Annotated in this window: 52 protein-coding genes; 29 read left to right on the top strand and 23 right to left on the bottom strand. The window is 72.0% G+C overall.

What is annotated here, in order from left to right:
* Positions 1–659: 659 nt before the first annotated feature.
* The 16 genes from ACZ4Z3_RS32010 to ACZ4Z3_RS31935 all read left to right on the top strand — a co-directional run bounded on the left by ACZ4Z3_RS32010 (position 660) and on the right by ACZ4Z3_RS31935 (position 16229).
* Entirely contained in the window at positions 660–857 is a 198-nt protein-coding gene (locus tag ACZ4Z3_RS32010) for a hypothetical protein (protein ID WP_468504301.1), read from the top strand.
* An 89-nt stretch (positions 858–946) separates the two neighbouring features.
* On the top strand, positions 947–1702 hold the full coding sequence (locus tag ACZ4Z3_RS32005; protein ID WP_468504300.1) for an alpha/beta fold hydrolase: 756 nt from the start codon (positions 947–949) through the stop codon (positions 1700–1702).
* Entirely contained in the window at positions 1699–2562 is an 864-nt protein-coding gene (locus tag ACZ4Z3_RS32000; RefSeq protein WP_468504299.1) for an SDR family NAD(P)-dependent oxidoreductase, read from the top strand. The genes ACZ4Z3_RS32005 and ACZ4Z3_RS32000 overlap by 4 nt, the downstream gene beginning before the upstream one ends.
* Before the next feature lie 6 nt (positions 2563–2568).
* On the top strand, positions 2569–3927 hold the full coding sequence (locus tag ACZ4Z3_RS31995; RefSeq protein WP_468504298.1) for a glutamate-5-semialdehyde dehydrogenase: 1359 nt from the start codon (positions 2569–2571) through the stop codon (positions 3925–3927).
* A gap of 38 nt (positions 3928–3965) precedes the next feature.
* The gene (locus tag ACZ4Z3_RS31990) at positions 3966–4244 is read left to right on the top strand and encodes an acyl carrier protein (protein WP_468103787.1); all 279 of its coding nucleotides are present in this window, start codon (positions 3966–3968) and stop codon (positions 4242–4244) included.
* On the top strand, positions 4241–5662 hold the full coding sequence (locus ACZ4Z3_RS31985; RefSeq protein WP_468504297.1) for a TrpB-like pyridoxal phosphate-dependent enzyme: 1422 nt from the start codon (positions 4241–4243) through the stop codon (positions 5660–5662). Before ACZ4Z3_RS31990 ends, ACZ4Z3_RS31985 begins: the two co-directional genes overlap by 4 nt.
* Positions 5659–6987: an acyl carrier protein gene (locus ACZ4Z3_RS31980; protein ID WP_468504296.1), complete on the top strand. Its 1329-nt coding sequence runs from the start codon at positions 5659–5661 to the stop codon at positions 6985–6987. The genes ACZ4Z3_RS31985 and ACZ4Z3_RS31980 overlap by 4 nt, the downstream gene beginning before the upstream one ends.
* The gene (locus ACZ4Z3_RS31975) at positions 6987–8534 is read left to right on the top strand and encodes a class I adenylate-forming enzyme family protein (RefSeq protein WP_468504295.1); all 1548 of its coding nucleotides are present in this window, start codon (positions 6987–6989) and stop codon (positions 8532–8534) included. The genes ACZ4Z3_RS31980 and ACZ4Z3_RS31975 overlap by 1 nt, the downstream gene beginning before the upstream one ends.
* Positions 8518–9855: a type III PLP-dependent enzyme domain-containing protein gene (locus tag ACZ4Z3_RS31970; RefSeq protein WP_468504294.1), complete on the top strand. Its 1338-nt coding sequence runs from the start codon at positions 8518–8520 to the stop codon at positions 9853–9855. The genes ACZ4Z3_RS31975 and ACZ4Z3_RS31970 overlap by 17 nt, the downstream gene beginning before the upstream one ends.
* The gene (locus ACZ4Z3_RS31965) at positions 9855–10109 is read left to right on the top strand and encodes an acyl carrier protein (RefSeq protein ID WP_468504293.1); all 255 of its coding nucleotides are present in this window, start codon (positions 9855–9857) and stop codon (positions 10107–10109) included. The genes ACZ4Z3_RS31970 and ACZ4Z3_RS31965 overlap by 1 nt, the downstream gene beginning before the upstream one ends.
* Positions 10106–11332, top strand: a complete 1227-nt coding sequence (locus ACZ4Z3_RS31960) for an acyl-CoA dehydrogenase family protein (RefSeq protein ID WP_468504292.1) — start codon at positions 10106–10108, stop codon at positions 11330–11332. The genes ACZ4Z3_RS31965 and ACZ4Z3_RS31960 overlap by 4 nt, the downstream gene beginning before the upstream one ends.
* Positions 11325–12470, top strand: coding sequence for an acyl-CoA dehydrogenase family protein (locus ACZ4Z3_RS31955; protein WP_468504291.1), 1146 nt, complete (start codon positions 11325–11327; stop codon positions 12468–12470). Before ACZ4Z3_RS31960 ends, ACZ4Z3_RS31955 begins: the two co-directional genes overlap by 8 nt.
* A complete protein-coding gene (locus ACZ4Z3_RS31950; RefSeq protein WP_468504290.1) occupies positions 12467–13201 on the top strand; it encodes a 4'-phosphopantetheinyl transferase family protein in 735 nt (244 codons plus the stop codon). Before ACZ4Z3_RS31955 ends, ACZ4Z3_RS31950 begins: the two co-directional genes overlap by 4 nt.
* Positions 13192–14148, top strand: coding sequence for a hypothetical protein (locus ACZ4Z3_RS31945; protein WP_468504289.1), 957 nt, complete (start codon positions 13192–13194; stop codon positions 14146–14148). Before ACZ4Z3_RS31950 ends, ACZ4Z3_RS31945 begins: the two co-directional genes overlap by 10 nt.
* Positions 14149–14150: 2 nt before the next feature.
* Positions 14151–15710, top strand: coding sequence for an amino acid adenylation domain-containing protein (locus ACZ4Z3_RS31940; protein WP_468504288.1), 1560 nt, complete (start codon positions 14151–14153; stop codon positions 15708–15710).
* 15 nt (positions 15711–15725) lie between these two features.
* Positions 15726–16229: a flavin reductase family protein gene (locus ACZ4Z3_RS31935; protein WP_468504287.1), complete on the top strand. Its 504-nt coding sequence runs from the start codon at positions 15726–15728 to the stop codon at positions 16227–16229.
* Between the two features lie 1103 nt (positions 16230–17332).
* Here ACZ4Z3_RS31935 and ACZ4Z3_RS31930 read toward each other — a convergent pair.
* From ACZ4Z3_RS31930 to ACZ4Z3_RS31835, 20 genes are all read right to left on the bottom strand, one after another.
* The gene (locus ACZ4Z3_RS31930) at positions 17333–20596 is read right to left on the bottom strand and encodes a non-ribosomal peptide synthetase (protein WP_468504286.1); all 3264 of its coding nucleotides are present in this window, start codon (positions 20594–20596) and stop codon (positions 17333–17335) included.
* 25 nt (positions 20597–20621) lie between these two features.
* Complete coding sequence (locus tag ACZ4Z3_RS31925; protein WP_468504285.1) at positions 20622–22004, bottom strand: condensation domain-containing protein; 1383 nt, start codon at positions 22002–22004, stop codon at positions 20622–20624.
* Positions 22001–23290: an MFS transporter gene (locus ACZ4Z3_RS31920; protein WP_468504284.1), complete on the bottom strand. Its 1290-nt coding sequence runs from the start codon at positions 23288–23290 to the stop codon at positions 22001–22003. Before ACZ4Z3_RS31920 ends, ACZ4Z3_RS31925 begins: the two co-directional genes overlap by 4 nt.
* 32 nt (positions 23291–23322) lie before the next feature.
* Positions 23323–24171, bottom strand: coding sequence for an aKG-HExxH-type peptide beta-hydroxylase (locus tag ACZ4Z3_RS31915; protein ID WP_468504283.1), 849 nt, complete (start codon positions 24169–24171; stop codon positions 23323–23325).
* Positions 24172–24211: 40 nt separating this feature from the next.
* Entirely contained in the window at positions 24212–25063 is an 852-nt protein-coding gene (locus ACZ4Z3_RS31910; protein WP_468504282.1) for an aKG-HExxH-type peptide beta-hydroxylase, read from the bottom strand.
* A gap of 223 nt (positions 25064–25286) precedes the next feature.
* A complete protein-coding gene (locus ACZ4Z3_RS31905; RefSeq protein WP_355397247.1) occupies positions 25287–25442 on the bottom strand; it encodes a hypothetical protein in 156 nt (51 codons plus the stop codon).
* Between the two features lie 860 nt (positions 25443–26302).
* The gene (locus tag ACZ4Z3_RS31900) at positions 26303–27766 is read right to left on the bottom strand and encodes an aminopeptidase P family protein (RefSeq protein WP_468504281.1); all 1464 of its coding nucleotides are present in this window, start codon (positions 27764–27766) and stop codon (positions 26303–26305) included.
* Between the two features lie 376 nt (positions 27767–28142).
* Positions 28143–29675 (bottom strand): pyridoxal phosphate-dependent decarboxylase family protein, encoded by a 1533-nt coding sequence (locus ACZ4Z3_RS31895; RefSeq protein WP_468504280.1) that lies wholly within the window; start codon positions 29673–29675, stop codon positions 28143–28145.
* Positions 29672–30628, bottom strand: a complete 957-nt coding sequence (locus ACZ4Z3_RS31890) for an EamA family transporter (protein WP_468504279.1) — start codon at positions 30626–30628, stop codon at positions 29672–29674. Before ACZ4Z3_RS31890 ends, ACZ4Z3_RS31895 begins: the two co-directional genes overlap by 4 nt.
* A 67-nt stretch (positions 30629–30695) precedes the next feature.
* Positions 30696–31658: a quinone oxidoreductase family protein gene (locus ACZ4Z3_RS31885; RefSeq protein ID WP_468504278.1), complete on the bottom strand. Its 963-nt coding sequence runs from the start codon at positions 31656–31658 to the stop codon at positions 30696–30698.
* Positions 31658–33142, bottom strand: a complete 1485-nt coding sequence (locus ACZ4Z3_RS31880; protein WP_468504277.1) for a methylaspartate mutase — start codon at positions 33140–33142, stop codon at positions 31658–31660. Before ACZ4Z3_RS31880 ends, ACZ4Z3_RS31885 begins: the two co-directional genes overlap by 1 nt.
* Positions 33139–33600 (bottom strand): cobalamin-dependent protein, encoded by a 462-nt coding sequence (locus tag ACZ4Z3_RS31875; RefSeq protein WP_468504276.1) that lies wholly within the window; start codon positions 33598–33600, stop codon positions 33139–33141. The genes ACZ4Z3_RS31880 and ACZ4Z3_RS31875 overlap by 4 nt, the downstream gene beginning before the upstream one ends.
* Positions 33601–33648: 48 nt before the next feature.
* Positions 33649–34875 (bottom strand): fatty acid desaturase, encoded by a 1227-nt coding sequence (locus ACZ4Z3_RS31870; RefSeq protein WP_468504275.1) that lies wholly within the window; start codon positions 34873–34875, stop codon positions 33649–33651.
* A gap of 8 nt (positions 34876–34883) precedes the next feature.
* A complete protein-coding gene (locus tag ACZ4Z3_RS31865; protein ID WP_468504274.1) occupies positions 34884–35141 on the bottom strand; it encodes a hypothetical protein in 258 nt (85 codons plus the stop codon).
* Positions 35142–35194: 53 nt separating this feature from the next.
* The gene (locus ACZ4Z3_RS31860) at positions 35195–35491 is read right to left on the bottom strand and encodes a 2Fe-2S iron-sulfur cluster-binding protein (protein ID WP_177152658.1); all 297 of its coding nucleotides are present in this window, start codon (positions 35489–35491) and stop codon (positions 35195–35197) included.
* 74 nt (positions 35492–35565) lie between these two features.
* Complete coding sequence (locus tag ACZ4Z3_RS31855) at positions 35566–36612, bottom strand: NAD(P)/FAD-dependent oxidoreductase (protein WP_468504273.1); 1047 nt, start codon at positions 36610–36612, stop codon at positions 35566–35568.
* Between the two features lie 150 nt (positions 36613–36762).
* Positions 36763–37338: a TetR family transcriptional regulator gene (locus ACZ4Z3_RS31850; RefSeq protein WP_468504272.1), complete on the bottom strand. Its 576-nt coding sequence runs from the start codon at positions 37336–37338 to the stop codon at positions 36763–36765.
* A gap of 244 nt (positions 37339–37582) precedes the next feature.
* Positions 37583–38353, bottom strand: a complete 771-nt coding sequence (locus tag ACZ4Z3_RS31845; RefSeq protein ID WP_468504271.1) for an SDR family NAD(P)-dependent oxidoreductase — start codon at positions 38351–38353, stop codon at positions 37583–37585.
* A 109-nt stretch (positions 38354–38462) separates the two neighbouring features.
* Positions 38463–39161, bottom strand: coding sequence for an HAD family phosphatase (locus ACZ4Z3_RS31840; protein WP_468504270.1), 699 nt, complete (start codon positions 39159–39161; stop codon positions 38463–38465).
* 52 nt (positions 39162–39213) lie between these two features.
* On the bottom strand, positions 39214–39939 hold the full coding sequence (locus tag ACZ4Z3_RS31835; RefSeq protein WP_468504269.1) for a ScbR family autoregulator-binding transcription factor: 726 nt from the start codon (positions 39937–39939) through the stop codon (positions 39214–39216).
* A 263-nt stretch (positions 39940–40202) separates the two neighbouring features.
* On the opposite strand from ACZ4Z3_RS31835, the gene ACZ4Z3_RS31830 reads away from it, so the two are divergent.
* The 12 genes from ACZ4Z3_RS31830 to ACZ4Z3_RS31775 all read left to right on the top strand — a co-directional run bounded on the left by ACZ4Z3_RS31830 (position 40203) and on the right by ACZ4Z3_RS31775 (position 52745).
* Entirely contained in the window at positions 40203–41159 is a 957-nt protein-coding gene (locus tag ACZ4Z3_RS31830) for a ScbA/BarX family gamma-butyrolactone biosynthesis protein (RefSeq protein ID WP_468504268.1), read from the top strand.
* A 917-nt stretch (positions 41160–42076) separates the two neighbouring features.
* A complete protein-coding gene (locus ACZ4Z3_RS31825; protein WP_468504267.1) occupies positions 42077–42961 on the top strand; it encodes a LysR family transcriptional regulator in 885 nt (294 codons plus the stop codon).
* Positions 42962–43051: 90 nt separating this feature from the next.
* Positions 43052–44110, top strand: a complete 1059-nt coding sequence (locus ACZ4Z3_RS31820) for a tartrate dehydrogenase (protein ID WP_468504266.1) — start codon at positions 43052–43054, stop codon at positions 44108–44110.
* Positions 44111–44217: 107 nt separating this feature from the next.
* On the top strand, positions 44218–45354 hold the full coding sequence (gene solA / locus ACZ4Z3_RS31815; RefSeq protein WP_468504265.1) for an N-methyl-L-tryptophan oxidase: 1137 nt from the start codon (positions 44218–44220) through the stop codon (positions 45352–45354).
* A 149-nt stretch (positions 45355–45503) separates the two neighbouring features.
* A complete protein-coding gene (locus ACZ4Z3_RS31810) occupies positions 45504–46184 on the top strand; it encodes a haloacid dehalogenase type II (protein WP_468504264.1) in 681 nt (226 codons plus the stop codon).
* Between the two features lie 392 nt (positions 46185–46576).
* The gene (locus tag ACZ4Z3_RS31805) at positions 46577–47671 is read left to right on the top strand and encodes an ABC transporter substrate-binding protein (RefSeq protein ID WP_468504263.1); all 1095 of its coding nucleotides are present in this window, start codon (positions 46577–46579) and stop codon (positions 47669–47671) included.
* Positions 47664–48803 carry an ABC transporter ATP-binding protein gene (locus tag ACZ4Z3_RS31800; RefSeq protein ID WP_468504262.1) on the top strand — a complete coding sequence of 380 codons (1140 nt, stop codon included), beginning with the start codon at positions 47664–47666 and terminating at the stop codon, positions 48801–48803. The genes ACZ4Z3_RS31805 and ACZ4Z3_RS31800 overlap by 8 nt, the downstream gene beginning before the upstream one ends.
* A 3-nt stretch (positions 48804–48806) precedes the next feature.
* The gene (locus ACZ4Z3_RS31795) at positions 48807–49703 is read left to right on the top strand and encodes an ABC transporter permease (protein WP_468504261.1); all 897 of its coding nucleotides are present in this window, start codon (positions 48807–48809) and stop codon (positions 49701–49703) included.
* Complete coding sequence (locus tag ACZ4Z3_RS31790) at positions 49700–50566, top strand: ABC transporter permease (RefSeq protein WP_468504260.1); 867 nt, start codon at positions 49700–49702, stop codon at positions 50564–50566. The genes ACZ4Z3_RS31795 and ACZ4Z3_RS31790 overlap by 4 nt, the downstream gene beginning before the upstream one ends.
* Positions 50563–50694: a hypothetical protein gene (locus ACZ4Z3_RS31785; RefSeq protein ID WP_468504259.1), complete on the top strand. Its 132-nt coding sequence runs from the start codon at positions 50563–50565 to the stop codon at positions 50692–50694. Before ACZ4Z3_RS31790 ends, ACZ4Z3_RS31785 begins: the two co-directional genes overlap by 4 nt.
* Positions 50695–50856: 162 nt before the next feature.
* Positions 50857–52137, top strand: coding sequence for an NAD(P)/FAD-dependent oxidoreductase (locus ACZ4Z3_RS31780; protein ID WP_468504258.1), 1281 nt, complete (start codon positions 50857–50859; stop codon positions 52135–52137).
* Between the two features lie 254 nt (positions 52138–52391).
* Positions 52392–52745, top strand: coding sequence for a cupin domain-containing protein (locus ACZ4Z3_RS31775; RefSeq protein WP_468504257.1), 354 nt, complete (start codon positions 52392–52394; stop codon positions 52743–52745).
* Positions 52746–53476: 731 nt separating this feature from the next.
* Here ACZ4Z3_RS31775 and ACZ4Z3_RS31770 read toward each other — a convergent pair.
* Positions 53477–54064 carry a TetR/AcrR family transcriptional regulator gene (locus ACZ4Z3_RS31770; protein WP_468504256.1) on the bottom strand — a complete coding sequence of 196 codons (588 nt, stop codon included), beginning with the start codon at positions 54062–54064 and terminating at the stop codon, positions 53477–53479.
* A gap of 105 nt (positions 54065–54169) precedes the next feature.
* On the opposite strand from ACZ4Z3_RS31770, the gene ACZ4Z3_RS31765 reads away from it, so the two are divergent.
* A complete protein-coding gene (locus tag ACZ4Z3_RS31765; protein ID WP_468504255.1) occupies positions 54170–54985 on the top strand; it encodes an oxidoreductase in 816 nt (271 codons plus the stop codon).
* Between the two features lie 681 nt (positions 54986–55666).
* On the opposite strand, the gene ACZ4Z3_RS31760 is transcribed toward ACZ4Z3_RS31765, so the two are convergent.
* The gene (locus ACZ4Z3_RS31760; RefSeq protein ID WP_468504254.1) at positions 55667–55882 is read right to left on the bottom strand and encodes a hypothetical protein; all 216 of its coding nucleotides are present in this window, start codon (positions 55880–55882) and stop codon (positions 55667–55669) included.
* Positions 55866–56393: a hypothetical protein gene (locus ACZ4Z3_RS31755; protein ID WP_468504253.1), complete on the bottom strand. Its 528-nt coding sequence runs from the start codon at positions 56391–56393 to the stop codon at positions 55866–55868. The genes ACZ4Z3_RS31760 and ACZ4Z3_RS31755 overlap by 17 nt, the downstream gene beginning before the upstream one ends.
* Positions 56394–56764: the final 371 nt, after the last annotated feature.

The raw sequence follows: 56764 nt of genomic DNA, 5'->3' as shown, positions 1-56764 counted from the left end.
CACCGCCGCGGCCTTCCCGGTGCGGGACGGGCGCCGCCCTGTGGGCGGTGGGTTTCCGCAAGCCCCCGGCCGGTGCCCGGTGTTTGCCTCCCGCCCGGCGCCGCCGTCGGCAGCCGTGCGGGTGGGCGCCGCCGTCGTTGCGGTCGCGGCTGCCGGTCGTTTCCCGGCGTCATGACCGGCCCCGGCCGTCCTCGGTGAACGGCGCCCTTGACCCGCTTGCGCCCTTCCTGCTCCACCGCCGCACCGTGCATCCAGCAAAAGAAAAGCGACGGAGGCGGGAAAATTTCCGTGATGCCGTCGGGCGGCGCAAAAAAAAAGGGGGGGGGAGGCCGGGGCACCGTCCTCCCCCCCCCTTTTTTTTGCTCATATTTCTTTATCGGGTTGCTCTATGAGGTCATAGAAGAAATCGATCGGCGCCTTTCGGGTAACCGGGAGTCAGCCGCGCCGGCCGCGGGCATGTCGACCGTTCGTGTCGCCGTGCCGGTGCCCTCATCAGCTCCGTCAATAACTGTGGGAAATGCAGGTTGACTGTTCTCCGATCATTCCTGAAGGATCTGTCACGCGTCATCAGGAGCGACCCCGTTTCACGAGGAGCGAGAGCAATGAGCCGTACGGGCGGAACGACCAGCGCGACAATAGATGCGGTTATCCGGCGGCATGTGCGTGTGCCTTTCGAGGACTGCTTCGGGCTCGCCGAGGTAGGACTCGATTCCCTTTCCGTGCTGCGGATCGCCAGCGAACTCATCCCCGATCCGGACCAGGAGATCAACCCGGCGGGGCTGGCCGACGTCCACACGGTCGCGGACCTGCGCCGCTGGCTGCACTTTCTGCTCGTCCCGGCGGTGAGCCTGCGCTGACCAGCGCCCGCGTACCGCCGTCCGCCGCTCCGGCAGACCCCCGAACCTGCGGGCCGCCGCCCCGACCGCCCACCCACCGAAGGCGTCTGATGGACGACATCCCCGCTCCCAACAAGCGCCGCCCCCGATCCGACGCCCGCCTGCTGGTCCCGCTCGCCCGGCGGCCCGGCCCCCTGGACAGCGTCCTCATCCACCCGGCGGGCGGCGGTCTCGCCCAGTACCTCGGTGTCGGCGGCCGGCTCGCCCGCCACGGAAGTGTCCACGGCATCCGCGCCGACGGACTGCTCGCCGGCGAGCGGCCCGACGACAGCGTCCCCGAGATGACCGACCGCTACCTTCCCCTGCTCGCCCGCCGCGCGCACCGGCCCCACCTGCTCGTGGGCTGGTCTCTCGGCGGAGTGATCGCCTGGGAACTCGCAGCCAGGCTCGCCGCCGACGCACCCGCGCCCGCCGTCGTCCTCATCGACAGCTTCGCCGAGCCGCCCGCTGCCGACGACGGCCTGCGCGAGGGCCTGAGCGCTGCCCTGGACCGCTGCCTGGACGCCCTTGGCGGCCAGGACGCCGCCCGCGTCCGCGCCACGGCCCTCGCCCACCTTCACGCCGCCGCACACCACCGCACGCGGGCCACCCACCCCGCCCCCGCCCTCCTGCTCGCCTGCGCCGGCCCCCGCCGCCGGGAACAGAGCCGCCACTGGCAGCGCCTGGCCGGCGGCCCGCTGACCGTACGGGACCTGCCCTGCGGGCACTTCGACGTCTTCGACGCCGCTCAACTGCCGCACCTGCTCGCCCACCTGGACGACTTCCTGGCCCGTCTGACCCCCTCCGCGCAAAAGAGCACACCATGACCACACCGACCCCTGGCCCTGCCGCACCCCACGTGCCTCCCGCACCATCCACGGCGTCCGCGCCGGTGGCACCGTGCGCTCTTCCCGCAACCCTCGCGCCCCCAGCGCCCTTCGCACCGCCCGCGCCCGGCGCGCCGCTGGCCGTCGTCACCGGCGGCACCCGCGGTATCGGCCTGGCCCTGTCCCGGCGCCTGGTCCGCCTCGGCTACCGCACGGTCGCCCTCTACCGCCACGACGCCCAGGCCGCACACCGGGCCGCCACCGCCCACCACCTGGACGTCATCCGCGCCGACGTGGCCGATGCGAACGCGTTGCGCACCGCCGCCCACCGCATCCTCACCGAACACGGCACTCCCCGTGTCCTGGTCAACAACGCCGGCGTCAACATCGACCGCCCCTTCCTGGAGCTGTCCGCATCCGACTGGCAGCGGGTGCTGGACACCAATCTGTCCGCACCCTTCCACCTCACCCAGGCCCTGGCCCCCGCCATGCTCGCCGCCGGCACCGGAACGGTCCTCAACATCGGCGCCACCACCGGCATCCGCCCCCGCGTCAACGGCGCCAACTACGGCGCCGCCAAAGCCGGCCTGCTGCACCTGACCAAGTGCCTGGCTTTGGAACTGGCCCCCGCCATCCGGGTCAACTGCATCATCCCCGGCATGACCGAGACCGACGAACTCACCACCCGTTACCGGCTCGACGACCCCCAGCACCGCGCCGCCGTGCTGTCCGAGATCCCGCAACGACGCATCGCTTGCACCGACGACATCGCCGACGCCCTCGAATACCTCGTGGGCCCGCTCAGCAGCTACGTCACCGGACAGAAGCTGATCGTCGACGGCGGCCAGTTCATGTGGTAGGAGATCATGACCGACGCCCTGTGCACCCGTGCCCGCGCCGCAGTCGCCGACGCCCCGCCCACCGGCGACCCCGCCTACGAACGCTACTGCCGCGAACTGTCACGCGCCCTGAGCGAACACTGGCCGGCCGTCCTGGACGCCAACACCATCGACCTCGACCACGCCCGTGCCCGCGGACTGCCTCCCACCCTCCTCGACCGGCTGCGGCTGACCGGCGCCCACCTGGACCAACTGCGCGACCTCACCGACACCGTCAGCAGCGAACTGCGCGCCGTCACCGCCACCGGACCCGCCGTGCCCGTGGCCGGCTGGGGAAGGCGACGGCGCGCCCCCCGGCCCCTCGGCGTGGTCCTCATGGTCTACGAGGCCCGCCCCACCGTCACCGTCGAGGGCGCCCTGCTGCCGGTGGCTGTCGGCAACGCCGTCCTGATGCGCGGCGGCAAGGAGATCGCCCGCACCAACGCCGCCCTGGCCGCGGCCGCCCACCAGGCCCTGCGCGCCGCCCGCCTGCCCACCGGTTTGGTCACCGTCCTGGACGATCCCGACCGCGCCACCCTGCGGGCCCTGCTCAAGCGGCCCGACGCCATCGACGTGCTCATCCCGCGCGGGAGCCCTTCCCTCATCGAGCACTGCCGCAACACCTCCACCATCCCGGTCATCGCCAGCGGCGGCGGCGTCAACCACCTCTACGTCCACCGCAGCGCCGACCTCGACCTGGCCGCCGAAGCCGCCCTGGACAGCAAGCTCCCCGAACCCACCGCCTGCAACACCGCCGAACTCGTCCTCGTCGACGCCGACACCGCCCCCCGCTTCGTCACCGCACTGCTGCACGCCGCCGAACGCGGCCGCCGCCCGCTCACCGTACGGCTCGACCCCCGTATCCCACCCCCCGCCACCGGACCCGCCCAGCCCGCAGCCGCACCGCCCTGGCGTATTGCCGAACTCAAAAAGCACGACCTCGGCCGCGAGTTCCTCGATGCCACTATCGGCGTGTACCCGGTGGCCGGACTCGACGAGGCCCTCACCCACATCCGCCGGCACGGCTCCGGCCACACCGAGGGCATCTGCGGCACCGACACCGCCGTCACCCGCGAGTTCACCCGCCGCGTCGACGCCGCCGCCGTCATCGTCAACGGCTCCCTGCGCCTGCACGACGGCCCCACCCTCGGCCTGGGCAGCGAGATCTCCATCAGCACCGGCCGGCTGCACGCCCGCGGCCCCGTCACCCTGGGCTGCCTCCTCACCCACAGCTGGATCGTCGAAGCCCACAACACCCTGCGCGGCTCCCTACCCACCCCCACGCCACCGCTGCCCGCACCGGCAACCGCCGCGCCCCCCGCACCCGCCGCCCCGCACCACCACTGAAATCTCCCCCACCCCGGCCCCGACCCCCCGGAGGAACCATGATCACCGGACTGGACCGCACCGCGGTCACCGAGTCCGTCAAGCGTGTGGTCATCGCCGAGTCCCGGCTGCCCCTGCAGCCCGCCGACATCGACGACCACGAGCCGCTCAACGGAGAACTCCTGCGCGTGAACTCCCTGGGCTTCGTGGGCATCCTGGTACGCCTGGAGGACGAACTCGGCATCACCCTGGGCGACGACCTGTTCCTCGGACGACGCTTCCACACCGTCCACGACCTGACCGAGACCGTCCTGCACGGGGCGGAGCCCGCCCGGTGAGCACCGCGAACGCACCCGCCCGCTGGCGCAGCGTCCTGCCCCACCTGGACCGGCCCCTACCCCCCGACCGCACCCCCCACCCGGCGGGCGCCACCGGCATCCAGGTCAGCCTCCCCCTGGAACTCGTACGCCAGAGCGTGCAGAACAAGGAGTACTGGGACATCCCCGCCGAAGTCGCCGACGCCTACCAGGCCTTCCGCCCCACCCCGCTGTGGCGCGCCCGCGCCTTCGAACGCGCCGTCGACGCCCGCGTGCCCATCTACGTCAAGTACGAGGGCGGCAACATCTCCGGCAGCCACAAACTCAACACCGCCCTCGCGCAGGCCTACTACTACGCCCGGGCCGGGGTACGCGAACTGGTCACCGGCACCGGCGCCGGACAGTGGGGCACCGCCCTGGCCGCGGCCTGCGCCCTGTTCGGCATGAAGTGCACCGTCTTCATGGTCGGCACCAGCCTGCACCACAAACCCCACCGCGGCACCCTGATGCGCACCCTGGGCGCCCGGGTCCACGCCAGCCCCAGCCACCTCACCGACATCGCCCGCCAGACCACCACCGGCGTCAACAGCCTCTCCCTGGCCATCGGCGAGGCCGTCGAGTACGCCGCCCGGACCGACGGCGCGGCATTTTGCATCGGCAGCGGAGAGACCTACAGCATCCTGCACCAGTCAGTGATCGGCCTGGAGGCCGCCGACCAGCTCACCGCCCTGGACGCACGCATCGACACCGTCGTGGGCTGCGTCGGCGCCGGCTCCAACTTCGGCGGCATCGCCCTGCCCTTCTTCGCCGCCGCCACCGCCGCCGGCACCCGCCCGCCGCACCTGGTCGCCGCCGAGTCCGCCACCACCCCCAAACTCACCCGGGGCACCTACGCCTACGACCGCACCGACGCCACCGGCACCGGCCCGATGGAAGCCATGTACACCATCGGCAGCTCCTACCCCATCCCCGACGCGCACGCCGCCGGACTGCGTTTCCACGGCGCCGCCAAGGTGCTCTCCGCGATGCGCCACCGCAACCAGATCACCGCCACCGCCGTCGGCCAGGTCCAGGCGCTACAGGCCGGCCGCCTGTTCACCCGCGGGGAAATGGTGCTGCCCGCCCCCGAGTCCGGCCACGCCCTGGCCGCCGCCGCCCGCCTGGCAGGCGCCGGCACCGACACCGCCCACGGCCCGCTGCGTGCCCAGCGGGGCGTCCTGGTGTGCGTCAGCGGCCACGGCTACCTCGACCTGAGCGCCTACCAGCAGCTCATGGACGGCGAACTGACCGACGACAGCCCCGACCCCCAGGCACTGCGGGCGGCCGTGCACGGCCTGGACCGCATCCACCAGCCCACCGGGCCCGCAGCCGCCCCCCTGCCGTGCCACACACCCGCCACCGCACCACAAGAGGCGACAGCCGCCGGGAGACGGCCATGACCACCACCACATCCGCCGACACCCCCGCAGCCCCCGCCGGGCCGGGCACCGTCGACTGCCCGCTGTTCGACTGCCTCCAGGTCAACCTCGCCGTCCTGGCCGACCGCTGGCACGGCCCCGGCACCCACCTCGACCTGGGCGCCGTCCTGCACTTCGACCCCGCCCCCGGCCCCGGCGGCCTGCCCACCGTGCAGCGCCCCGCACCACACCACCTCGCCGACACCGCCCGCGCCCTGCACCTGAGCGTCATCGAACAGCACACCACCACACCCGGCCGGCCCCCCGAGCCCGCCCCGGGCCGCTACGTCGTCGCGGACGCCCACCACCTGCCCTGGGTGCCCTACTTCCGCCGCCGCCACATGGACCACAGCTTCCTCCTCGAACCGGGCGACGCCGGCACCGCCGTCGTCACCGACGGCTACCACAACCAAACCCCCTGGGGCGCCGCCCGCCCCACCAGCCTCCCGCTCAGCCGCACCGAAGTCGCCGCCGCCCTGCCCCAGGCGGCCCTGGTTCTCACCCTCGCCCCCGCCGACCCGCCCCCCACCCACCCAGCCCCCCGCCTGCACCTGGCCACCCCCCAACGCAACCAGGACTACGCCAGGGCCTACGCCGAACACCCCGACCGGCTCACCGCCCTGGACCAGCTCACCCTGGAGACCTGGCTGCTGGCCCGCTCCCGCCGCCTGCACGCCCGCTTCCTGGCCTCCCGCGGCCTGCTCACCGACCCCCAGGCCATCACCGCGCACCTCACCGCCTGGCAGGCACTGGCCGAAAGCGTCTACGTCGCCCACCGGCGCGTCCAGCGCGGCCGCCCCGAACCCCGCGAGCTGTTCGAACGCCTGGCCCGCCAACTCCACCACGACCACGACCTGTTCGCCCCCACCGCCACCCACACACCCGCCCCAGCGCCCAGCGCACCCGCCCGCGCCTGCAGTGCCACCGCCCCTTCTGCCCCGGCCCCCCTGCCCACGCCGCCGCCCGCCGCGCCGCCCGCCGCGCCGCCCGCCGCGCCGCCCGCCGCGCCGCCCGCCGCGCTGCGCGCCCGGGTCGCCGCCACCGCCGGCGCCGTACTGCGGACCGACCCCGCCCCACTCCTGGACGGCCTGCCGCTGGCGGACGTCCCCGGCTTCACCTCCCTGCGGATGGTGGAGATCGTCGAACGCCTGGAGCGCGAACTGTCGGTGGAGTTCCCCGCCGACGACCTCGTCCCCGAGAACCTGCACCACCTCGACGGCATCTGCCGCATCGTGCTGCGCGCCCTGCCCGCCCCCGCCGCGCCGCAGCCCCGCCACCGCCCAGCCGCCCGCCCCGGAGAGAACTGATGCCCGCACCCGCCGCGCTGCTGCACGACCTGCTCGACCAGGCCGCCGCCCACTGGCCCCAACGACCCGCCGTCACCAGCGGCCGCCACACCCTCACCTACCACTGCCTGGACACCGCCTCCCGCCGCCTGGCCGCCTGGCTGCACGCCGGCGGACTGCGCCGCGGCGACCGCCTCGTGGTGTGCGCACCCCCCTCACACGCCCAGCCCGCACTCGTATACGCCGCCTCCCGGGCCGGGGTGGCCTTCTGCCTGCTGCACCAACAGGTCCGCGGCAGCCGCCTCGAACACGTCCTGGACGACAGCGAGCCCGCCCTGCTGGTCACCGACGACCCCCACGCGCAAGCGGCCGCGCAGCACCGCGGCATACCCACCGCCACCACCCAGGACATCACCACCCTCATCGACACCACCACCCAAGACACCGCGCCCGCCCCCGCACCCCACGGCCGCACCCCGCACCCAAAGCCCCCGCCCCCCCTCAGCGTCGACCCGGTCTGCCTGATCTACACATCCGGCACCACCTCGCTGCCCAAGGCCGTCGTCACCACCCACCAGCAGCTGATGTTCTGCGTCGACGCCATCCACACCGTCCTGGACTACCGCCCCCACGACGTCATCTACAGCCCCCTGCCACTGTCCTTCGACTACGGCCTGTACCAGCTGTTTCTCGCCGCCCGCGCCGGCGCCCACACGGTCCTCGGCCAGCCCTCCGAGACCGGACCGGCCCTGCTCGGCAGCCTCGTGCGCGCCGACGCCACCGTGCTGGCCGCGGTCCCCTCCGTCGCCGACACCCTGGCCCGGCTGCTGCGCCGCACCCCCGCACACCCCCCGCCGCTGCGGCTGCTGACCAACACCGGCGCGGCGATGCCCGCCGCCACCCTGCACACGCTGCGCTCGGCACTGCCCGCACTGCGGGTGCAGCTGATGTTCGGCCTGACCGAATGCAAACGCGCCACCGTCATGCCGCCCGACGGCGACCTGCAACGGCCCGGCTCCAGCGGCCGCGCCCTGCCCGGCACCGAGGTGTTCGTCGTGGACGGCCAGGGCCGGCGCAGACCTCCGGGCGCCACCGGCGAGATCGTCGTGCGCGGCCCCAACGTCATGGCCGGCTACTGGCGCCGCCCCGACCTGACCGCGCAACGCTTCGTCCGCGCGGAGGGCCTGCTGCCGCAACTGCACACCGGCGACTACGGCTGGGTCGATGATGAGGGATTCCTCTACTTCGACGGCCGCCGCGACGACATCTACAAGGAGAACGGCTTCCGCGTCAGCACCACCGAGGTCGAGGCCGCCGCCCGCCAGGTGGCCGGCGTGGACGCCGCCGCCGTACTGCCGCCCGCAGCCGGCGCCCCCGCCACGCTGTTCACCGTCGGCACCGCACAGCCCGCCGAGGTCCTGCACGGCATGCGCGAGCACATCGAGGAGTTCAAAATCCCCCGCCGCTGCCAGCCGGTCGACGCACTGCCGCTGACCGGCAACGGCAAGGTCGACCGCACGGCGCTGGCCGCCCGCACCCAGGAGGCCACCGGTGCCCGCACCCCCTGACCTCGCCGACCTCGTCACCCCCGACCGCTGGCTGCTCCCGCCCGGCCTCCTCTCCCGCCTGCCCACCCCCGCCTACGTCTACGACCTCGCCGAGGTCCGCCGCAACCACCACGCACTGCGCACCGCGCTGCCCGAACGCACCGGTCTCTACTACTCCCTCAAAGCCAACGCCCACCCCCGCATCCTGACCGAACTGCGCACCCAGGGCGCCCTGCCCGAGGTGTGCTCCACCGGCGAACTCGACGCCGCCCTCGCCGCGGGCTGGCCCGCCGCGGACATCCTCTACACAGGCCCCGGCAAACGCGACGAGGAGATCACCCGCGCCCTGCACGCGGGCGTGCGGCTGTTCTCCGTGGACTCCCCGCACGCCATCGAGCAGATGGACCGCCTTGCCGCCGGGGCCGGCGCGCGCGCCCGGTGCCTGCTGCGCGTCAACGACGACCAGCCCGTCCCCGGCCAGGGCCTGGCGATGACCGGAGTCGCCTCACAGTTCGGCGCCGACACCACCTGGGTGCGCCAGGAACCCCACCGCTTCGCCGGCCGCCCCCACGCCGAAGTCATCGGCCTGCACCTGTACATGGGCACCAACCTCACCGACGTCGACGCCCTGACCGGCCAGTTCGCCCGCTCCCTGCGCACCGCCCGCACCCTGACCCGGGCCCTGGCCCCGCACGGCGTACGCATCCGGACACTGGACCTCGGAGGCGGCTTCGGCGCCCCCTTCGCCACCCAGGGCACCCGCGTCGACCTGTCCGGTCTGCGGCCCGCCCTGACCGCGCTGCTCGACCGCGAACTGCCCCGCCGCCACGACGACGGCACCGAGGTCGTCTTCGAATCGGGCCGGTACCTGCTCGGCACCGCCGGCGTGCTCCTGACCGCCGTCCTGGACGTCAAACGCTCCCACGGCAAGGACGTCGTCGTCCTGGAGTCCGGCATCAACCACCTCGGCGGCATGTCCGGACTGCGCCGGCTGCCCACCCTCGACCCCCTCCTGATCCCCACCGCCGCCCCCGACCCCCCCACCGCCCCCGGGCGCCCGCTGACCGCCCTGGTCACCGGCCCCCTGTGCACCCCGCTGGACACCTGGGCGCGCGCCGCGCACCTGCCCGCGCTGCGCCCCGGCGACGTCCTCGCCGTGCCCAACGTCGGCGCCTACGGCCTCAGCGCGAGCCTGATCGCCTTCCTCGGCCACCCGCCGCCCGCAGAAGCCGTCATCGACGGCGACCACCCCACCCGCCCCCCCGACATCACCCGCATCACCCTGACCCGCACCCCCACCACCGCCGCGGCACCGCCCGCCACCCACCCCGGAGGCCAGTGATGGACACCCGTTTCACCGAACTGCTCACCCCGTTCCTGAAGTTCCTCGGCGAGGCACCCCTGACCCCCGACACACCCTTGCGTGAACTCGGCCTGGACTCGATGCAGGCCATCGAACTGCTCTTCGCACTGGAGGACGCCTTCGGCGTCACCCTGCCCGACGACGACATGAACGACGCCACCTTCGCCACCGCAGGCAGCCTGTGGAGCGTGCTGCATGCCACCCTCCACACCCAGCAGGTGCAGGCCGCATGAGCGCCCCCCTCCTCACCGGACCCCGCACCACCCCGCCCGCCCGGCACACCGCGCCGGCCCCGCCGGACGCAGCGGATCTGGCCCGCCGCACCGACGAGGTCGCCGCCGTCGCCGCCCGCCACCTGGCCCGCACCGACCGCGAGGCCGTCTTCCCCATCGAGGCGCTGACGGCGATGCGCCGCACCGGCCTGCTCGGCCTGCTCGTCCCGGCCCGCCACGGCGGCCTCGGCGGCACCGTCGACGACATGATCAGCGCGAGCATCACCCTGGGCCGCACCGACACCTCCGTCGCGATGATCTTCGCGATGCATTGCCAGCAGGTCGCCGCCCTGGTCCGCCACGCCGATGACCGGCTGCGCGAGGAGGTGCTGCCCGACATCGCCGCCGGCCGCACCTACCTCGCCTCGGTCACCACCGACACCGGCACCGGCGGCCACCTGCTCACTTCCGACTCCGCCCTGACCACCACCGACGACAACCGACTGCGCCTGGACCGCTTCGCCCCCATCGTCACCGGCGGCCTGCACGCCGACGGCTTCCTGATCACCATGCGCAGCCCCGCCCCCGCCTCCCCGCACCAGGTGTCCCTCATCTACGCCCACCGCGACCAGCTGACCGCCGAACCCTCCGGCCACTGGCAGCCCCTGGGCATGCGGGCCAGCCACAGCATCGCCCTGCACCTGACCGGCACCGTCCCCGCCCACCACGTCGTCGGCGGCCACGGCGGTTTCCGCACCGTCGCCACCCAGGTGTTCGCGCCGACGGCTCACCTGGGCTGGTCCGCCTGCTGGCTGGGCACTGCCGCCGGCGCCCTCTCCCGCGTCCTGACCCTGCTGCGCGACCCCGCCCACCGCACCCGCGTCGACCTCGGCTCCGAACTGCTCCTGACCCGCCTGGCCCGCGCCCGGCAGCGCATCGACACCGTCCACGCCCTGCTCGAACGCACCCGCCGCGCCTGCGCCGGCGCACCCGACCTCAGCGTCCCGCGCATCCAGCTCCTCCTCAACGCCCTGAAGATCACCGCCGCCGAGGAATGCCACCGCGCCGTCGAAGACCTCATCGACGCCGTCGGCATGCGCCACGGTTACCTCAAGGACTCACCCACCCGCCTCGAACACGCCCTGCGCGACCTGCGCGCGGCCGCCCTGAACTACAGCAACGATCGCCTCCGCCTCGCCGACGGCACACTCACCCTCCTCGACCCGCAGGTGCGCCTTGACTGACCACCTCACCGCCCCCGCCCGCCCCGGCCCCGGCACTCGGCGAGCCGCCGACGCCCTGGACGCCGCACCCCCAAACGCCGACACCCGCCAGGTGTGGCGGCTGCTCGGGGCCGTCGGCATCCTGCACGACCTCTACGACCCCACCGAGGCCGGCCACCTCATCCCCCGCCCCGACCGCCTCGCCGACCTGATCGCCGCCGTCGACGCCCGCGGCGACAACGGCATCACCCTCAGCGTCCTCGTCCAGGCCGCCGGCGCCCTGCCGCTGCTCGCCGCCGGCGCACCGGCCACCGGCCCTGTCCGGCAGGCGGTGCAGCGCATCTGCAGCGGAACCCAGACACTCGCCCTCGCCGCCACCGACGGCGCCGCCACCGGCTCGGACCTGACCGGCCTGGCCACCGAGGTGACCATCGGCCCCGACACCCTGCTGCTGACCGGCACCAAACGCTGGATCACCACCGCCCGCACCGCCGACTGGCTCCTGGTCCTGGCCCGGCACCGCCCCGGACGCCATTTCACCAGCTTCACCTGGGTCCTGGTGCCCGCCACCGCCCCCGGCGTGCGCATCCACCCAGTCGAGACCGACCTGCTCACCGGCGCCGCCACCGCACACATCGACCTCGACCACGTCCGCCTGCCCGCCGACCACCTCGTGGGCCGCCCCGGACGCGGCATGGCCGCCTTCGCCCGGCACATCGCCACTGAACGCCTCGCCGGAGCCCTGTGGGCCGTGGCCCTGACCGGCAGAGTCCTCGCCGACACCCGCCGCCTCCTGACCCGCACCACCACCCCCTCCACCGCACCAAACTGGCAGCACCAGGCCGCACGCCAGCGCTACGCCGCCTGCCTGGTCCAGGTCCGCCAGCTGCGCGCCCTGTGCACGAGCCTGGGCGAACGCGTCACCCACCACCAAGACCTCACTGCCGCCGCCCTGTTGAAATCCGCGGCCGCGGCCGTCGCCGACCCGGTCCTGACCGCCTGCGCCCACCTGCAGGGCGCAGACGGCTTCGCCCGCGGCGGAGCCCAGCACATCCGCAGCGAAGCCGCCGTGCTCGGCATCGGCGGCGGCACCACCGAACTGCTGCTGGAAACCGTCGCCGACCACGCCGACACCATCCTCGCGGAGCTGCGCCCATGACCGGACTGCTGATGACCCAGCTCACCACCGGCGTCTGGGTGGCCCGCGGCGAACGCGACCAGTGGCTGCGCGCCGACGCCCACCCCCACGACCGGGCCGCCGCGACCGCCCTGCCCCCTCGGCGCGCCGAGGAGTTCCTCGCCAGCCGCGCACTGCTGCGCCACCTGCTCCGTGCCACCCTGCCCGACCAGGCCGGCAGTCCCATCCACGCGGGCACCCACGGACGGCCCGTCCTGGCCGACCACCCGCACACAGGCATCAGCATCTCCCACGACGGCCACACGGTCGCCGTCGCCGCCGCCGTCGGCCGCCAGGTAGGCGTCGATGTCCAGCAGCCTCCCGACCACACCCCCGACCCCCTGCTGCGCCGCATCCTGGGCCCCCACGCCCCCCAGGTCCGCGCCCTGCCCGAACCACACCGCTCGACCGAACTCGCCTGGGTGTGGACCGCACAGGAAGCCTGCGTCAAAGCTGCCGGAACCGGCCTGTCCGGCCGGCCCTGGACCATCGACATCCCACCCCGCCGCCACCGCGGCCGCTGGAACGACTACCGCTGGATCAGCCTGCGAGACCACTCCCGCACCCCCCTGAGCTGCTCCTACACCGCCCTGCCCGACCCCGGCCACCACCTCGCACAGCACCTGCCCCAGCCCCGCACCGGCAGCCACCCAGGCGACCGGCCCACACCCGTCCCACCCGACGCCGGCCCCCGGGAGGACCCATGCACCTGACCGACGCCCCCACCACCATGCCGGACCTGAGCTGCTACACGACCAATCTCCTGGCCTACCTCACCCCCCACGTCCCTGACGTCCGCCGCCGCCTTGCCCACGCCGTACGCCTGGCAGTGCGCACCGACCTGCCGCCGGGCGAGCTGGCCTTCTCCCACCACACCCGCATCGACACCACCGGCGACGGCCGCCGCCTCGCCTACCACGCGGCCCCCGACTGGCCCACCGCCCGCCGCGCCCTGCTCGCCCTGCTCCACCGCGACCGGCGCGTCCTGGCCGTCGCCAACACCCGCCATCTGCCCTGGGCCCCCGCCCACCAGCAGGCCGACGCCCCGCACTGGCTGCTGATCCGCGACCACCGCGATGGCCGCTGGCTGCTCGCCGACCACTTCAGCGCCCTTACCCCCCGCGGCGAACAGCAGCCCTACCTCGGCTGGGCCGACGACACCCGCCTGGCCGCCCTCATGACCCCCTGGCCCCACCCGAGCCGGGAGGCCGCCCGCCGCGACGGTCTCGCCCTCGGCGAGACCGTCCCCCTCCCTCCCGCCGCCCACTACCGCTGGCTCGCCCCCACCACCCCTCCTCCCGCCCCGGACACCGGCGCGCCCGGCCCCGGCACCTGGACCCTCGCCCTGGAATCCTCCCTGACCCACGTCGCCGCCGTCCTGCGCGAGGACCCCACCGCCCTGACCCGCCACGCCGACGACCTGTGGGCGGCGGCCCGCCACCACACCTACCGCCTCACCCACGCCCTGGCCGACGCCGCCCTGGACCCCGAACGGGCCGCCGCCGCGACCGTCGCCTGGGACGCACTGCCCCAGACGCTGCGCTTCGCCGCCCGCTCCGCCGCCCACGGCCGACCCCGCCCCGGCCTCGTCGACCGCGCCATCGACCACCTCCTGACCGCCCACCACGCGCTGCGTGCAGACCTCCCCGAAAAGGACTGACCATGCCCAGCACCCTGTACGAGTGGTTCGCCGCCGCCGCCCACCGCCACGGCGACGAGACAGCCCTGGAGACACGGGAGGACCGCCTCACCTACCGCCAGCTGCGCGACCTCGCCGACCGGCTGGCCGGCCAGGTGCTCGCCGCCCACGGAACGGTGCCGGGCCGCATCGGCCTGCTCGCCGGGCGCACCGTCCTGGGCTACGCCGGCTACCTGGCCGCGCAGCGCCTGGGCAGCACCGTCGTCCCCCTCCACCCGTCCTTCCCCGCGGCCCGCACCGCCGCCACCGCCACCGCCGCCCACCTCGACATCATCCTCACCGACACCGACACCGACACCGACACCGACACCGACACCGACACCGACACCGCGGTCCGCCTGCCCGCCCCCGTCCTGCCCCTGGACCGGCACGCCGCCTGCCCCGCCCGACCGCTGCCCACCTCGGCCGCCGGCCCCGACACCACCGCCTACATCCTGTTCACCTCCGGCTCGACCGGCACCCCCAAGGGCGTGCCCATCAGCCACCGCAACCTCAGCGCCTACCTCGAACACGTCGTGCCCCGCTACGCGATGAGCCCGGGCAGCCGCGTCTCGCAGACCTTCGACCTCACCTTCGACCTGTCGGTCTTCGACCTGTTCGCCACCTGGAGCAGCGGTGCCACCCTGGTCGTGCCCGGCCGCGACGACCTGATGGCCCCCGCCCGCTTCGTCGCGGGCAGGAAAGTGACCCACTGGTTCTCCGTGCCCTCCGTCGTCTCCGTCGCCCGCCGGCTGCGCAGCCTCACCCCGGGCGCCATGCCCACCTTGCGCTTCAGCCTGTTCTGCGGCGAACCCCTCACCCTGCAGCAGGCCCGCGCCTGGCAGGCCGCCGCCCCCCACAGCACCATCGAGAACCTCTACGGCCCCACCGAGGCGACCATCAGCTGCACCCGGTACTGCCTGCCCGCCGACCCTGCGGCCTGGCCGGACACCGCCAACGGCACCGTCCCCATCGGCACCCCCCACCCAGGCATGGAGCACCTGGTCCTCGACCCGCAGGGCCACCCTGCCGACGACGGCGAACTGTGCGTACGCGGCCCCCAGCGCTTCGACGGCTACCTCGATGCCGCCGACAACGCCGACCGCTTCCTCACCCACGACGGCACCCGCGCCCGCCCCTTCGACGCTCCCGGCCCCGTCACCGACGACCTGTGGTACCGCACCGGCGACCGTGTCACCCGCCAGGACGGCCACCTCGTCCACCTCGGCCGCCTCGACCACCAGGTCAAGGTGCGCGGCTACCGGGTGGAACTCGGGGAGATCGAGGCCGCCCTGCGCGCCCGGCCCGGCGTGCGCGACGCCCTGGCACTGGCCCTGCCCGGCCCGGACGGCACCCACGACCTCGAAGCGGTGTGCACGGGAGAACACCTCGACGTCGTCACGCTGCTGGCCGACCTGCGCCGCCGGCTGCCTGCCTACATGGTGCCGCGCGGCCTGAGCGTCTACGACGACTTGCCCCGCAACGCCAACGGGAAAGTCGACCGCACCGCCGTGACCGACCGCCTCACGGCCCAGTACACCTGATCAGGGAGACGAGCGATGCCCGCCCGGACCCTGCCGAACCCGCCGTCCGCCGTCACCAGCGACCTCTTCCGCCACGCCGTGACCCGCCTGCCCACCGGCGTCGCGGTCCTCACCACCAGCGGCACCGACGGCCCCGTCGGCTGCACCGTGAACGCGGTCATGTCCCTGTCCCTCCGGCCTCCGGCGCTGCTGGTCTCCCTGAACACCACCAGCCGCACCCTGCACCGGATCCTGGACACCGGCAGCTTCGCCGTCAACGTCCTGCCCTGGCACGCCCGCCACCTGGCCGGGCAGTTCGCCACCGGCACCCCCGCCCAGCGCTTCACCGGGGTGAACTGGCGGCCCCGCCACGGCATGCCGGTCCTGACCGGGGTCTGCCTGGCCGCGGTCTGCGAAGTGAGCGCCTCGACGTCGATGCTCGACCACACCCTCGTCGCCGGAACCGTGACCTGGCTGCACACCGGCGACGACCCGTCCACCGTTCTGTACGCCGGCGCCCAGCACCCCCTGACCGCGTGACCGCAAGGCCGATCGGCGCTTCGGGGCCGCTCGCCCGGCCCCCGTTGACGGGGCAGGCGGCGCCGGGCCCCTGGCCAGGGGCAGCATCGGGACGCTCCTGGTGAAGGTGCTGGTCATGCCGCAGCGGCCGAAGGCCGAGCTCCGGACACCGGCAGACCCCGCCTGCTCGGGAACACCATGCCCTCGGGCCCGGTGACGGACACCTCGGCGCAAGGCCGGCATTCTCCGGGACCTCCGGTGGAAGGCCCGGCCGGAAGGGCCGGTGACCCCGCAGACGGGGCCGCGCACGGGCAGCAGGTCGTCGAAAACCGCCGCACCCGAGCACGCGGCCGGATACCGGTGAGCCCGCCCCCTTGATGCCGGGGCCCGGCCAACACCACGCGTGCCACCGCCGCGCTGTCCGCAGCGCCGCGCCCACCAGGGGCGTTCACGGTGAACTGCGCCGCACCGGGCCATGCCGCCGCCTTGAGCAATCGACGTCCGCCTGCCATGGAGCGGCAGTTGGCCGCCAAGAGGGAAGCCCACGCAGAGTCACGGAAGAGCCTCCTGCCCTGAAACCTCAGGCAACCCTCGAGGCCAAGACAGCCGGCGCCGGCAGCCCGGCCGGGCCAGGGCCTGTCGGGACAGCGCCGGCCACAGCCACTCGTTGAGGACTGCGGCCAGCACGGCCGCCTCGTGACGGACGGCGAGCCTGTCGTCTCGCGGCGACGGCCCAGTGGTGCTTGAGGCGCTTGATACCGCATTCGACCGCGTGGCGTTCGCGGTAGTCGGTCTTGTTGACCGTCGGCGGTCGGCCCCGCACGAGCCGGGCTTGGTCGCGGACGCGGTCGCCGGGAACGGCGATGGTGGCCTTGATGCCGCCCGGCCCGCCCGCCCGGCCCGGGGGCGGGCGATCGCACCGGCACCTCGCCTCACGCGGCACCGGTCCGGTGCGCCGCCGTATGTCGTCCGTCAGCTGCCGCCGAGTGCCCCCCCGGCGGACGCCCTGGCTTGACGCCTGTCGGCAACAAGGGATCCATCCGCGGCCCGTCGGCCGTGCGCCAGATCTCCCTGCCCCACGAGGCGCGAGCCCCCCACCGAGATCCGCAATTCGCCGCAGGCCCCTAGCGCCCCGCACCCGCACCGGGTGGGGCGCACCGGATCTGCCGGGCCATGGAGGCGATGGTCGGGGCGCGGAAGAAGGACCGCAGCGAGATCTCCGCGCCGTGCTCCTGACGCACCCGCGAGAGCGCGGTGAACACCATCAGCGAATGCGCGCCGAGCTCCAGCAGCGAGTCCTGCGTCCCCACCTCGTCCAGCCCCAGCAGCTCCGCCCACATCGCGGCCAGCGCGCTCTCCACCGCGTCCGCGTGGCCCGCTCCGGCCCCAGTGCAGGCCGTGGCGGGCGCGGCGGTGAAGTGCGCCGCGTGCCCGGCGAGCAGCGCCGCCCGGTCGACCTTGCCGTTGGCGGTCACCGCGACGGCGTCGGTCCACACAATCCAGCGCGGCACCATGTACTCGGGCAGGCGGGCGGCCAGGGCCTCGCGGACGGCGTCGAGGGAGGCCTGCGAACGCGCGCCGGGCGCGGGGAGCAGGAACAGCGCTAGCTCCCTTCCTGCCGGGGTGTCCCGGACGGCGGCGACCGCCGTGTCGACACCGCCGGCCGCGAGGGCGCACGTCTCGATCTCACCCAGTTCCACCCGGTGCCCGCGGATCTTCACCTGCTCGTCGGTGCGGCCCAGGAAGTACAGCACCCCGTCCTCGTCGCGCACGACCTGGTCACCGGTCAGGTAGAGGCGGCCGCCCGCGGCGTGCGGGTCCGGGCGGAAGCTGCGGGCGGTCAGGTCCGGCTGCCCCAGGTAGCCCTTGGCCGGGCACACGCCGCCCAGCCGCAGCTCCCCGCGCACTCCTGGGGGCGCCAGGTGCCCGGTGACATCGGTGACGTAGGCGCGCACCCCTTCCAGCGGACGGCCGATCGGCGCGTGCGCGGGCCAGTCGGTGTCCGCCGCCATCCGGTGCGTGGTCACCGCGTGCGTCTCGGTGGGCCCGTACAGGTTGATCAGCTCCAGGTGGGGGCGGCCCCGGAAGAAGCCGCGCACCACGTCGTCGACGAAGAGCTGCTCACCGGAGACACACACCGACCGCAGCCGGGCCAGGGACACGCCCGTGTCGAGCGCCGCCTGCACGAACGGCCGCAGGGCTGCCACCGGCAGGTAGACGTGCGTGACGTGTGCCTGCTCCACCCGGCGCACCAGTGCGGGCAGGTCCCGGCGGTCGCACCGGCCGCGGCCGACCACGGTGCCGCCCGCGGCCAGGGTCGGGAAGATCTCCTGGAACGACACGTCGAATCCGAGGGGGGCGTACTGCAGGAAGCGGGTCGAGTCGTCCATGCGCAGCGCCCGCAGCTGCCAGGCGGTCAGGTTCAGCAGCGGCCCTTCGCTCATCTCGATGGCCTTGGGGCGGCCCGACGAACCGGAGGAGAACATCACGTACACCGACCGCTCACCGGCGGCGGGGGCGGCAGGGGCGGCCTCAGCGTCCTGCCCGCCCGCCGCAGCCAGGTCCGCCGGCGTCAGCGCCCTCACCCCGTACAGCTCACCCGCACCTGACCCCGTACCGGGGTTCTGGGCGTCGGCCACGACGAGCCGGCACCCGGCCGTCCGCAGCATGTACTCGATACGCTGCGCGGGCAGCGAACGGTCGAACGGCAGGTATGCCGCCCCCACCCGCAGGACCGCCAGGATCGCCGTGACCGTGCCCGCGACACTCCCGGACGCGACCGCCACCACCTCACCGGGCCCGACTCCCGCGCGCCGCAGGCCCACCGCTGAGCGGGCGACCCGCTCCTGCAACTCCCGGTAGGTCACGCGCTCCCCGGCATCCTCCAGCGCCACCACGTCGGGCCGGGCCGACGCGGTGCGCCGGACCCACTCGTCCAAGGACCGCGCCGTCGGCGCGATCGGCGGGGGCGTGGCGGGCGGGGGCACGTCGTCGAACAGCGCGGCCAGCACGGTGGCGGGCTCGCGCACCGCGCGGGTGAGCGCACCGCGCAGCGAGCCGGCCAGCGCCTGCGCCACACCCTCCCCGATCAGCTGAGTGTCGTACTCTAGCTCCAGACGTCGGCACTCACCGACCGGGGTCACGCCCAGCCACAGGTCGAACTTAGCGGTACCGTTGCCGTGTTCGCGTATCGCCGTGACCGGCCCGCCCAGGGCGGGGGAGGGGTCCTCCTGCATGGCGAGCATGCAGGAGAAGACCGGATTGCGGTTGCTGCTGCGGTCCGGTTGGGCGTGCCGGACGATCTGATCGAAACTCACCCCCGCCGCAGAGCGGGCCGCGCCGACCACCGCGCGGACAGTGTCCTGCGCATACCGGTCGAAGGGCACCGCCCAGTCGACGCCGAAGGCCAGTGGCAGGGTGTTGACGAAGAACCCGCACAACTCGAACGAACCGGCTGTCCTGCGCGCCATGAACGGGCTGCCGATGACCACCTGCGAGGCGGCCGTGTGCCGGGCGACGACCGCCCCGTAGACGGCCAGCAGGAACTCGTACTCGGTCAGCCCCAGCGCCCGGGCGGTGCGCGCCAGCGCTGCGCTCTGAGCGGCGTCGAGCAGCCAGGTGTGGCGCCGGCCGGCGAAGGCCGTCTCGGCGGGCCGGTGGGGGAGGGGGTTCAGCACTCCTTGCGCGCCCTGCGCGTGCGCCAGCGACGCCGCCCACGCCCGGGCGGCGTCCGCAGTCGCGGGCGTGTCACCCACTCGGCTCTGTGTCTCGGCCTCACGCACCAGCGCACCGGTCCGGCGCCCGGCCAGCCGGGCCGTCTCGCCAGCAGACCGCCCGCCCTCCAGCGCCGTGCGCAAATCCCGCAGGAAGCAGCGCACCGACACCGCGTCGAAGACCAGGTGGTGCACCACGAACAGCAGCACACAGCGCGAGGGCCCGGCCAGCAGTACGAACCGGTACAGCGGACCGCGCGCCAGGTCCCAGGTGCGCGCGCCCAGCCGCGCCGCCGCCTCGGCCACCGCCTGCGTGGAGGTGTCCTCGCCGCACTCCAGTGCCAGCGCGCCGGCCCCGGGCTCGGGCGCCAGCCGGGCGTGCGGCTCGGGCACCTCGGGGAAGACCAGGCGTAGCGCGGGCTGCACCGCGAGGACCTCGGCGAGCGCGGCCCGTATCTCCCGCTCGCCCGGCCCGGGCGCCAGTTCCACCTCGTAGACGCTGTTGTACAGGTGTCCCACGCCGACGAGCCGGTCGACGACGAGCAGGCTGCGCTGGGACGGCGACAGGGGCAGGCGCTGCGGGCCCGGCCCGCTCACGCCTTCGCCCGCCCGCACGCCCGGCCAAGGCGCCGCCGGGCGGGCCAAGGCCCTGGTCGGGAAAGCCTGCTGGTCCACAGCGTCCACGGTGTTCTCCAAGTCGTCAGGTCCGGGCCGGGACGGCAACAGCCCGCCCCAGCGGCAGGTCGGGGCGGCGGGCCAGCGCCGCTGTGAGCTCGATGAACTCACGCATCCAGCGGCGCACGGTGGCGGAATCGAACAGGGCACGCCGGTACAGGGCGAACCCGTCGATGCCGTCGTCGCCCTCGGTCAGGTTCAGCACCAGGTCCGTCAACGCCACATGAACGGACTCGAAGTGCAGGCGGGCGCCGACCCCGGGCAACTGCGCCACTTCGTCGAAGCCGAAGCTCTGCATGGCGATCGCCGCGCACGGCGTACGCGTCGTCGTCCAGCCGTCCTCGCGCACCAGCGTGTCCAGCAGTTCCGTCACCGGCAGCGCCGCGTGCTCGACGCCGTCGAAGAACCGGTCGGCGGTGCGCTCCACGAGCGTCGCGAACGTCTCCTCCTCGCGGACCTCGCACAGCAGCAGCACCGGTCCGGACAGGCATGTCACGGCTTGCGTGTCGCCCTCCGAGCGGTTGAAGAACGGCACCGACACAATCAGGTCGCGCTGCCCGGACAGCCGCGACAGGAACACGGCGAGGGCCGCGGCCACGGTGACGAAGGACGACGCCCCGCACTGGGCGGCCGTGCGGCGCAGCGCCCGATGCACGTCGCCGTCGATCCGGACCGGTTCGACCGCGCCCTCGCCGATGAAGTCGTGCGGGCGCGGCGAGACGGCCGGCCAGTTGATGACCTGGGTCTGCCCGGCCAGGACCGAGCGCCAGTAGCTGATGTTCACGGCCGCGCGCGCCTGGGCCTCGGCCGTGCGCTGGCTGCGCGCGCAGTCGGCGCTCTGCACCGCCGCCGGCACCGCAGTCGCCCCGGCCTGCCCGCCTTTGTCGAGACCGGCCCTGTACAGGGCCGCGAGGTCTTCCAGCATCACCCGCAGTGCCCAGCCGTCGACGGCGATGTGGTGGTAGGCGAGGTAGAGCTGCCAGGTGTCCTCCTCGGTGCGCAGCAGGGCCGCGCGCAACAGGTGGCCTGCGGCGAGGTCGAAGGGCTCACCGCGCAGGCGGTCCACCAGCAGGCGTGCGGCCTCGCCGCGCCGGGCGGGCGGCGCACCACTGACGTCGGCGCGTTCCAGACGCACCGGCCGTGGGGCGTCCACGATCTGCCGTCCCTGCCCGTCAGGTCCGCTCACGAAGCGGCTGCGCAGCGCGTGGTGGCGCACGGCCAGCGCGTCCAGCGCGGCAGCCAGGACGTCGGGGCGCAGCCGCCCGGTCAGCTCCAGACGCACCACGGTGGTGTAAGACGTGGGGTACGGGCAGTCGCGCATGCGCCGCATCATCAGGCGCTGCTCGTTGGTCAACGGTGCGGCGTGCTCGTCCTGTTCGCCGGCCGGCGGCGCGGTGTACCGGTTCATGCGGTCTTCTCCTGGGCGTGTTTCTGCGCGGGGTGCTCCGGCTCCTGTTCCGGTGCCGGGCGGAGGTCAGCGAAGATCTCGTGGAGGATTTTCGGTGTCAGCGTCCGGAGGAACGGCACGACGAGCAGGGCGACGGGTGGTGCGAACAGGGCCAGGGCCGCCCGGGGCCCGATCAGTTCGCCCAGCGCGCCCGCCACCGCGGCGCCGACCGGCATGGCGCCCAGCGAGAAGACCCGGGCCGTGGCGCTGAACCGGCCGCGCATGCCGTCGGGGACGAGGGACTGGCTGATGGTGCGGGCGTTGACGGACCACAGCACGCCGCCGAAACCGCCGGCGAACGCGGCGGCGCCGATGATCCAGACGTGAGCGGTGAACAGCGGCACCGCCACCATCGCGAACGTCCCCACGAAGTCGGAGAACATCACCCAGCGTCGGCCGCCCAGGCGGTTCAGCCAGCCCACGCACATTGCTCCGGCCAGCCCGCCCACCCCCAGCAGGCTGAGCAGCACCCCGTACTCCTTGGAGCTGAGCCGCATGTCATGCACGGCGATCAGCGGCATCAGTGCCAGCCACGCACCCCAGCAGGCGCACAGCACCGTCAGGACGGCCGAGGTCAGCCGCAGGGTGGGCTGGCGCCACAGGAACCGCAGCCCCTCGGTGATCTGCCGGCCCACGGACTCGTGGTGCGCGGCCGTGCGTTTGACCGTCGCCGATCCCCCCAGGAACAGCACGGTCGCCGCGGCGAACACATAGGCGGCCCCGGTACTGCCGACCGCGACGCTGGTGCCGGCCGCGACGAGCAGGCCGCCCAGGACCGGCCCGCAGAACTCCTGCGCCACCGTCTCGATCCCGGTGACCCAGGCGTTGGTGCGCTCCCACCCGGACTTGGGCACGAGCGAGGGGATCAGTGCGCTGACGGCGGTGGCCGCGACGACGTCGGCCACCCCCAGCACGAAACCCAGCGCATACAGCAGGGTCAGGGGCGCGCTCGCCTCGAGTACGCAGGCCAGCAGCACGCCCAGGCAGCCGATGCGGACGGCGTTGGACAGCAGCAGCAGGCGTCTGCGGTCGTACCGGTCGACGAGCACGCCCACGTGGAAGGACAGCAGCAGGGTCGGCAGCATGAGCATCACCGACAGCATGCTGAGGGCCAGGGGCGAGGCGGTCGCGCTCGCGCCCATCAAGGGGATGACCACCTTGAGCACGCCGTCGGCCAGGTTCGTCACCGCGGTGAACACCAGGATGGCCAGGCTGTTGGATCTGTCGCTGCGCAGGGTTGCAACCACGTCGTTCGATCCCCGGGGTGTGGAGGGCGTCGTCAGAGGGCCGAGAGATGCTTTCCGGCGGACTCGACGAGCTGGAACATGCGGTCCTTGACGATGTCCTCGCGCCAGGCGGGCAGCGAGGTGAGCGCGTCGTAGGACTCGGTGGCCCGCTCCAGCATGGAGCGGGTGGAGCCGTGCAGCCGGAAGCCGGTGTCCTCGTCGACGCCGTGGCGGTGACGCCAGGTCAGCACCTCCGTGGCGACCAGCAGGCTGTGCACCACGGCGGGCAGCGTGCGCTCGTCCTTGCGGATGGCCGAACGCAGCAGGACCTGGTCCGCGCCGGCCTGGAAGTGGCCCTTGGCACGCTCGTCGAGGAAGAGCGCGGTGTGCGTGAACTCGTGCAGGAACGCCTCGGCGACGTCGTTGACGTGCCAGTGCTCGTCCGGGATGACCAGGGTGGCGCCGATCGCGTTGCGCTCGGACATCGAGCCCGTCCATGACGCGGGCAGGGTGAAAACGGTGTGGGTCAGCAGCGAGACGAGCGCGGCGAGTTCGCCGTCCCGCTCGGCGAGAAACGCGGCGCCCTCACGGCACTGCTCCAGCCGGCGGGAAGCGGTGGCGTCGGCCGGCCGCGGATCGACACCAAGCCCGAAGACCTCCGCGAGCGCGTCGGTCTCCTGCTGCCGGTCCGTGTACAGGGTGACGGGCGGCCCGTCCGCGGCGTCCCGGTGCAGCCGCTCCTCCAGGTAGCGGGCGTAGGCGCCGGCGGGAGCCAGATCCTTGAGCAGCCGCAGATAGGCGCCGCGCAGCGCCTGCTGGGTCACGGGGCCCCCGTCGAGGTACGGGTGGCTGAGCACGGCGCAGTTGCGCAGGATTTCCTGGCTTCCCTCGAGGTAGTACATCAGGCTTCCTTTCCGGAGCACGTCTCGTTGCGGGCGTTCCTCACGACGACGGGATCTCCGCCAGCCTCTTCCGGGTCAGTTCGAGGATTTCGATCGGCCGCGGCTGCAGCAGCTTCTCCAGAGGAAGTTCGAACACCTCGTCGAGACTGGCCGCGACGCCGTCGCGCAGTTCCTGACTGCCCGGGTGCAGACTGAGCGGGGTGTGCTCGGATCCCGGGATACGGCCCTCCTGGCGGGCCAGCAGGACTTCCGCGCCGACCACGATGCTGTGCAAGACCTTGTCGAGGGGGCGGCGGTCCTTGCGGATGGCCGACCGGGTCAGGTACTGGTCCTCCATGAGCATGGTCATGTTCCGGTAGAAACCGAAACGGCGCTCCTCCAGGAACAGCGTGTGGTGCACGAATTCGTGCAGCAGGAACTCCTGCGCGTCGACGGTGTTCCAGTGTTCCTTGGGGGCCAGCCACAGAACGCCCAGGACCGTACTGGAGGTGCCGCCGGCCAGTCCGCCGTCCGGCGCGTACAACAGCACCGGCACGAGCAGCTCGTACAGGGCCCGGAACTCCGGCCAGGTCTCGCCGAGCGCGTCGAGGGCCTCGGTGATCCGCCGGCGCTTGGCGGCCAGCTCGTCATCGGCGAAGACCTGCTGGGCGCGGAAGATGTCGTAGTCGACCGACTCCTCGTTGGCGATGCCGTGCAGGAAGGCGTCGCGCAGCCCCTGGTGCGCCGCGCCCGCGGTCACGGCCGCGGGGTAGGCGCCGGCCGGAAGGACCTCGCGCAGCACCGGCTGCATGTCGCCGATCATCAGCTGATAGCCGGCGCGCAGGGCCTCGAACTCGCTCCCGGCGGCCGGCACCTTCTGCCCGGTGCGGGCGGCGTGGGCGGAGGAGACCACATAGGCAGTCTCAACAACACTCTGCGGACCTTTCAGGGAAATCATTGAGATTGTCCTCGTGGTCATGAGCGGAAAAGGAGGGAAAAGGGGACGGGGGAAGCGCGGAGCGGGCGCAAAAGGAAGGGTGATGCGCCCCGGGCCCCGAAAAAAGCCGGGAACATCCGTCCCGTGCGGCCCGGCCGGGTCGTAAAAGACCCGGTCCGGGCCGCACCGGAAGGAGCGATCAGGCCTTGGCGTCCAGCGCGATCATCGTGACCGGACCGAAGGTCATGCGGTCCTCCTCGAGGTTCGCGGAGACGGCCGCCGCGTCGGTGACGTCCTCGACGGAGATCTGGCCGATGACGGTGGCGACGATCTCGTCCATCTTGAGAGAGCCCATGGTAATTCTCCTTTGTTTTTTTCTTGCTTCTCTTCGGGTCGCCCTTTCGAGCTGAGAAGACCGTAGCAGCGCACAAATGAAAAGCGATGTGACCCAGATCACATCAATTTCGCGTGCATAGAAAACACGAATAACAGCGCCCCGGAAGGCCTGTTCTTTTCCCTCTGCGGATGCTCCAGTAAGGGGACTGGGCGCGCGCCCGCGCGCGGGCACGGTCCTCTGGAGGTACCGATATGCCTCCGGCCCACCCTTTTCGTGGCGCTTCGGGCGCGGGATGCGCAGACGGGCGCCCTCGCGGAGTACCGCGAACAGGACGCTGACGCGGTGACGGGCGAGGCGGCGGGGGCGGGGGAGGGGCGGCGGGTGCCTGCGCCGGCCCCGGCTGTCGCCAGCCCGGTCGCGCTCCGCGAGGATGCCGTCCCGGCAGGAGCCCGGGATGAGCGGCCGGCGAGCCGGGCGATGACGGCTCCCGCGTGGGCATGTGCGGTTCCGACACAGGTGCCGAGGCCGGCCGTGAGTCGGGCACAAGCCGTTCGTGCCGGTGAGTTGAGACGTCGCACACCTCACTCGGCGGCGCAGCAGCCCTGTCCGCCCGGACCGCGACGTCCTCGCCCGATCAGCGGCCAGAGCCCACTGATCGCCCGGGTGCTGCGGGCGGGTGAGAACGGGCTGCACGTCCTGCGCGCCGTCCATCACAACGGTGCCCCGCCCGGCCTGCGGGATTCGAGGTCAGTGCGAGACCTGCAACAGGTCCGGGCCCATCAGTACCGGCACGGCGAAGCGGGCCGGCCACAGGGTGAGCGGACAGAAGAACCGCGGACGGCCGGCGCCGCTGAATCGGCCATCCCGGTCACAGGGCGTCAGGAGCGCAGACCCGCCATCCAGTTCTCGACGTCCTCCGCCGCTCGGGGCAGGCTGGCCGACAGGTTCTCGTGGCCGGCCTCCGTGACGAGGAGGTCGTCCTCGATCCGCACGCCGATGCCTCGGTATTCCTCCGGAACCGTCACATCGTCAGGCTGGAAGTACAGCCCCGGCTCGACCGTGAGCACCATGCCGGGCTCCAGTGTGCCGTGGCGATACATCTCAGTGCGCGCGGCGGCGCAGTCGTGGACGTCGATGCCGAGCATGTGGCCGGTTCCGTGCACCGTCCAGCGGCGGTGCAGGCCGAGTTCAAGGACCCTGTCCACCGGCAGGTCGCCGAGCAGCCCCCACAAGAGGAGGTGCTCGGCGAGCACCCGCTGGGCGGCCTGGTGGAAGTCGCCGTAGTTGGCCCCGGGCTTGACCGCCGCGATACCGGCTTCCTGGGCCGCGTACACGGCATCGTAGATCGTACGCTGCAGCGGGGTGAAGCGGCCGCTGACCGGCACAGTCCGGGTCACGTCTGCGGTATAGAGGTGTCGCGTCTCCACCCCTGCATCGAGGAGCAGCAGATCGCCTTCGCGCACCGGGCCGTCGTTGCGCACCCAGTGCATGGTGGTGGCGTGCGGGCCGGCGGCGCAGATCGAGGCGTAGCCGACGGAGTTGCCCTCGACACGGGCACGCAGAAAGAAAGTTCCCTCGATGTATCTCTCGGAGGTGGCCTGCGCCTTGTCGAGGGCGCGTACGGCATCCTCGAAACCGCGGGCGGTGGCTTCGCAGGCGAACCGCAGTTCCGCGATCTCGAAGTCGTCTTTGATCCTGCGCATCTCGGAGAGGAAGACGCGGAACTCCTCGTCGCGCTCGGCGGTCACCTTGTCGTCGAGTAAGGCCTCGATGCCGGCGTCGTGGCCGCGCAGCACACGGACCGGGCCGGTGGACTGCTGGAGTTCATCAGCCAGCCGGCCGACGTCCTCGCAGGGCAGGCCGAGGAGTCTTTCGCTCTCGGTGAGGCTGTTGCGCCGGCCCTCCCACAGTTCGCCCCGGTCGGACAGCCAGAACTCGCCGTTCTCGCGGTCGGAGTGGGGCAGCAAGTACGCGGTGGCCTGATGGCCGCCGCCCTGCTTCGGCTCCAGGACCAGCACGGCGTCCTCGGTCTGATCACCGGTCAGATAGGCGTATTCGGAGGAGGGGCGGAAGGGATAAAAAGTGTCGTTGGTGCGGACTTTGAGGTTGCCGGCGGGTATGACCAGGCGCTCCCCGGGGAAGCGGGCGGACAGTGCGTTGCGGCGGCGGGCGGTGTGCGAGGCCTGCGGGATCGGTTCGAGATCGAGCCGCTCGGTGTCGGCCCACCCCCGTCTCATGTTGTCGGCGAGCTCGTCGGTCACGCTCCGGTCCAGAGCGTTCTCCCGCTGTTCGGGCCGCTGGGCTGCATCGCTCGCCGCGCTCTCGGACTTCCGCTCGCGCACGGATGGCTCCCTTTCCTGGTTGGCGCAGACTTTTTCCGGGTCACGGAAATCGTTCCTCGGTGGACAGCTGACCCCCCCGAGGACGGCGTCTACCGGTGGCCATCGATTCAACTGACAGCGGCACCCGGGAGAATCAGGCAAGGCCCGGACGGTGCCCGAACGCGGGTGAGCGGTTGTGAGGCAACCGAGGTCCTTGATGGGCTGTCCTGGCGTCGCGGACGGTGTCCTTCACGGCCGGCAAACCCTCCTCCCGCGGTGTGCGGACCGGTGACCGGTTCGGCGGTCCAGCCGGCCCGAATGCGTTGCGGACACCGCCTGGCGGCTCGCCGTCTTCGGATGGCCTGTGCGTCAGCGACGCGGTCGCGCCGCCTGCCGGTCAGCGGCCGTACGTGCTTGCCTCGCCGCCTCCGCCGGGGCCGGCCTCGGCCAGTTCGCGGGCGACCGCGGCGATGTCCGCCAGCAGTTCGTCGATCTCCGCCTCGGTCGTCGCCGGGTTGAGGAAGACGAGCTTGAGGTGGACTTGGGGTTCACCGTCCGGGCCGGCCGCCTTGGTGCGGGCCACGAGAGCGCGTCCCCGCGCCATGAGCGTGCGCCGGACCGCGGCGGTCCAGGCGTTCTCGTCGGCCACGCCCCGCGCGGGCGGCCGGCAGCGGAAGATCACCGTGCTGAGCAGCGGCTCGGCCAGCAGGTCCAGGTCCGTGCCTGCCGTGATGCGGGCAGCAGCGTACCGGGCCAGGGCGTGGCACCGGTCCACCCAGGCGCCCATGCCCTCCCGGCCCAGCGTCAGCAGGGACGCGGCCATCTTGAAGGCGTCCGAGCGGCGCGTGGTCTGCATCGAGGTGCCCAGCAGCGCGGTGAACCCGGCCGCCTCGTCGTCCGCCGGGTTGAGATACACGGCCTGCTGGTCCAGGCACCGCAGGTGCTGCTCGTCGCGGACCAGGAGCACGCTCGACGAGGCCGGCGTCCAGCCGAACTTGTGCAGGTCGAAGGCGACGGAGTCGGCGCGGTCCAGCCCGGCCAGGAGCGGGGCGAGCGTGGGGGAGAACAGTGCCCCGATGCCGTATGCCGCGTCGACGTGCAACCACACGTCCCGCTCGGCGGCCAGGTCCGCCAGCTCGGGCAGCGGGTCGAAGGAACCGCGGTCCGTGGTGCCCGCCGTCGCGACCAGCGCCAGGGGGAGCTCGTCGGGGCCCAACCGGTCGAGGACGCGGCGCGCTGCGTCCACCCGCATCTGGCCGAGGTCGTCCACCGGCACGGACACCACGGCGTCCTGGCCAAGGCCGAGGAAGCCGGCCGCGCGGGCCACGGAGAAATGAGCGGCCGCCGAGCACAGGATCCTCGGCCCGACCCGCAGACCGGTCAGGCCCGAGCGGGACACCTCGCCGCTCTCCCGCAGCGCGTGCTCCCTGGCGACCAGCAGACCCATCAGGTTGGAGACGCTGCCGCCCGGGGTGAGGGTGCCCGACGCCCCGGCGCCGAAGCCTGCCCACGACGCCATCTCCGCGATCAGCCGCCGCTCCAGCTGCAGGGCGAACGGACCGCTCTCCCAGGAGTGCAGGGACTGGTTGAGGGCGGCGGCGAGCAGCTCGGCGGCGACGGAGGCGGCCGTGGGCGCGCATTGCATGCGGGACACGGCGGCCGGATGCGCGAGGTCGGCCGCCCCGGCGGCGTACGCCTCGAACAGCTCGATCACCCGCCGGGGGCTCGGGCTCTCGGCGAGGAACGCTCCCCCCTCGAGGAACCGGTCCATCGCTGCGGCCGCCGCCTCGGGGCCGCCGGCCGCGACCGGCCCGCCCCGCTTCAGCGAGGCGTCGTGGAGCGCGCCGAGCGCGGAGTCCACCAGCGTCCTCAGCTGCTCGAAGGCTTCCGGCCGGCCGGCCAGCGCCGCGTTCCTGCCCGTGTCGATCATTGACGCAGTCCTTGCTCTCGTGAGTCCGGTATGTCTCGTGAAGTGGCGTCCCGCTCGACGGGGGCGCCGCGCGTGCCGCGGATGACGCCGATCGACGCGACGACGACGGCCGCGAGGCCCAGCGTCTGCAGCGGCGAGATGGTCTCGTGCAGGACGAGCAGGGCGACCAGGGCGCCGATCGCCGGTTCCAGGCTGAGCAGCACCCCGAAGACGAGCGCGGAAACCCGGCGCAGCGTCTCCATCTCGCAGGTGTACGGCACCAGGGACGACAGCATCGCCACGCCGAAGCCGAAGGCGAGCACCGCCGGGTCGGCCAGCGCGGAGCCGCCCTCGGCCAGTCCGGCCGGCAGCGCGCACAGGGTGCCGAAGGCCATCGCGAGCGCCAGTCCGCCCCCGCCGGGCAGCAGCGCGCCCACCCTGGCCGACAGCGGCACGTACGCGCCCCAGAACACCGCGCAGGCCAGGGCGATGAGGAGCCCGGTGATCCCGGCGGCCCCGCCCTGCCAGCCGAGGAGGGCGATGCCGCACCCGGCGAGCACCGCCCACAGCCGGTCGCGGGCCCGACGTGAGGACAAGGCCGCGACGGTGAGCGGCCCCGCCATCCCGACCGTCAGCGCGACCCCGACGGGCATCCGGGCCATGGCCAGGTAGAAGCACAGATTCATGCCGGCGATGGCGACGCCGAGGACGGCGACCGCACCCGCCGTGCGCCGGCCCAGGCGCAGCGACGGCCGCCAGAACAGCAGCAGCACCGCCGCGGCGAAGCCGAGCCGCAGCACGGTCATCGCGGCGGGTCCCGCGGCGTGGAACAGCTGCTTGGCGAAGGCGGCCCCGAGTTGGGTGCTCACCATCCCGACCAGCATCAGCACCGGTGCCGGGACGGCACCGATGCCACGGGGTGCGGTGCCGCCGGCCGGGGCCGCGGTCACCTCGGCGGCTACGTCGGCGCTCATGATGTCGTCCTTCCTCCGCTTGCGGAGCGGCTGTGGGTAGGGCTGAGGGCGAGGGCCGGCCGGGGCGTCACGGCGTGAGGAGGACCTTGCCGGCGGTGGCCCGGCTCTCCAGCAGGGCGTGGGCCCGCGCCGCCTCGGCCAGCGGCAGCCGTTCGCCGACGCAGGGACGGACCACGCCCTCGGCGAGGTGCGTGAAGAGCTCGGCGGCCGCCGCCCTGAGCGAGGCCGCGTCCGGGACGTGGTCGGCGAGGGTGGGCCGGGTCAGGTACAGGGAGCCCGCCGTGCGCAGCACTTCGACGTCGACCGGCGGGACCGGGCCGCTGGACAGCCCGCACACGGCGAGGGTGCCCCGGCGGCGCAGTGCCCTGACGCTCTCCTCGAACGTGGCCGCGCCCACCGAGTCGTAGACCGCGTGCGCGCCCTGGCCGCCGGTGAGTTCGCGCACCCCGGCCGCGAAGTCGCCGTAGGGCAGGGCGTGGTGGGCGCCCGCGGCCAGGGCGGCCTCTCGCTTCTCCTTGGTGGAAGCGACGGCGACGACCTGCGCGCCGCGGTGTGCGGCCAGCCGTACCAGGAGCTGGCCCAGCCCACCGGCGGCGGCCAGTACCACCACGGTCTCGCCGGCCGCCACGGGGTGCGTGATACCGCTGAGGTACAGCGCGGCGAGCCCCTGGAGCAGGACCGCTGCCGCGTCGGGCAGCGTGACGCCGTCGGGAACCGGCACCAGCTTGGCCTGGGGGACGGCGGTGTACTCGGCGTAGGCGCCGAGCTGGGTGGCGTACGCGACCCGGTCGCCCGGGGCGAAGTCCGTGACGCCGTCGCCCACGGCGGTGACCACTCCGGCGGCCTCCTGGCCGGGGACGAAGGGGTAGGCCGTGGGATAGGTGCCGTCGCGGAAGTAGACGTCGATGAAGTTGAGGCCGACGGCCTCGTTGCGGACCACGACCTGGCCGGGGGCGGCCTGGGGGCGGGGCAGGTCGGTGACGGCGAGGACGTCGGGTCGGCCGGGCCGGGTCACTTGCAGGGCACGCATCAGTTCCTCGATTCGCCGGGTGCGGTGGGGGCGGCGGCCGCCGCGGTGCGGGACCGCTCGGGTGCGTGGGCCCCGGTGTGCGGCTCGGACTCGCGAAAGAGCCCGCGGAAGTAGTTGATGTCGCCGGTGAGGCCCGCCATCAGGGTGTCGATGCCCGGTTCGCCGGGGCCGTCCACGGCGTGCAGCAGTTCCTCGTTGCGGCGCAGCCGGGCCGGGGCGAACGGCAGGGCGCCGACGGTCCGGTAGCGGATGGCGCCGGTGGCGTCGCGCCGCGGGATGATGTCGGAGCGGGCAAAACGGCTGGCGCTGAACGGTATGTCCAGCCGCCCCTCGGCGAACGCCTCCACGACCGCCTCGATCAGGTCGGGGCGCTGCAGCAGCGGCTCGACGAGATCGGCGACCTCGTCGAGGATCCACCTCTGCTCCTCGGCGACCCGGCCGTCGTCGACGGTGACGAAGTCCAGCAGCGGCGAGTTGGCCCGGTCGGCCAGCCGCAGACCGGCCACGTTGGCCGCGGTGTCGGGGATGCCGTACGCCTCCTGGTACGTCTTGGTGATCAGCTTGGAGGCCCCGCCGAGCCGGGCCGCCAGCGCCCCGTAGAGGATGAGGTCCTCGGCGTTGCCGCGCTCGCGGGGGAAGACGCCCATGAACTCGTGCAGCACCGCGTGGACCTGGACGCCGGCGGGGAGGTAGCGCTCGGCGAGGACCGGAATGCTGCGCAGGGCCGCGACGTCCTGGACCAGGTGCCCGCCCTGCGGATAGGCCACGGACACGCAGCGGACACCGGCCCGGGCGGCGAGCACCGCCTCCAGCACGCTGACGGCGAGGCTGATCGACGGCGGCACGAGCACCGCGGTCAGGGTGCCGAACAGCTCCCGGTCGACGATCACCCCGTGCTCGGCCAGTTCGCCGCAGGCACGGTCCACGTCCTGCCATGCCGTCAGGGACTCGGCCAGCGGCACGGCCTTGGAGTAGGGCAGGTTGTACGAGATGCCGCCGCCCTCGAAGGAGGTGATGCCGGAGGCGACGGAGACGTCGAAGAGGAGGCGGGCGTCGGGGGATCCGTGCCGGATCTCCAGCGGCGCGTCGACCAGTTCGTTCAGTTCACGGCCGCGCTGCCAGCCGTGGGCGACCAGCGGGTAGCCGTTGAGGTCGGCCGGCCGCAGGTGCAGGGTGCGGCGGGCCTCGCCGAACCGCTTGAGGCGGGTGTGGGAGTCGATGGTCAGGGTCAGGAGGTCGGGGCGGGCCTTCTCCTCCAAGGTCGTCAGAAGCCGCTTCATCTCCTCGTGGCCGCCTACGCCGCAGCGCGGCTGCAGGGCCACCCGGCCCCGGTCCTTGCAGTCCTGGAGGATCTCGGCGGCGGTGGGCTTGCCGAGCGAGGCGATGTACGCGGCGGACTGGGACGGCGTGGGCAGTGAGGTGGCGCAGGCCAGGGGGACGGTGCCGGGGCGGGCGCCGATGGACGGGACGGACGTGCCGCTCATGACGCCGCCAGGTCGGTGAGCCGGGCACCGCGGCGGTCGAGCCGCAACCGGTCGAGCAGGCACGGCAGTTCGGCGGCGTCGGCCAGGATGTGGTCCACTCCGGCGGCGTACAGGCGGTCGTGGGCCGAGCTGTCCTTGTGGCTGCCCACGGAGAGGTTGCCGCCGACGACGACCGGGCAGGTGATCCGGCCCGACCGCTTGGCCTGGTCCAGACCGCGCAGGTCCTCGTGGACATGGCCGTTGAGACTGCCGATGACCACGGCCTCAGCGTGCGGGTACTGCTCGCAGGCCTCGGCGAACTCCTCGACGGTCGTGCAGGTGCCGAGGTTGATGACGTGGTAGCCGAGGCCGCGCAGGGAGTGGGCGATGAGGTGGTTGGCGACCGCGTGGCTGTCGCTGGCCGCCACGCCGAGGACGACCGTGGGAGGTGCGGAGTGCTGGTTCGGCAGAGTTCGCATCGAGCTTCCTGGTTCGGGGTCGTTGGTGGGGAGCCGGCGGTTGTGCGGTCAGTCGTCGAAGGCGGCGAAGAGCTCCCGCTTGCTCACGGACCTCAGCCGGTCGACGTCGAACTCGCCCGGGTCGGCGGCGGCCAGTGAGTCGAAGACGTGGCTGATCGCGGGCACCAGGCCCCAGACCTCGTGGTAGGGCGGTTGCCCCGGCGTGAGGCGTTCGGCGTCCTCCTGGCGGGCGAAGACGTAGTTCGGCCAGTTGGCGGCGCGCGGGTGGCGGTGGTGGAAGTCGTGGACCACGGTGTCGCCGGTCAGCACGAGGTAGCGGGACGGGGCGTGCACGAACAGCAGCCGCAGGGTCCAGCGCGTCCACGCCAGGGCGCGGCGCAAGACGGGCAACCGCGGCGCGGGAACCGGGTCGCCGAGGAAGATGGCGTTGGTCAGCGAGGCGAAGTACGCCCGGCTGCGCCGGTCTTCAAGGCCGGGTTCGGGGAAGGTGTGCTTGACGCACAGCCGCAGGGTGTTGCTGACCTGGAACAGCAGGACGAGCGGCACGAACCACACGACGAGCAGCACCGGCCAGGTGCCGGTCGCCGCCGTGCCCAGGGCGAGCGTGCCGTAGAGGGTGACGGCCGCCACTTTCTCGGTGCGCGCCGACTCGCTCCAGAAGGAGCGCACACGGGAGACGGCGAAGGCGAAGTGGAAGCGCGGGGAGAGCAGCTTGCCCAGGAGCCGGCGCCACATCCGGCGGCGGGTCATGCCCGGGTGCAGGCCCAGGCTGACCAGGAAGGCCTGGACCGTGGGGTCCTTCAGCGTCATGTGGTCGAGCGCGTGGTGGTCGCTGACGTGCTCGCGGCTGTAGCGCTGGAAGTTCTGGATGATCAGGAGGCTGGACACGGCGTGGCCTATGGCCCGGTCCGGCTCGCGGCGGCGGTACATGTTCCGGTGCGAGCACTGGTGGTAGATCATCATCCGCAGGTTGCGCATCCCGTGCAGGGTCACCGCCCAGCCGGCCGCGAGCAGCAGCAGGAACGGCCCGCCGAGGACGTAGGCCAGCGTGCTGAGGAGGACACCTGCGGCCATCGACGTCGTGGCCGTCACCAGGTGGAAGGTGGGCGTCCAGCCCGGGGACCGCTGGCCGGGCAGCGCCTTGCCGGTGAGGAGCGTCAGGGGGAACTGGAGGAATGCCGGGAGCACGGTCATGGACTCGCGCGGGTCACGGGCGGCGGCGGGTGGGGCGGAGGCGGCCGCGGCAAGGATGCCTTGCTGGTCGAGCAGTGCCATCGGGGTTCCTAGAGGGAGGAGAGGGCGGGCAGGGGCGCGCTGTTCAGCCGGACGCCGACGGAGCAGGCGACGGGCGCGGACCGCTCGGGGGCCGACATGAGGGCACGGGCGTCCTGCCGGGTGAGGACGACTTCGATGTGGTCGGCCTCCTCGTGCCGCAGGCCGCTCTCGCGGATCGCGATCCGGAAGGAGACGTTGCCGTCGGCGTCCACGCAGGACGTGACCGTGCCGTCCACGACGCCGGGGATCATGGTGTGCTGGTGCATGGGGTTCCTCCACGACAGGTGGTGGGGCGAGACGGTGTCGTGCCGGCCCGGGCTCACTGCTGCACGACGCGGACGGTCGCGGCGCCCAGGAGGCGGCACTGGCAGGCGAGCCGGTGGTTCCCGTCGGCCCGGCCGAGGTCCTCGAGGAAGTCCCTCTCGTCGGGATCGGCCTCCCCGAGCGACGCGGAGCCGTCGAGGACTTCGATGACGCAGGCGCCGCACGCCCCTGAGCGGCAGCCGAACGGGATCAGCTGTTCCGGCCTCTCGTACTCGATGTCCGTGAGGCAGGAGCCGTCGGGCAGCAGGATCTCCACCCTGTCGGGCATGAGGGTGAGCTTGTTGAGCGGCATTGCTGTGCAGCCCCCTTGAGGCGGGTCGGGCATCCCGGCGCGCGGGATGCGATGCGGTGACCGAGGCGCCGGTGCTACGCGGCAGACGCGGACGGGACGGCCGCGCGGCCGCGTGCACCGGGGAACGCGTCGGAGGAGTGCTCGGGCGCGAGCCGTTCGCCGGGGCGCAGGGTCACGGCCGCGTGGTTCACGGCGGTGCCGGCCTCGCCGAAGCCGACGGTGATCAGCGGGACGCGGCCCGGGTAGGCGCACACGTCGCCGACCGCGTGGACGCCGGGCAGGTTGGTGCTCATGGACCGGTCGACCCGGATCCTGCGGTGCTCCAGGTCGATTCCCCACTCGGCGACGGGGCCGAGGCCGGAGGTGAAGCCGAGGGCGGCGACGAGCGCCTGCGCCGGCAGGGTGAACACCTCCTCGCCCCGCCGGATCCCGACCTGTTCGAGCCGCTGGGCACCGTGGCAGGCGACCACCTCGGCGTCGGTGACGACCCGGACGGCGGAGGCGTACAGCTGCCGCACGCTGTACTCGTGGGCGCGGAAGGTGCCCCGCCGGTGGACGAGGGTCGTGCTGCGGGCCAGCGGGGCCAGGGCCAGCGCCCAGTCCACGGCGCTGTCGCCGCCGCCGACCACGACCACGTCCCGTCCCGCGTGCGCCTCCGGTCGCGGGACGTGGTAGGCGACGCCCCTGCCCTCGTACGGTACCGAGCAGGCCAGTTTGCGGGGCACGAACCTGCCGAGCCCGGCGGCGATCACCACGGCTTGGGCGTCCACTCTGCCGCCGTCGTCGGTGCTCAGCATCCAGCCGCCGCCTCGGCGGGTGAGGCCGACCACCGTCCGGCCGAGCAGGTACCGGGTACCGAACGGGGCGGCCTGCTCCAGCAGGTTGTCGATCAGCTGCCGCCCCTTGACGGCGGGGTGGCCGGCCACGTCGTACAGCAGCTTCTCCGGGTAGAGAGCGGACACCTGGCCGCCGGGCTCGTCGAGCGCGTCGACCACCATCGCCGACAGGCCGCGGAAACCGGCGTAGTACGCGGCGTACAGCCCGGCGGGTCCCGCTCCCACGACCGCGACGTCCACCGCCGCCTCGACGGGCCGGCCGACGGCGCTCACGACTGCTGGCATCTCACGCTCCCCCTGGCTTGATTGCCGCGTACCTGTCGATACGCGGTGCGGGGCGGATGGGTGCCCGCCCCCAAGAAACCATACAGAACGCTCGCTATGTTTTCTAGGCCGGTTCGTTTCCTGTCAAAAACAGAACGATCGAGGGCCGGGTCAGCCGCCTGGGGCCTCCGTGCCGTCGAGGACCAGCCGCCAGATCCCCTCCACCTGGTCGGCCACCCTCCCCGCGCCCGCCGCCGGCGCTCCGGCGCCGCGTATCTGCACCTCGGCGCCCGTCAGCAGGTACCTGACGAGGGCGGTCACCGCCTCGGGGTGGTCCGTGAGCCGCGGCCGGCCGTCCTCCCGTGCGCGTTGCAGCAGGTCCTGCACGCCCGGCAGCCAGACCTGCGTCCACCGGTCCGGCTCCTCCGGCCGCTCCCTGGCGAGCCGGGCGGTCGAGCGCGCGACGACGCTCTCCTCCAGCAGCCCGGTGAGCCCGACGGTGAGTTCGGCCACCGCGCGCAGCGTGGGCTCGCGTGACTCCATGACCCGGCTCACCAGCGCCCGGGCGATCGCCCGGCCCTCCTCCCCGATCGCGTCGGCCAGGGCGGCCTTGGAGGGGAAGTGAAAGGTCAGCGCCCCCATCGAGACGGATGCGGACGCGCAGATCCGGGACAGCCGGGCTCCTTCGTAGCCGACGCGGTCGATCTCCAGGGCGGCGGCCCGGACGAGCCCCCTGCGTGTGCGCACCGCCCTCTCCTGAACAACCATCTCCTCGTTCCTCCCTCGGGCCCAGCCCCGGCCGCACCGTGTGGCCCTGCCGGAGGCCTCCCCGCCTTCCCATGAAAGAAAAGCGATCGTTCGCTATTCTTTCACAGAAAGGGGAGGCAGCCATCCCCCGCGGCAGGGGCTCTTCGGGATCCGAGGGCGCCGGCGCCCGCCCTGCGCCCGGCTGGGCGCGAGCCCGGGCGGCAGGCGCACGGCGCCGGCGCGGCTACACCGCGGTCGAACCGCCGTCGACGGCCATCGCCGTGCCGGTGACGAACGAGGAAAGGTCGCTGCACAGCCAGGCCGCGGCCTGCGCCACCTCGGCCGGTGCGGAGATCCGCCGCTGCACCGAGTCGGCCATGAAGACCTCCTCGAGCTCCGGGGACGCCCGCAGCACGCCCTCCATCATCTCGGTGCGGGTGCTGCCCACGACCAGTGCGTTGCAGCGGATGCCCCGCTGCCCGTAGTCCAGCGCGGCCGCCCTGGTCAGTCCGATCACCGCGTGCTTGGCGGCGACGTAGGCGGCCGAGGCACCGGTGGCCTTCATCCCGGCCACGCTGGACGTGTTCACCACCGAGCCCCCCGAACCCGCCAGCATCGCCGGTATCTGGTGCCGCAGGCAGTTCCACACGCCGCGCAGATTGACGTCGACGGTGCGCTCGTACGTCGCGTCGTCGATCTCGTGCAGCGGCGTCCCCGCGGTGGCGTAACCGGCGTTGTTGAACGCCGCGTTCAGGGTGCCGAAGGTGTCGACGGCGACCGCCACAGCCCGTTCGGCGGCGGCTGGGTCCCTCACGTCACCGGCCGCCGCGACGGCCCGCCCCCCGCCTGCCCGGATCTGCGCGACGAGGTCGTCCAGCCTGTCCTCGCGCCGGGCCACGACCACCACCGCGGCCCCCTCCTCGGCGAACAGCCGGGCGGCCGCCGCCCCGATGCCGCTGGACGCCCCGGTGATCATGGCCACCTTGCCGTCCAGCAGCCGCCCTGCACCGCTCATCCCCACTGTGCCCCCTTGCCGTCGTGAAGTCGGTTGCGTGCGCGCGAGGTCCGCGCCCCGCGCGGGCGCAGACCTCGCGGTGTGCCTCGTGGAACGCGCCGGACTGCCGTCAGGCGGCCCAAGCCGTACCGGCCGCCGCCTCGCTGTCGAGCGTCCGCAGCAGGTCCTCGTCGATCGCGTGCAGCGAGTCCACCAGGTGACGCACCCCGGCCTCGCGCATCAACTGCCGCTGGAAGCTGTGCTCGAAGCGGCTCGGGTGGCCGATGAACGCCATACCGAGCAGCCGCGCCTCCTCGGCGACCCGGGCGACGTCGTCGACGATCAGAACCTCGTCGTGCTCGACACCGAAGTACTCGGTGGCGATCTCGTTAAGGCCCGGCCGGAAGGAGTCGGTGCAGATGTAGCCGGGCCCGTCGAACAGTGCCGCGTGCTCCCCGAGGAAGGCGTCGAAGTGGTCCCTGCCCAGACCGCCGTAGCAGACGGTGCGCAAGCCCAGGCCGCGCAGCAGCCCCACGAGGGCGACAGCGCCCTCGTTCACCCGCACCGGACGGGTCTTCAGATACCGGGCCCGTTCCTCGAAGTACGCCTCCAGCGCTTCCTCGCCGCTCATCGAGCCGCCCCCCGCCTCGGCGAGCAGCCGCCCCGCGACCGCGCGAGGCTGGGAGAAAATCGTGCGCTCCAGCTCGGCGGTGTATACGCAGCCGCGGCTCACCAGGAAGTGGTGGATGACCGGACTGAAGGTGTCGTTGAGCATGACGCCGTCGATGTTCACCGCGCCCAGGCGCAGATGCGCCAGACCCTGACTCATGTGATCCCCCTCGGTGAGACCGCGGGCTGGCCGCGGTGCTGAAAGCGCGGCCTCAGCCGGCCGCGCCGGTTCTCTCCCCGCCCACGGACTCCTCGACGCCCTCCCGGACCCGCCCGTTCGCGGCGGCGGCCGCGCTGCTCGCGGCCCGGAGCAGGTCCCGGATCCGATCCGGGTTCACCTCGGTGCGGGCGACGACGGCCGGGACGGCGACCCCCGGCAGCAGCAACCGCCACATCCGTACCGCGCGGTCGGAGAGGTCCGCCCGCGCCTCGCTGGCGACGGCCGAGTACGTCTGCATGCCGGTGCACGCCTCGACCACGAACTCCGCCAGCTCGGCCGGTTCGACGCCGGCCTGCAACTCGCCCCTCTCACGGGCCGCTTCGAGGCACTCGGTCATGATCTGGCTCCACTCCCGATAAGGAGTGGTGTCCTTCAAGCCGAACGAGCCCTGCTCGCCGGTGAGGCGCACGCCCGCCCGCAGCAGCGGGTCCACCTGCAGCTGATACGCCCAGACCATGGTGATGTCGACGAGCCGTTGCAGTCCCTCGGACTCCAGCCAGGGGATGATCGACCGGGGCTGCGCGTTCATGACCGCGCGCGCCAGGTCCTCCTTGGAGTCGAAGTGGAAGTAGAGGGCCCCGGCGGTCAGTCCGGCTCTCTTGAGAATGCGGCTGATGCTTGCGCCGGCGAAACCCACCTCGTCGAAGACGTCCGCAGCCGCGCGGAGCAGCGACTCACGGGTCTGCACGGCACGCTCTTGCTTCGGCTGCTGAGCCATCGGAAACCCCCAAAGAAACAGAACGTTCCCTACGTTACCCGTCTGATCGGCACCGGGCCAGTCGCAGCGGAACGCCAGCTCCCACTTGCCCGCGATGAACGGACACTTCACACTTTCCTCTCGGCATTTTACTCATCCATGACTGTCTCTTTGCCGCAAGGAAACCTAAAACAAAACGAGCACTCTTTATTTTCTTTCCAGGAGCGAACGCCTGTACGTGCATACAGCCGTGCACAGCACACACTTCCTTGGGGGATTTCCACATGTCGATCACCGCCTCGAACCCGGCGACACAGACCTCGTTCGCCACCACGGTTCCTCGCGCTTACGTCCACAAATCGGCACAGTCCGAGGTCCTGCTGACCGGCTGGAGCCCCGCCGGACCGGACCGCCACCGCATCACCGCCCGGTGGCCGCTCGCCCATCCCTTCTATGCGCCGGCGGGAGGCTTCCACGACCCGATGCTCGTAGCGGAGTCGGTCCGCCAGTGCGTGCCCCTGCTGAGCCACGTCGCCTACGACGTTCCCTTCGGCCACCGGCAGGTGTGGAGCCGCTTCCGGTACGAGATCGACCCGGCCGCGCTGGCGGTATCGGACGCCCCGGCCGAGGTGGAACTGCGGGTCACCTGCCCGAAGGTGACCCGTCGCGCAGGCCGGCTGGTCTCCGTCGACATGCACGTCGACCTGTCCCTCGACAACCGCCCACTGGGCTTCGCGTTCACCCGCTTCGCCGACCTGTCGCCCGCCGTCTACCCACGGCTGCGCGGCCCCTACGCCGACATCGACGAGGCCTACCGGCTCGCCATCCCCCTCGCCCCGCCGACCGCGCCGGCCTCCGTCGCCCGGACCGGGTTCACCGACGTCGTGCTGTCGCCGACCAACTCTCCCACCCTCCATCAACTGCGCGTCGACCTCACCCACCCGGCGCTCTTCGACCACCCCGTCGACCACGTCCCGGGCATGCTCCTGCTCGAAGCGGCCCGACAGGCCACCCATGCCCAGACCCACCCGCAGCCGGTGATCGCCACGGCCATGGAGGCCGAATTCGCCCAGTACGTGGAACTCGACGCGCCCTGCTGGATCCACGTCGGGCCGCCCGGCGAGGAATCCGGCCGCGACGGCGACGGTCCTGGTGCGGCACCTGTGCGCGTCATGGCGGTGCAGAACGAGGCCTGCGCGTTCACGGCGACCGTGACACCCACGGCGGTTTCCGGGGCCTGACCCCCGGACGGGGGCCACTGCGGCACAGCGACGGCGACGGCGCGGGCGCCAGGAAACGGCGGGCAGCCACCCGGCCCCCATGGCCACGTCGCTGTGCGGAGCCTGTCCCAGCCGAGCCGCACCGACCGCCCCAGATCCTCGCCCTGTCGTACGACGACACCCGGCTGCGTCAGGAGCTCGCCGCCCTCCTCCAGGTGCAGCCGACTCAGGTGGAATGCCCGCTGCCATTCCACGGGCCAGGCCGGGCACCAGGACCGGTCGATGTCCTCCGGCTGCTCGCGGCGCTCCTCCGACAAGGCGCCGACCGACGAGCGGACCGGCAGGCCTTCGGCACGCCGCTGCTCGATCTCGTGCGCCCGCCGTGCGGCGGCCCGGGCGTTCTCACCCCGCCCTCCGACGGCCCGCCGGACGGTACGGGTCAAGGTACGGCCCGCCGGATCGACGACAAGGAGGCATGTCTGGCCTATGTGGCAGTCACCCGCACTCGACGCCGCCTCGACATCGGCGGCCTGTCCTCGGATCAACGAGCATCCGCATGGAGCATCGGCCGGTCCCCAGCCGCCGCAGTGATCAACAGGACGGGTTCTGGGCGTCGGTTGTCCGGGAGGAGCGCACGGCGCAGCGGCGGTACGGACCGCAATGATCCGGGGCGATGCGGTATTGCGTGTGACGGGTGTCGGCCCTGTCGGTGACGGCCACGTGCGAGAAGCCCCGTGCCTGTTCGCCTCAGGCCGGGAGACGGCTGTGACCGAGTGCCTCAGCCGGCCATTGAGTGCCTCAGGTGGCTATGACCGCGCTTCGGTGATGATGACGGCCAGTTTGTCGGTGGTCCGTGCTTCGTCGAGGCGGTCCTTCACGCCACCATGGTCGGGGCCGATCGAGTCGTCGGTTGATTTCTTCCGGGGCAGAGGGCGCGTATGGACATTCGGCAGCTGGAGTACTTCCTTGCGATTGTCGATCGTGGGGGGTTCAACCGTGCGGCGTCGGCTCTGTACGTGTCGCAGCCGTCGCTGTCGCAGGCCGTGCGGGCCCTGGAGCGTGACCTGGGCTCGGAGCTGTTCCATCGCATCGGGCGCAGGGCCGTGCTGACGGAGGCGGGAAGGGCCCTGATCGAGCCTGCCCGGGAGGCCGTGCGGAGCCTGGAGACGGCGCGGGCGAGTGTTGCGGCGGTGCATGAGCTGCGGGAGGGGCGCCTGGACGTGGCGGCGATGCCGTCGCAGGCGGTGGAGCCGCTGACGAGCATGGTCAGTGCCTTCAGCCGCCGTTATCCCGGTGTTTCCGTGGCGATCAATGCCGCGTTCACGTCGCGCGATGTGATCGACATGGTGCGCACGGGTGCGGTGGAGCTGGGGCTTTTGGCGGCCGCCGGTCCTGTTTCGGACAAGGAGGTCGTCTTCCATGCGCTGGGGCGGCAGCGTTTTGTGCTGGTGGTGCCGGCCGACGGCGCGTTCGCCGGCCGGAGGGCGGTTCAGGCCCGGGAGCTTGCGGGACAGCGGCTGATCGTCGGGCAGTCGGGTACCGGGATGCGTGCCTACGTCGACGCTCTGCGGGAGCAGGGCATCGACTTCGCCGTCGCCGTCGAGACCGAGCACCGGGTCTCGCTGATGCCCCTGGTGCTGGCCGGGGTGGGGCTGGCGGTGGTCACGGATTCCTGGCGGGACCTCGCCGGGCGGCTGGGCGCCCGTGTCCTGGACATCGAGCCGGAGAACACCTTGGACATCGCCCTCGTCGCCCGCCGCGGCATCCTCTCGCCGGCGGCCGCCGCGTTCGTCACGGCCGCGACCTCGGCCACCGACAGGTGATAGACACCGACAGGTGATAGGCCCCGCTTATAAGGCAGATCCGCTTTGCGTCTTGGACGCCCCACCAACCGCCCTGCTGCAATCGACGCCATGACGACGAACCACCGGATCGCCCTGATCCCGGGCGACGGCATCGGCGCCGAGGTACTGCCCCCGGCACAGCAGGTGCTCGATGTGCTCGGCCGCCGCCACGGCTTCAGCCTGTCCTACACGTCGTACGACTGGGGTTGCGAGCGATACCTGCGCCAGGGCGCCATGATGCCCGCCGACGGGATCGACCAGCTGCGCGAGGCGGACGCGATCCTGCTGGGCGCGGTGGGATACCCGGGGGTGCCCGACCATGTCTCGCTGTGGGGACTGCTGATCCCGATCCGGCGCAGCTTCCGCCAGTACGTCAACCTCCGGCCCATCCGTGTCTTCGAAGGCATCGACAGTCCGGTGCGCGGTGCACGGCCGGGCGAGGTCGATGTCGTCGTCGTGCGCGAGAACATGGAAGGCGAGTACAGCGAGGTCGGCGGCCGGCTCAACAGCGGCTTCCCGGACGAGATCGCCGTGCAGGAGGCGGTGTTCACCCGGGCGGGCGTCACCCGCCTGCTGGACTACGCCTTCACGCTCGCCTCCCGGCGCGGCGGCCGCCTGACCTCAGCGACCAAGTCGAACGGCATCATCCACACCATGCCGTTCTGGGACCAGCTCGTCACCGAGCGGGCCGCCTCGTTCCCGCAGGTCGCCTGGGACCAGGAGCACATCGACGCGCTCGCGGCCAAGTTCGTCCTCGAGCCGGCCCGCTTCGACGTCGTCGTCGCCTCCAACCTCTTCGGCGACATCCTCAGCGACCTCGCGGCCGCCGTCGCCGGATCCATCGGCATCGCCCCGGCGGCCAACCTCAACCCCGAGCGGGACTTCCCCTCGATGTTCGAGCCGGTGCACGGCTCCGCACCCGACATCGCGGGGAAGGGCATCGCCAACCCGCTGGGCGCGATCTGGTCCGCGGCCCTGATGCTCGAGCACCTCGGCCACCCCGCCGCGGCCAGGGACATCACGGACGCGATCGCCGCGGTCCTGGCCAAGACCGATGTCCGCACCCGTGACCTGGGCGGAACGGCGACCACCGCCGAGTTCACCGACAAGCTGATCGAGCTCCTCTGAGCCATCTCCCCCTGCCTCAAGGTGGCACACAGCGTTGACCTGCAGGTTTCCCGGGCTGATAGTGAACGCCACTCCCACGGGACGAACCGGAAGAAAGGAGCGACCTCATGAGCATTGCCAAGCGCGTCGCCGTGATCGGCGCCGGCAGCATGGGCAGCCAGGCCATGTGGCGACTGGCCGCCCGCGGAGCCGAGGTCATCGGCTACGACCGGTACGCGCCGGGCCACGACCGCGGCGCGGCGGGGGGCGAGAGCCGCATCTACCGAGCCGCCCACCTCGGCGAGCCCGGGTACGTTCCGCTGCTGCGGCTCGCGGACCGGATGTGGGAGCAGCTCCAGGCGGAGACGGGCCGGTCGCTGCTACGCCGCAGCGGCAGCCTGGTGATGGCAGAGACCGCCTCACCACCCATGCAACTCCTCCTCTCCACCAGCGCCGCCCAAGGGCTGGATCACGAGGTGCTGGACCGGGAGGAACTCGCCCGCCGCTACCCCCAGCACCGGCTCCCGGACGGACACACCGCCGTCCTCGACCGGTTGGGCGCCGTCATCAGACCCGAGGCCTCCATCCAGGCCGCCGCCACCCGAGCCGAACAGTTGGGCGCCCGCCTGCACCGCTACACCACGGTGCGCGAGGTCGTCCCCACGGCCGGCGGCGGGGTGCGGGTCGTCACCGACCAGGGCACGGACCACGTGGACGCCGCCGTGGTGACCGTGGGCCCATGGATCAACACCCTGCTCCCTGACCTCCCCCAGGCCATCGATGTCCGCCGGGTGATCTGCTCCTGGCACCTGCCCACCCGCCACGACTGGTTCGCGGGCGGTGCCCCTCCCTTCGTGCGCGCCACACCCCACGACTGCTTCGGAATCCCGTCGCCCGACGGCATCTCCGTCAAGCTCGGTCTCTCCTTCAAATACCACGCGCCCGTGCCCGAGCCCGAACGGCTCGACCGTACGGTCCGCCCCGAGGAACTCGGCATCTTCCGCGAGCTCATCGGTGAACTCATGCCCGACCTGAACCCCGACCCCATCAGGATGTCGGCCTACATGGAGGGCTACACCACGTCCGGGAACCCGCTCGTCGGTCATCTCCCCGGCGAGGACGACATCATCGTCCTGGCCGGCTTCTCCGGCAGCGGCTTCAAGCTCTCGCCCGCGATGGGCGAGATCGCCGCCGACCTGGCGCTCGACGGCACCACGGAGCACCCCATCGACTTCCTCGCCCCGGCGGGAGTCGGCGCCACCTGACCCGGGACGAGCGTCGACGACATCACCCCGAACCCCCGCACCCCCGCACCCCCACACTCCGCACCCCATCCCGACATCCCTGTCATGGGCATGCCTGAAACCGGGGTTGCCCGCAACCAGTTCCCCGCAGCAAGAAAGTGAGCACTCCCATGCCCATTCCCTCGTTCCAGTGGCGCCCGAAGTACGTCTCGTTCGACTGCTACGGCACGTTGATCGACTGGCCGATGAACCCCATCACGCGTGAGCTCGTCGGCGACCAGATCCCGGCCGAGCACTGGGAGCAGTTCGTCAGGGAGTTCCGCGGCTACCGCTACGACTCGGTCTGCGGCGAGTACAAGCCCTACGAGCAGACACTGCAGGACGCCTTCGAGGGCGTCTGCCGCAAGTGGGGCATCAAGGCCGCCCCGGACGCCGGCAAGCGGCTCGGCGACGGCGTCCGCAGCTGGGGCCCGCGCGCCGATGTGCCGGCACCGCTGAAGAAGATGGGCGAGAACTACAAGCTGGTGATCCTCTCCAACGCCGACAACTCCTTCCTCGCGGAGAGCGTGCCCCGGCTCGGCGCGGACTTCCACGCGGTCTTCACCGCGGAGCAGGCCGGCTGCTACAAGCCCCGCTACGCCGCGTTCGAGTACATGCTCGACCAGCTCGACGCGTCCCCCGAGGACTTCGTGCACGTCTCCTCGCACACCCGCTACGACCTGCTGCCGATGCACGACATGGGCTTCCGCAACCTCGTCCTCCTGGACCGCGGCAGCGACCCGGTCACCCACGGCTACGACTACGTGACGGTGAAGTCCCTGGACGAGCTCAACACCATGCTCGGCATCTGACCCGCGACGCACAACCGTCCCGCACCGACACCTTCAAGGACCCGCAGTCCATGTCGGCGACGCCCGCGTAGAACTCGCGGTACCAGGTCGAGGGCGACGTCTCCTGCCGCATCCTCGACCCGGCCGACAGCGGGGAGCACACGGTCCCCGCTGTCGGCCGGCGGGCGGATCGCCTACGGCATGCACGGCATCACCGTCCCCGACGCGGAACTGGCCGCCCTGGCCCTCCCTCCCCTGGGACCCCGCCACGGCCACGCGCCCAACCTCCGGCCCCACGGGCCAGGGCGTCGATTTCCGACGAGGTGGATCACCTCCAGCCCCAGCTTCAGCTGCCGCTTTCCACGTCCCCAGCCGCTCCCCTTCTCGCGGTCGGCACCACCAGGAGGCACACGATGAAAGACACCCGAATAGACCGCAGACTGTTCCTGAGAGGAATAGGCGGGGTCACGGCGGGTGCAGCCGCCGCGACCGCCCTCAGCGCCTGCGGTACCGGTACCAGCCGGTCCGCCACGGGCGGCGGCAAGACGGTGGTCGTCCGCGACAGCGGCGGTTCCTACGGCGCGGCCCTGCAGAAGGCGATCTACACGCCGTTCACGCAGGAGACCGGCATCAGCGTCAAGGTACTCAACCTGGACAACGCCCCGCTGCTGGCGCAGATCAAGCAGGGCCGCCCGCAGTGCGACCTCATCAACGACGCGATGGTGTCGCACACCAAGTACGCCAAGCAGGACGCGCTGGAGGCGCTGGACCTCGACCGGCTCAAGAGCGTCAAGAGCGCGAAGATCCCCGAGAACCAGATCACCGAGCATGCCATCGGCCACAGCTTCTACGGCCAGTGCATCGCCTACCGCACTGACGCCTTCGGGGGCAGGAAGCCGGAGTCGTGGGCGGACTTCTTCGACGCCAAGGCGTTCAAGGGCGGCCGCGCGATGTGCAGCCCGGACGGGGACCTGCCGGAGCTGGAGTTCGCGCTGCTGGCCGACGGCGTCCCCATGGACAAGCTGTACCCGCTGGATGTGAACCGCGCGTTCAAGGTGCTGACCCGGCTGCGGCCGGACATCAAGAAGTACTGGGACAGCGGTCCGCTGCCCGGCGTGCTGCTCAGCCGCCAGGAGGTGACGATGTCCACCGTCTGGGACGGCCGGATCGCCGACCTGCAGAAGCAGGGCGTCCCGGTGGAGCGTCAGCTCAACGGCATCCGCCGCCAGTTCTCCGGCTACGCCATCGCCAAGGGCGCGGCCCACGTGGACAACGCCTACAAGCTGATGGACTTCGCCTTGCGGGCGGAGAGCCAGGCCGCGCTGGCGAAGGCCTTCCCGTCGAACCCGTCGTCCCCCGTGGCCTACGGCAAGCTCACCGAGGACGAGCGCAACGCACTCGCCGGTGCGCCGAAGTACTACGACAAGGGTTTCGACGCGGATGTCGACTGGTGGCTGAAGAACGAAGCGGCCGTCACCAAGCGCTGGTTGGAGTGGGCTCGTGGCTGATTTCGGTGTTGCCACACCGTCGGTGAAGGTGGCCGGCGCCAAGCCGCCCACCGCGAGTGGCAAGGCGCTGTCGGTGGTGGCCCTGCGCAAGACCTACGGCGACGTGGTCGCCGTCGACGAGGCGTCCATGGAGATCGCGGCGGGGGAGTTCGTCACCTTCCTCGGCTCCTCGGGGTCGGGCAAGACCACGACCCTGATGATGATCGCCGGTTTCTGCGAACCCGACTCCGGCACCATCACCGTGGGCGGCCGGGACGTGACCCGGCTGGCGCCGCAGAAGCGGGGCCTGGGCTTCGTCTTCCAGCAGTACCTGCTCTTCCCGCACATGACGGTCAGCGAGAACGTCGCTTTCCCGCTCACGCTGCGTGGGGTGGGCAAGGACGAGATCCGCCGGCGGGTGGGGGAGACGCTGGAGATTGCGGGTCTGTCCCGGTTCGCCGGTCGCAAGCCGCGTGAGCTGTCCGGTGGCCAGCAGCAGCGTGTGGCGCTGTGCCGGGCGCTGGTCTACCGCCCGCCGGTCATCCTCATGGACGAGCCGCTGGGCGCGCTGGACAAAAAGCTGCGTGACCAGCTCCAGGTGGAGATCAAGACCATCCAGCAGGAACTCGGCCTGACCGTCATCTATGTGACGCACGATCAGGAAGAGGCGCTGGTGATGTCGGACCGCATCGCGGTGATGCGCAACGGCCTGATCGAGCAGTTCGACACCCCCCGCGAGCTGTTCGAGCGGCCCAGGACCCCGTTCGTCGCGGACTTCCTCGGCGCGGCCAACTTCCTGCCCGGCCGCATCGAACAGCAAGACGGCGAACACACCCTGGTACGCCTCGATGGCAGTGGCGGCCTGATCAATGCACGCCGTCACGACCTGGCCTCCAGCACGCAGGTGAAGGTGGCTGTGCAGCCGGGCCGGCTGCGGGCCTGCGCCGCCGACGACGGGTTCTGCACCGGCACGGTGGAGACGGCCACGTACGTCGGCACCCTGGTCCGCGCGGGCGTGCGCATCGACGGCAAGGACGCGCCGCTGCTGCGCCTGGAGGTCCCGGCCGGCCGCGGCCCCGTCGCCGGTGAGCGGGTCGGGATCACCGCCGACCCCGACGACGTCAACCTCTTCCCCGCTGAACAGGACGGGTGAGCCATGGCCGCCACCCTCACCGCCACCGCACCCGCCCGTCCGCGCAAGCTCCTCGCCTCGCGCCGCACAAGGGCCGGCATCCTCTACGCCCTGCCGGTCGTCGTCTACCTGCTGGTGCTGTTCATCTACCCGATCTTCAGCACCCTGCTACTCAGCCTGAAGGACGCCGACGGCGCGTTCACCCTGCACTGGTACGCCGACGCGCTCACCGGCGTCAACCTCTCCGTGCTGATCACCACGCTGCGGATCTCCGCCGAAACAGCCGTGCTGAGCCTGGTCTTCGGCCTTGTCCTGGCCAATGCCATCACCCGGCTCAAGCCGATCCTGGCGGGCCTTGCGATGCTGGTCGTCGTGGTGCCGCACTTCATCAGTGCCCTGGTGCGTACCTACGGCTGGATCATCATGCTCGGCGACAAGGGCCTGGTGAACGAGACCCTCACCGCCATGTCCGTCCCAGGAGCGCCGTTCCAGCTGCTCTACAACGAGCTGGGTGTGGTCATCGGTACCACCTCGATGATGCTGCCGTACACGGTGCTGCTGCTGTACGGGGTGATGCGCGGGGTGGACCGGCGCCTGATGGCGGCCGCGGCCAGCATGGGCGCCGGACGAGTGACGATCTTCGGCCGGGTGTATCTGCCGCTGGTGGCACCGGGCCTGGCCAGTGCCGGGCTGCTGAGCTTCATCCTCTCGCTGGGCTACTACATCACCCCGGCGCTGATGGGCGGCCCGAACCAGACGATGATCGCCACCCTCATCAACCAGCAGGTGACCAAGGAGAACCAGTGGAACGGGGCCGCCGCGCAAGGCGTGATTTTGCTGGTCCTCACCCTGGCCGGACTGCTCCTGGTCAAGGCCGTCAGCTCCCTGGGCGCCAGCCGTAAGAAGAGGAGCGCGTCATGATGGAACTGCGCGGCAGCCTGGCCGGACGCATCGCCCTGACCGCCATCTCCACCGTGATCCTGCTGTTCCTGGCGCTGCCGATCGTCGTCATCCTCGTCACCTCCTTCAGCGACAACGCCGTCGCCGCCTTCCCGCCCGAGGCATGGACGCTGAACTGGTACAAGGCCCTGTTCGCCGACGGCAGCAAATGGCCCGCCGCACTCTCCCTGTCCGCCCTGATCGCCGCCCTGAGCACCGTGTTCTCCCTGATCATCGGGGTGACCGCGGCCACCGCGCTGGTGCGCAGCGAACTCCCGCTGCGCTCGGCGGTGTTCGCCCTGGTCCTCGGACCGCTGGTCATCCCCCAGATCGTCACCGCGCTCGGCCTGTTCCTGTTCTTCGAACCGGCCGCGATGCTGGGCAGCCCCATCGCCATCGCCCTCGGGCACACCGTGCTCGCCTCACCCATCGCGGTGCTGATCCTGATCGCGACCCTGCGCGGCCTCGACGAACGCCTCGAAGACGCCGCCGCCAGCATGGGCGCCGGCCGCCTCACCATCGCCCGGAAGATCACCTTCCCCCTCGCCGCACCCGGCATGATCGCAGCCGCGATCTTCTCCTTCATCACCAGCTTCGACGAGTTCTACATCTCCCAGTTCCTCTCCTCCGTCGACACCGTCACCCTGCCCGTGCAGGTCTACAACTCCCTCACCTTCGAGATCGACCCCAGCGTCACCGCGGTCAGCGCGCTGCTCACCGCCTTCGCCATCCTCGCCCTCGGCCTCGTCGCCCTGGTCCGCTGGCTCGGCTCCGGAAAGCAGGGCTCCCTGCTCTCGGTCGAGAACACGGCAGGCGTCGCCCACCCGGGAGGGGAGGCCGTATGACCACCGCCGCCGCCACCGCTCAGCGGCACCTGCTGCACATGACCGCCAACGGCTCGCTCAGCCCCGAGGGCGAGGATCTCCTCCTCGTCCAGCGAGGGGAGAGCCTCCTCGGTCGGTCGTCGACCTGATCCCGCGCCGACTGCGCGAGACCGGCCTCCTCGCCCACGTCTGCAACCGCTTTGTGCCGCTGATCGGACCGAGCCCCCGCTGATCAGCGACCGCAGCCCCGTCGCCGGGCTCCTGGTGGTGCCCGGCCGCGCCCCTTCGAAACTTCCCGCTAAGGACCCGACATGAAGACGATTCCCTATTGGATAGAAACCGCAGGGGCGTTTCCCGACCGGTCCGGCAAGCCGCTGACCGAGGACACCGACCTCGTGGTCGTCGGCGCCGGCCTGACGGGCCTGTCCACCGCCCTGCACTCCGCCCGCAAGGGCGCCCGTGTCACCCTCGTCGAGAAAGGCCAGATCGGCTCCGGTGCCTCCGCCCGCAACGGCGGCATGGCCAACCTGGGCTTCACCATCGGCGTACGCCAGGCCATCCGCCGGTACGGACCCGAACGGGCCCGCGAGATCTACAACTCCTACGGCGAGGCCGTGGACACCGTCGAGCGGCTCGTGAACGAGGAGTCCATCGACTGCCAGTTCCGCCGTGTCGGACGCCTGGCCCTCGCCTCCCGCCCCGCTCACTTCGAGAGCCAGAAGGCCCAGCAGCGCGCCCTGGCCAAGTACTTCGGACACGAGACCACGCTGATCGGCAAGGCCGAGCTGCGTTCCGAGATCGGCTCCGACGCCTACCACGGCGGCCTGCTCGACCCGTTCAGCGCCGCACTGCACGTCGGCCGCTTCGTGCGCGGCATGGCCGAGGCGTGCGAGCGCACCGGTGTCGAGATCCACGAGGGCAACGCGGCCATCGGCGTGCGGCGCACCGCCACCGGCCGTTTCGAGGTGCAGACCGAGCGCGGTGTCATCCGTGCCGGGCAGGTCATGATGGCCACCGACGCCTACACCGACAACAACTTCCCCTGGCTGCGCCGCCAGCAGGTCTGCGTGGGCAGCTTCATCATCGTCACCGAGCCGCTCGGCGAGGAGCTCGCCCGGGACATCATCCCCAAGGCCCGCCTCCTCGTCGACTCCAACAAGGTCTGCCACTACTTCCGGCTCACCCCGGACAACCGGCTGCTGTTCGGCGGCCGCGCCCGCTTCGCACCGTCCGACCCCACCTCGGACAAGAAGAGCGGACAGGTCCTGTTCCGTGACATGTGCGCGACCTTCCCCCAGCTCTCCCACACCAAGATCGAATACCTGTGGGGCGGCTCCGTCGGCTTCGCCATGGACCGCATCGTGCACGCCGGTCAGACCGATGACGGGGTCTACTACTCCATGGGCTACTCCGGCCACGGCGTGCAGATGGCCACCCACATGGGCCACGTCATGGCCGAGGTGATGGACGGCCACCCCGAGGTCAGCCCCGTCCGCGACATCGCCCCGCCCCGCATCCCCCTCTACAACGGCACCGCCTGGTTCCTGCCCTTCGCGGGCGCCTACTACAAGACGCTGGACCGCATCCGCTGACCGGTCGAGCGCCTGCCTGGGCAGCACCGGTAAGCCAAGGAGGTCCTCGCCTCCGACCGCGCGTGGCCCAACCGCTCAGCAGAAGGGCCTGTTGCCCGCCGAGAGGCTCGCCGACCTGCTGCGCGCGGTGACCGTGGAGCGCAGCCGTCAGCCCTGGTCCCAGGCGCACGTTGAGCCTGGTCGAACTCGACCCGGTGACGCCTGGTATGTCCGTTCTCGATTCGCATCGATGCCGTAACCAACAGAGGAAAAGCATGTCGCTCCTGAAGACCATCGACACCGATCCCTCCTTCGCTCCCAGCGAGTCCGGCCCGCTGCCGGAACGCCTGATCTCCGGCGACCCGACGTACAGGACCTGGGCCCAGGACACCGCCCGTGAGGGAACGATCCACACGGGCGTCTGGGAAGCCACGCCCGGCGAGACGCGCTCGATCAAGGGCGAGACCTTCGAGTTCTGCCACATCCTTTCCGGCGTCGTCGAACTCACGCCGGAAGGCGGCGAGCCGGTGATCTACAAGGCAGGCGACAGCTTTGTCATGAAGCCGGGCTACGTCGGTGTCTGGAAGACCATCGAAACCGTGCGCAAGATCTACCTGACCGTGTCGTAACGCCGATGCCGCAGGGCACGATCGGCGCCGGGACCTCTCGCCAGGGCAACCTGCCCAGTAGACACATGTCCTCGATGCCCTTGGGACGGCTCCGTACGGCTCGGCGTCGCCACGTGGAAGGCAGGCGGGCGCACGGACAGGCCCAGATCGAAGAGGCCCTCGGTGCGCCCGCGGCCCGCAGGCGGTGGGTGGCGAAGCGCACCGCCAGTTCTCCAGCGCCCGCGCAGGCGGCAGCGGAACGGGGCGGCCGGCTCGACGGCCACGGTCCGGCCGAGCGTGCGAGGCACCGTAAGGGCAACGGTGCGCCACGAGCAGAAAGCCACCGGCAGAGAAACCATGTCGCCGCGGGTCCCTTGATCGCGTGGACCTTGCCGTCCTGCCGCAGCGCGGCCGTTCACACCTTCGCCGGCAGCAGCGCGATGGCCTGCTCGTCCGTGGCGTTGACGGCCCAGCCGGTCACCCAGCGCACCCGGCGCTGGGTCGGGGACAGCTGTTGGAGATGAGGCCGACCGACGTGCGCTGCCTGGTGAAACGCAAAGTGGCGGCCGTCACCCTCTACGGCACGCTCACCCTGGGCACGGCGGCGACCGGCACCTGGCCGGCCCACTGTGGCTGGCAGCCAGGTCTCGCGCGGGGTACTTCGTCATGCCGCGGTGGGCTCTGGTGGGCAGCAGCGCCTGTGCGCCGCCTTCCGTGGGGCAGCCAGGCTCGTCCACGAGGCGAAGGGCGGGCTACCGCACGGGTGAGGCGTCGAGCAGCGCGAGGGCGTTGTGGACGCCCTGGTCGAGGACGTCGTCGGCGAGCTTGGGGTCGGCCAGGGCGCGGGAGAGTTGCAGCGTCCCGACCATCATGGCGAAGACGCTGAGCGCCTGCGCGCGTGCCGAGGGCGGGTTGTCGGGTGCCAGACGGGCTGCGATGTCGTCGGCAACGGCCAGCATGCCCTCGGTGAACGCCTGCTTGGTCGCGTCCGTGCAGCGTCCGATCTCGTCGAGCAGGGCGGCGGTGGGGCAGCCGTTCTCGGGGTCGTCGCGGTGTCCGGGGGACAGGTACGCGCGGACGAACTGTTCGAGCCCGGCGCGGCCGTGCGCCAGCGTTTCAAGGCTGGCGTTCTGCATGCCCAACTGGTCGGCGACGGCGTTCGTGACGAGGTCCTCCTTGGAGGCGAAGTGGGCGTAGAAGGCGCCGTTGGTCAGGCCCGCGTCCGCCATGAGCGTTGAGATCCCGGAACCGTCGATGCCGTCCTTCTTGAACCGGCGGCCGGCCGCGTCGATGATCCGCTGCCGCGTCGCCTGCTTGTGGTCTTTCGTGTAGCGCGCCACGCACTCCTCCTCGCTCCGCCCAGGAGGCCGCTTGCCGCCTGCCGACTACCATCCCCTAGAGTAATTGCATTACGATCATAATCCAATTGCTGAGGAGACCCCAACATGACCACAAACCGGCCGGTGGCACTCGTGACCGGAGCATCGTCAGGCATCGGCAAGGCGGCCGCCTTCGCGCTCGTCGACGCAGGATTCGAGGTCGTCGGAACGAGCCGCCAAGCCTCAGGAGACGACCGCCGCGACGGCGTGACGTTCCTCGACCTCGACGTGGCCAGCGACACCTCGGTCGCCCGCGCGGTCGACCGCGTGATCGAGAAGTTCGGGCGGATCGACGTCCTGGTCAACAACGCCGGCATCGGCTCCGCCGGCGCCGGCGAGGAACGCTCCCTTGCCCAGGACCAGCAGCTGTTCGACATCAACGTCTTCGGCCTGATCCGCATGACCAAGGCCGTCCTGCCGCACATGCGTGCCCAAGGCCGCGGCCGGATCATCAACATCTCGTCCGTCCTCGGGTTCGTCCCCGCGCCGTACATGGCCGCCTACGCCGCGTCCAAGCACGCGGTCGAGGGCTACTCCGAGTCCATGGACCACGAGGTCCGCCAGCACGGCGTCCGCGTACTGCTCGTCGAGCCCGCCGTGACCAGGACCGCGTTCGAGGCCAACTCCCCACAACCCGCCACGCCTCTGCCGGTCTACGAGCAGCAGCGGCAGGTCTTCGAGCGCCTGATGGGCGCGGCGATGAAGGACGGCGACGATCCCGCCACCGTCGCCAAGGCGATCGTCGCCGCGGCGACCGACCCGAAGCCGAAGCTGCGCTACCCCGCCGGACCGACCGCCGGACGCGTCAGCACCCTGCGCCGCCTCGTCCCCGCTCGTGCCTTCGACCGGCAGATCCGCAAGCTGAACCAGCTGCCCGCCTGACCGGCACCCCCATCCCCCGCCACCTCGACCTGCACCAGGAGCCTTCCGTGGACCTGTGCACCAGCACCGCCCTCGTCACCGGAGCCAACCACTTGGCCGCACCCTCGCCGCCGAACTGCTCAGCCGCGGCGCTGCCGTCTACGCCGCAGCACGCAACCCCGACCAGGTCGAACTGCCTGGTGCCAAGCCGATCGCGCTCCACATCACCGACCCAGCCTCCGTCGCCGCCGCTGTCCCGGCCACCGGCGACGTCACTGTCCTGATCAACAACGCCGGCGTCTCCACCGGCGCCAACCTGCCCGCCAGCGACCAGGACGCCACCCGCCTGGAGATGGACACCCACCAGGCAGCACTCAACATGTTGCCTACGGGTCAAAGGCTCTGCCGCACGGGAGCGAGCCCGGTCGCGGGGGAGCGAACGGCGAGCACTTGGTGCCGGAGGCGATTCCCCTCGACTATGTCCGGCGGGCCGCTCCGGCATCCGACCCCTACGGTGGCCAGAATCGCCATCTGCGCTTGCGCCGTCTGGCGTGAGCGCGGATGGCGGCCCTGACCTGAGAAGGTGAAAAGCTTCAGCGCCCAGATGGTGAAAACCACCGCGAACGGAGCGCTGAAGTGCAAGCCACTGGAAGCGCTTGATGACAACTGTCTCGCCCAGCCACACCCGACCCGTGCATTCCGTCACCCCCGCGTGCCGCATTTCGTCGGTTCCCCGATGAGCGAGCAGGGCGTGGCTTGGAGGCCGCGCCGTCCGATCCGTACCTGCAGCTTCGACCACAGCGGCAGCGGGAGCTGCCGAAACGCCGAGGCCAGGACCGCCTTGTGGTCGGTAACGTCGTTGGTCGGGGCGGTGCCCGGCCGCAGCGGCATGGCGACGCACTCACGGGTGTCGGCCACCCACGCACTCAGCGGCATGTGACCGAAGCTGCCCCTTGAAGGTGCCCGCCGCGTCTTCCTTGCGGCTGGTGCAGGTGACGACGGTCGCGTCCAGGCCGAGGGCGTACCAGTTGGCCGGCTCGAGGCCGCACACGGAGATCCAGGGGAAGCCGCCGGGTCGCAGGGCGAGCAGCGTCCACCACGCGGCGGATCGCGGCGCGGGCGCGCTCGATGCGGGCCCGCGACGGGGCGTCGATCGCCGCGGGAGCACGGCGGGAAGTGCTCTGCGAGACCGGCTGGCTGAACACCGCCCGCCAGTGGTACTGGATTGCTCGGCCTCCGAGATGTTCGTCGCACCGAGCATGATTGCGCGGGCCGGCTGAACCAGCGCCGTGCCCCGGTCCCGCCGGCCCGGACCGGTGCCCTCGGCAACGCTGCCTTCAGGGCAGTGGCCAAGGCCGACGCGGTCGGCGACCTTCCGCAGCAGCACCACGCCCGCGTGGCTGATCAGGTTCTTGCCGCCGGCCCGCACGGCAAGCCGATGATCCCAGTCGGCATTCTTCGCCCGTCGGGCGCCTCTCCCTCGCGGTCTTCTTGATCTAGGCAGGCCAATCACCCCAGGTGGGAGGCATCGTTCTGCTGTCAGGGCGTCAGGCGACAGTTCCAGCTGAATTCTTGAGGCTGATGCTACGGACAGTCAGGTGCGCACCATCCACAGATCTGACAATTCCTCCGACTGCGCCGCTGCCCAGGGAGTCGCGCTCGGTACGCAAGGCGGTCATTGGACCACGTCGGTGATGTGGTTGATGCAGACGACCTTGGGCTGGGTCATCTCCTCGAAGGCGAAGCGCACGCCTTCGCGGCCCATGCTGCCGTACTTGTATCCGCCGAAGGGCATGGCGT

Source organism: Streptomyces sp. NPDC030296, from assembly GCF_055572815.1.
Note: the sequence above shows the minus strand (reverse complement) of the source record. Positions and strands in the feature narration are given on the sequence as shown.

Excerpts from the sequence above, each read along its gene's own strand:
- ACZ4Z3_RS31905 (WP_355397247.1), bottom strand. The coding sequence starts at position 25,442 with ATGGGCTCTCTCAAGATGGACGAGATCGTCGCCACCGTCATCGGCCAG.
- ACZ4Z3_RS31890 (WP_468504279.1), bottom strand. The coding sequence starts at position 30,628 with ATGAGCGCCGACGTAGCCGCCGAGGTGACCGCGGCCCCGGCCGGCGGC.
- ACZ4Z3_RS31790 (WP_468504260.1), top strand. The coding sequence starts at position 49,700 with ATGATGGAACTGCGCGGCAGCCTGGCCGGACGCATCGCCCTGACCGCC.
- ACZ4Z3_RS31780 (WP_468504258.1), top strand. The coding sequence starts at position 50,857 with ATGAAGACGATTCCCTATTGGATAGAAACCGCAGGGGCGTTTCCCGAC.
- ACZ4Z3_RS31795 (WP_468504261.1), top strand. The coding sequence starts at position 48,807 with ATGGCCGCCACCCTCACCGCCACCGCACCCGCCCGTCCGCGCAAGCTC.
- ACZ4Z3_RS31805 (WP_468504263.1), top strand. The coding sequence starts at position 46,577 with ATGAAAGACACCCGAATAGACCGCAGACTGTTCCTGAGAGGAATAGGC.
- ACZ4Z3_RS32000 (WP_468504299.1), top strand. The coding sequence starts at position 1,699 with ATGACCACACCGACCCCTGGCCCTGCCGCACCCCACGTGCCTCCCGCA.
- ACZ4Z3_RS31785 (WP_468504259.1), top strand. The coding sequence starts at position 50,563 with ATGACCACCGCCGCCGCCACCGCTCAGCGGCACCTGCTGCACATGACC.
- ACZ4Z3_RS31875 (WP_468504276.1), bottom strand. The coding sequence starts at position 33,600 with ATGCGAACTCTGCCGAACCAGCACTCCGCACCTCCCACGGTCGTCCTC.
- ACZ4Z3_RS32005 (WP_468504300.1), top strand. The coding sequence starts at position 947 with ATGGACGACATCCCCGCTCCCAACAAGCGCCGCCCCCGATCCGACGCC.
- ACZ4Z3_RS31840 (WP_468504270.1), bottom strand. The coding sequence starts at position 39,161 with ATGAGTCAGGGTCTGGCGCATCTGCGCCTGGGCGCGGTGAACATCGAC.
- ACZ4Z3_RS31870 (WP_468504275.1), bottom strand. The coding sequence starts at position 34,875 with ATGGCACTGCTCGACCAGCAAGGCATCCTTGCCGCGGCCGCCTCCGCC.
- ACZ4Z3_RS31830 (WP_468504268.1), top strand. The coding sequence starts at position 40,203 with ATGTCGATCACCGCCTCGAACCCGGCGACACAGACCTCGTTCGCCACC.
- ACZ4Z3_RS31860 (WP_177152658.1), bottom strand. The coding sequence starts at position 35,491 with ATGCCGCTCAACAAGCTCACCCTCATGCCCGACAGGGTGGAGATCCTG.
- ACZ4Z3_RS31995 (WP_468504298.1), top strand. The coding sequence starts at position 2,569 with ATGACCGACGCCCTGTGCACCCGTGCCCGCGCCGCAGTCGCCGACGCC.
- ACZ4Z3_RS31965 (WP_468504293.1), top strand. The coding sequence starts at position 9,855 with ATGGACACCCGTTTCACCGAACTGCTCACCCCGTTCCTGAAGTTCCTC.
- ACZ4Z3_RS31865 (WP_468504274.1), bottom strand. The coding sequence starts at position 35,141 with ATGCACCAGCACACCATGATCCCCGGCGTCGTGGACGGCACGGTCACG.
- ACZ4Z3_RS31845 (WP_468504271.1), bottom strand. The coding sequence starts at position 38,353 with ATGAGCGGTGCAGGGCGGCTGCTGGACGGCAAGGTGGCCATGATCACC.
- ACZ4Z3_RS31990 (WP_468103787.1), top strand. The coding sequence starts at position 3,966 with ATGATCACCGGACTGGACCGCACCGCGGTCACCGAGTCCGTCAAGCGT.
- ACZ4Z3_RS31975 (WP_468504295.1), top strand. The coding sequence starts at position 6,987 with ATGCCCGCACCCGCCGCGCTGCTGCACGACCTGCTCGACCAGGCCGCC.
- ACZ4Z3_RS31810 (WP_468504264.1), top strand. The coding sequence starts at position 45,504 with ATGCCCATTCCCTCGTTCCAGTGGCGCCCGAAGTACGTCTCGTTCGAC.
- ACZ4Z3_RS31895 (WP_468504280.1), bottom strand. The coding sequence starts at position 29,675 with ATGATCGACACGGGCAGGAACGCGGCGCTGGCCGGCCGGCCGGAAGCC.
- ACZ4Z3_RS31885 (WP_468504278.1), bottom strand. The coding sequence starts at position 31,658 with ATGCGTGCCCTGCAAGTGACCCGGCCCGGCCGACCCGACGTCCTCGCC.
- ACZ4Z3_RS31980 (WP_468504296.1), top strand. The coding sequence starts at position 5,659 with ATGACCACCACCACATCCGCCGACACCCCCGCAGCCCCCGCCGGGCCG.
- ACZ4Z3_RS31825 (WP_468504267.1), top strand. The coding sequence starts at position 42,077 with ATGGACATTCGGCAGCTGGAGTACTTCCTTGCGATTGTCGATCGTGGG.
- ACZ4Z3_RS31775 (WP_468504257.1), top strand. The coding sequence starts at position 52,392 with ATGTCGCTCCTGAAGACCATCGACACCGATCCCTCCTTCGCTCCCAGC.
- ACZ4Z3_RS31820 (WP_468504266.1), top strand. The coding sequence starts at position 43,052 with ATGACGACGAACCACCGGATCGCCCTGATCCCGGGCGACGGCATCGGC.
- ACZ4Z3_RS31915 (WP_468504283.1), bottom strand. The coding sequence starts at position 24,171 with ATGTACTACCTCGAGGGAAGCCAGGAAATCCTGCGCAACTGCGCCGTG.
- ACZ4Z3_RS31835 (WP_468504269.1), bottom strand. The coding sequence starts at position 39,939 with ATGGCTCAGCAGCCGAAGCAAGAGCGTGCCGTGCAGACCCGTGAGTCG.
- ACZ4Z3_RS31945 (WP_468504289.1), top strand. The coding sequence starts at position 13,192 with ATGCACCTGACCGACGCCCCCACCACCATGCCGGACCTGAGCTGCTAC.
- solA (WP_468504265.1), top strand. The coding sequence starts at position 44,218 with ATGAGCATTGCCAAGCGCGTCGCCGTGATCGGCGCCGGCAGCATGGGC.
- ACZ4Z3_RS31880 (WP_468504277.1), bottom strand. The coding sequence starts at position 33,142 with ATGAGCGGCACGTCCGTCCCGTCCATCGGCGCCCGCCCCGGCACCGTC.
- ACZ4Z3_RS31855 (WP_468504273.1), bottom strand. The coding sequence starts at position 36,612 with ATGCCAGCAGTCGTGAGCGCCGTCGGCCGGCCCGTCGAGGCGGCGGTG.
- ACZ4Z3_RS31940 (WP_468504288.1), top strand. The coding sequence starts at position 14,151 with ATGCCCAGCACCCTGTACGAGTGGTTCGCCGCCGCCGCCCACCGCCAC.
- ACZ4Z3_RS31765 (WP_468504255.1), top strand. The coding sequence starts at position 54,170 with ATGACCACAAACCGGCCGGTGGCACTCGTGACCGGAGCATCGTCAGGC.
- ACZ4Z3_RS31935 (WP_468504287.1), top strand. The coding sequence starts at position 15,726 with ATGCCCGCCCGGACCCTGCCGAACCCGCCGTCCGCCGTCACCAGCGAC.
- ACZ4Z3_RS31950 (WP_468504290.1), top strand. The coding sequence starts at position 12,467 with ATGACCGGACTGCTGATGACCCAGCTCACCACCGGCGTCTGGGTGGCC.
- ACZ4Z3_RS31925 (WP_468504285.1), bottom strand. The coding sequence starts at position 22,004 with ATGAACCGGTACACCGCGCCGCCGGCCGGCGAACAGGACGAGCACGCC.
- ACZ4Z3_RS31960 (WP_468504292.1), top strand. The coding sequence starts at position 10,106 with ATGAGCGCCCCCCTCCTCACCGGACCCCGCACCACCCCGCCCGCCCGG.